This window comes from Brasilonema angustatum, assembly GCF_059505445.1.
The window spans coordinates 187051-240671 of record NZ_JCACKO010000118.1; the positions used below are offsets into that span (position 1 = coordinate 187051).

The 53621-nt window shown below is 42.4% G+C and carries 55 protein-coding genes, 1 tRNA gene, 2 pseudogenes and 1 riboswitch (1 of these 59 running past the window's edge); of the genes and pseudogenes, 31 read left to right on the forward strand and 27 right to left on the reverse strand.

Going from position 1 to position 53621, the window contains the following annotated elements:
• Positions 1-639, forward strand: the 3' end of a protein-coding gene (locus AC5JM2_RS20500) for a glycosyl hydrolase family 57 (RefSeq protein WP_495836684.1). It extends 864 nt beyond the left edge of the window; only the last 639 of its 1503 coding nucleotides appear in the window; its start codon lies off the left edge, out of view; its stop codon occupies positions 637-639.
• A 368-nt stretch (positions 640-1007) separates the two neighbouring features.
• Here AC5JM2_RS20500 and AC5JM2_RS20505 read toward each other — a convergent pair whose 3' ends face one another.
• Positions 1008-1229 carry a hypothetical protein gene (locus tag AC5JM2_RS20505; protein WP_495836685.1) on the reverse strand — a complete coding sequence of 74 codons (222 nt, stop codon included), beginning with the start codon at positions 1227-1229 and terminating at the stop codon, positions 1008-1010.
• A 210-nt stretch (positions 1230-1439) separates the two neighbouring features.
• A complete protein-coding gene (locus AC5JM2_RS20510; RefSeq protein WP_495836686.1) occupies positions 1440-2717 on the reverse strand; it encodes a glycosyltransferase in 1278 nt (425 codons plus the stop codon).
• A gap of 161 nt (positions 2718-2878) precedes the next feature.
• A riboswitch (cyclic di-AMP (ydaO/yuaA leader) is annotated at positions 2879-3109 on the reverse strand.
• A 1058-nt stretch (positions 3110-4167) separates the two neighbouring features.
• On the opposite strand from AC5JM2_RS20510, the gene AC5JM2_RS20515 reads away from it, so the two are divergent.
• Together AC5JM2_RS20515 and AC5JM2_RS20520 are read left to right on the forward strand one after the other, a co-directional pair.
• Complete coding sequence (locus AC5JM2_RS20515) at positions 4168-4359, forward strand: helix-turn-helix domain-containing transcriptional regulator (RefSeq protein ID WP_495836687.1); 192 nt, start codon at positions 4168-4170, stop codon at positions 4357-4359.
• A gap of 39 nt (positions 4360-4398) precedes the next feature.
• Positions 4399-4971 (forward strand): Uma2 family endonuclease, encoded by a 573-nt coding sequence (locus AC5JM2_RS20520; protein WP_495836688.1) that lies wholly within the window; start codon positions 4399-4401, stop codon positions 4969-4971.
• A gap of 689 nt (positions 4972-5660) precedes the next feature.
• Here AC5JM2_RS20520 and AC5JM2_RS20525 read toward each other — a convergent pair.
• The gene (locus AC5JM2_RS20525; RefSeq protein ID WP_495836689.1) at positions 5661-6425 is read right to left on the reverse strand and encodes a M48 family metallopeptidase; all 765 of its coding nucleotides are present in this window, start codon (positions 6423-6425) and stop codon (positions 5661-5663) included.
• 313 nt (positions 6426-6738) lie between these two features.
• Here AC5JM2_RS20525 and AC5JM2_RS20530 point away from each other — a divergent pair, with 313 nt between their 5' ends.
• From AC5JM2_RS20530 to AC5JM2_RS20550, 5 genes are all read left to right on the forward strand, one after another.
• On the forward strand, positions 6739-7380 hold the full coding sequence (locus AC5JM2_RS20530) for a TetR/AcrR family transcriptional regulator (RefSeq protein WP_495836690.1): 642 nt from the start codon (positions 6739-6741) through the stop codon (positions 7378-7380).
• Positions 7381-7463: 83 nt separating this feature from the next.
• Entirely contained in the window at positions 7464-8777 is a 1314-nt protein-coding gene (locus AC5JM2_RS20535; protein ID WP_495836691.1) for an HlyD family secretion protein, read from the forward strand.
• A gap of 64 nt (positions 8778-8841) precedes the next feature.
• Entirely contained in the window at positions 8842-10818 is a 1977-nt protein-coding gene (locus tag AC5JM2_RS20540) for an ATP-binding cassette domain-containing protein (RefSeq protein ID WP_495836692.1), read from the forward strand.
• A gap of 109 nt (positions 10819-10927) precedes the next feature.
• Complete coding sequence (locus tag AC5JM2_RS20545) at positions 10928-12034, forward strand: ABC transporter permease (RefSeq protein ID WP_495836693.1); 1107 nt, start codon at positions 10928-10930, stop codon at positions 12032-12034.
• 159 nt (positions 12035-12193) lie between these two features.
• Positions 12194-13342, forward strand: a complete 1149-nt coding sequence (locus AC5JM2_RS20550; RefSeq protein WP_495836694.1) for an ABC transporter permease — start codon at positions 12194-12196, stop codon at positions 13340-13342.
• A gap of 83 nt (positions 13343-13425) precedes the next feature.
• Here the strand turns inward: AC5JM2_RS20550 and AC5JM2_RS20555 are convergent, their stop codons facing one another.
• Complete coding sequence (locus AC5JM2_RS20555; protein WP_495836695.1) at positions 13426-14133, reverse strand: ROK family protein; 708 nt, start codon at positions 14131-14133, stop codon at positions 13426-13428.
• 253 nt (positions 14134-14386) lie between these two features.
• Here AC5JM2_RS20555 and AC5JM2_RS20560 point away from each other — a divergent pair.
• The 3 genes and pseudogenes from AC5JM2_RS20560 (at position 14387) to AC5JM2_RS20570 (ending at position 16515) form a co-directional block, all read left to right on the forward strand.
• Positions 14387-15215, forward strand: a pseudogene (locus AC5JM2_RS20560) (creatininase family protein).
• Positions 15216-15294: 79 nt separating this feature from the next.
• Positions 15295-15477 carry a hypothetical protein gene (locus tag AC5JM2_RS20565; RefSeq protein WP_495836696.1) on the forward strand — a complete coding sequence of 61 codons (183 nt, stop codon included), beginning with the start codon at positions 15295-15297 and terminating at the stop codon, positions 15475-15477.
• Positions 15478-15525: 48 nt separating this feature from the next.
• Positions 15526-16515 (forward strand): alpha/beta hydrolase family protein, encoded by a 990-nt coding sequence (locus AC5JM2_RS20570; protein ID WP_495836697.1) that lies wholly within the window; start codon positions 15526-15528, stop codon positions 16513-16515.
• 157 nt (positions 16516-16672) lie between these two features.
• Here the strand turns inward: AC5JM2_RS20570 and AC5JM2_RS20575 are convergent, their stop codons facing one another.
• Positions 16673-17284, reverse strand: coding sequence for a PAP/fibrillin family protein (locus AC5JM2_RS20575; protein WP_495836698.1), 612 nt, complete (start codon positions 17282-17284; stop codon positions 16673-16675).
• Positions 17285-17415: 131 nt separating this feature from the next.
• Here AC5JM2_RS20575 and AC5JM2_RS20580 point away from each other — a divergent pair, with 131 nt between their 5' ends.
• The 3 genes and pseudogenes from AC5JM2_RS20580 to AC5JM2_RS20590 all read left to right on the forward strand — a co-directional run bounded on the left by AC5JM2_RS20580 (position 17416) and on the right by AC5JM2_RS20590 (position 19843).
• Positions 17416-18180, forward strand: a complete 765-nt coding sequence (locus AC5JM2_RS20580; protein WP_495836699.1) for a phosphatase PAP2 family protein — start codon at positions 17416-17418, stop codon at positions 18178-18180.
• 271 nt (positions 18181-18451) lie between these two features.
• A pseudogene (locus AC5JM2_RS20585) lies at positions 18452-19287 on the forward strand (sulfite exporter TauE/SafE family protein).
• Between the two features lies 1 nt (position 19288).
• A complete protein-coding gene (locus tag AC5JM2_RS20590) occupies positions 19289-19843 on the forward strand; it encodes a DUF1634 domain-containing protein (RefSeq protein WP_495836700.1) in 555 nt (184 codons plus the stop codon).
• Between the two features lie 84 nt (positions 19844-19927).
• On the opposite strand, the gene AC5JM2_RS20595 is transcribed toward AC5JM2_RS20590, so the two are convergent.
• The gene (locus tag AC5JM2_RS20595; RefSeq protein WP_495836701.1) at positions 19928-20230 is read right to left on the reverse strand and encodes a hypothetical protein; all 303 of its coding nucleotides are present in this window, start codon (positions 20228-20230) and stop codon (positions 19928-19930) included.
• Between the two features lie 700 nt (positions 20231-20930).
• On the opposite strand from AC5JM2_RS20595, the gene AC5JM2_RS20600 reads away from it, so the two are divergent.
• Positions 20931-21392 (forward strand): DUF7980 family protein, encoded by a 462-nt coding sequence (locus AC5JM2_RS20600; RefSeq protein ID WP_495836702.1) that lies wholly within the window; start codon positions 20931-20933, stop codon positions 21390-21392.
• Positions 21393-21447: 55 nt separating this feature from the next.
• Here AC5JM2_RS20600 and AC5JM2_RS20605 read toward each other — a convergent pair whose 3' ends face one another.
• Both AC5JM2_RS20605 and AC5JM2_RS20610 read right to left on the reverse strand, forming a co-directional pair.
• Positions 21448-21651 (reverse strand): hypothetical protein, encoded by a 204-nt coding sequence (locus AC5JM2_RS20605; protein ID WP_318560328.1) that lies wholly within the window; start codon positions 21649-21651, stop codon positions 21448-21450.
• 81 nt (positions 21652-21732) lie between these two features.
• Positions 21733-22410 (reverse strand): GntR family transcriptional regulator, encoded by a 678-nt coding sequence (locus AC5JM2_RS20610; RefSeq protein ID WP_495836703.1) that lies wholly within the window; start codon positions 22408-22410, stop codon positions 21733-21735.
• Between the two features lie 302 nt (positions 22411-22712).
• Between AC5JM2_RS20610 and AC5JM2_RS20615 the strand changes: the two genes are divergently transcribed.
• Both AC5JM2_RS20615 and AC5JM2_RS20620 read left to right on the forward strand, forming a co-directional pair.
• A complete protein-coding gene (locus AC5JM2_RS20615; protein WP_495836704.1) occupies positions 22713-23762 on the forward strand; it encodes an RRXRR domain-containing protein in 1050 nt (349 codons plus the stop codon).
• Between the two features lie 65 nt (positions 23763-23827).
• Positions 23828-25450, forward strand: a complete 1623-nt coding sequence (locus AC5JM2_RS20620; protein ID WP_495836705.1) for a 2-isopropylmalate synthase — start codon at positions 23828-23830, stop codon at positions 25448-25450.
• 167 nt (positions 25451-25617) lie between these two features.
• Here the strand turns inward: AC5JM2_RS20620 and AC5JM2_RS20625 are convergent, their stop codons facing one another.
• Positions 25618-25791: a hypothetical protein gene (locus AC5JM2_RS20625; protein ID WP_495836706.1), complete on the reverse strand. Its 174-nt coding sequence runs from the start codon at positions 25789-25791 to the stop codon at positions 25618-25620.
• 63 nt (positions 25792-25854) lie between these two features.
• On the opposite strand from AC5JM2_RS20625, the gene AC5JM2_RS20630 reads away from it, so the two are divergent.
• The gene (locus AC5JM2_RS20630) at positions 25855-26697 is read left to right on the forward strand and encodes a restriction endonuclease (protein ID WP_495836707.1); all 843 of its coding nucleotides are present in this window, start codon (positions 25855-25857) and stop codon (positions 26695-26697) included.
• A gap of 205 nt (positions 26698-26902) precedes the next feature.
• Here AC5JM2_RS20630 and AC5JM2_RS20635 read toward each other — a convergent pair whose 3' ends face one another.
• A complete protein-coding gene (locus AC5JM2_RS20635; protein WP_495836708.1) occupies positions 26903-27094 on the reverse strand; it encodes a hypothetical protein in 192 nt (63 codons plus the stop codon).
• Positions 27095-27433: 339 nt separating this feature from the next.
• Here AC5JM2_RS20635 and AC5JM2_RS20640 point away from each other — a divergent pair, with 339 nt between their 5' ends.
• A complete protein-coding gene (locus AC5JM2_RS20640) occupies positions 27434-27961 on the forward strand; it encodes an SgcJ/EcaC family oxidoreductase (RefSeq protein ID WP_495836709.1) in 528 nt (175 codons plus the stop codon).
• A 120-nt stretch (positions 27962-28081) separates the two neighbouring features.
• Here AC5JM2_RS20640 and AC5JM2_RS20645 read toward each other — a convergent pair whose 3' ends face one another.
• The 9 genes from AC5JM2_RS20645 to AC5JM2_RS20685 form a co-directional block, all read right to left on the reverse strand.
• Complete coding sequence (locus tag AC5JM2_RS20645; RefSeq protein WP_495836740.1) at positions 28082-28288, reverse strand: serine hydrolase; 207 nt, start codon at positions 28286-28288, stop codon at positions 28082-28084.
• Between the two features lie 80 nt (positions 28289-28368).
• Positions 28369-29517, reverse strand: coding sequence for a class A beta-lactamase (gene bla / locus AC5JM2_RS20650; RefSeq protein WP_495836710.1), 1149 nt, complete (start codon positions 29515-29517; stop codon positions 28369-28371).
• 316 nt (positions 29518-29833) lie between these two features.
• The gene (locus AC5JM2_RS20655) at positions 29834-30274 is read right to left on the reverse strand and encodes a DUF4174 domain-containing protein (protein WP_495836711.1); all 441 of its coding nucleotides are present in this window, start codon (positions 30272-30274) and stop codon (positions 29834-29836) included.
• 192 nt (positions 30275-30466) lie between these two features.
• Positions 30467-31093, reverse strand: coding sequence for a hypothetical protein (locus AC5JM2_RS20660; protein WP_495836712.1), 627 nt, complete (start codon positions 31091-31093; stop codon positions 30467-30469).
• Between the two features lie 86 nt (positions 31094-31179).
• The gene (locus AC5JM2_RS20665; RefSeq protein WP_495836713.1) at positions 31180-31590 is read right to left on the reverse strand and encodes an RNA-guided endonuclease InsQ/TnpB family protein; all 411 of its coding nucleotides are present in this window, start codon (positions 31588-31590) and stop codon (positions 31180-31182) included.
• Positions 31591-32308: 718 nt separating this feature from the next.
• The gene (locus AC5JM2_RS20670) at positions 32309-32530 is read right to left on the reverse strand and encodes an acyl-CoA dehydrogenase family protein (RefSeq protein ID WP_495836741.1); all 222 of its coding nucleotides are present in this window, start codon (positions 32528-32530) and stop codon (positions 32309-32311) included.
• Complete coding sequence (locus tag AC5JM2_RS20675; protein ID WP_495836714.1) at positions 32469-33545, reverse strand: acyl-CoA dehydrogenase family protein; 1077 nt, start codon at positions 33543-33545, stop codon at positions 32469-32471. The genes AC5JM2_RS20670 and AC5JM2_RS20675 overlap by 62 nt, the downstream gene beginning before the upstream one ends.
• Positions 33546-33558: 13 nt before the next feature.
• On the reverse strand, positions 33559-34422 hold the full coding sequence (locus tag AC5JM2_RS20680) for a DUF2182 domain-containing protein (RefSeq protein ID WP_495836715.1): 864 nt from the start codon (positions 34420-34422) through the stop codon (positions 33559-33561).
• A gap of 6 nt (positions 34423-34428) precedes the next feature.
• Complete coding sequence (locus tag AC5JM2_RS20685; RefSeq protein WP_495836716.1) at positions 34429-35046, reverse strand: DUF1326 domain-containing protein; 618 nt, start codon at positions 35044-35046, stop codon at positions 34429-34431.
• A gap of 609 nt (positions 35047-35655) precedes the next feature.
• Between AC5JM2_RS20685 and AC5JM2_RS20690 the strand changes: the two genes are divergently transcribed.
• Entirely contained in the window at positions 35656-37365 is a 1710-nt protein-coding gene (locus AC5JM2_RS20690; protein WP_495836717.1) for an iron uptake porin, read from the forward strand.
• Between the two features lie 94 nt (positions 37366-37459).
• Here the strand turns inward: AC5JM2_RS20690 and AC5JM2_RS20695 are convergent, their stop codons facing one another.
• The 3 genes from AC5JM2_RS20695 to ssuD all read right to left on the reverse strand — a co-directional run bounded on the left by AC5JM2_RS20695 (position 37460) and on the right by ssuD (position 41170).
• A complete protein-coding gene (locus AC5JM2_RS20695; protein WP_495836718.1) occupies positions 37460-38665 on the reverse strand; it encodes an SfnB family sulfur acquisition oxidoreductase in 1206 nt (401 codons plus the stop codon).
• 61 nt (positions 38666-38726) lie between these two features.
• Positions 38727-39827, reverse strand: coding sequence for a dimethylsulfone monooxygenase SfnG (gene sfnG / locus AC5JM2_RS20700; protein WP_495836719.1), 1101 nt, complete (start codon positions 39825-39827; stop codon positions 38727-38729).
• Between the two features lie 179 nt (positions 39828-40006).
• Positions 40007-41170, reverse strand: coding sequence for an FMNH2-dependent alkanesulfonate monooxygenase (ssuD, locus tag AC5JM2_RS20705; RefSeq protein ID WP_495836720.1), 1164 nt, complete (start codon positions 41168-41170; stop codon positions 40007-40009).
• A gap of 323 nt (positions 41171-41493) precedes the next feature.
• Between ssuD and AC5JM2_RS20710 the strand changes: the two genes are divergently transcribed.
• Entirely contained in the window at positions 41494-42351 is an 858-nt protein-coding gene (locus tag AC5JM2_RS20710) for a class II aldolase/adducin family protein (protein ID WP_495836721.1), read from the forward strand.
• A 139-nt stretch (positions 42352-42490) separates the two neighbouring features.
• Here the strand turns inward: AC5JM2_RS20710 and AC5JM2_RS20715 are convergent, their stop codons facing one another.
• The 3 genes from AC5JM2_RS20715 to AC5JM2_RS20725 form a co-directional block, all read right to left on the reverse strand.
• Positions 42491-42667, reverse strand: a complete 177-nt coding sequence (locus AC5JM2_RS20715; RefSeq protein WP_495836742.1) for a transposase — start codon at positions 42665-42667, stop codon at positions 42491-42493.
• Between the two features lie 29 nt (positions 42668-42696).
• Positions 42697-42891 carry a transposase gene (locus AC5JM2_RS20720; protein ID WP_495836722.1) on the reverse strand — a complete coding sequence of 65 codons (195 nt, stop codon included), beginning with the start codon at positions 42889-42891 and terminating at the stop codon, positions 42697-42699.
• Between the two features lie 169 nt (positions 42892-43060).
• Positions 43061-43372, reverse strand: coding sequence for a helix-turn-helix domain-containing protein (locus AC5JM2_RS20725; protein ID WP_495836723.1), 312 nt, complete (start codon positions 43370-43372; stop codon positions 43061-43063).
• Positions 43373-43526: 154 nt separating this feature from the next.
• Here AC5JM2_RS20725 and AC5JM2_RS20730 point away from each other — a divergent pair, with 154 nt between their 5' ends.
• Positions 43527-44414 (forward strand): SDR family oxidoreductase, encoded by an 888-nt coding sequence (locus AC5JM2_RS20730; RefSeq protein WP_495836724.1) that lies wholly within the window; start codon positions 43527-43529, stop codon positions 44412-44414.
• On the opposite strand, the gene AC5JM2_RS20735 is transcribed toward AC5JM2_RS20730, so the two are convergent.
• Positions 44385-44567 carry an AAA-like domain-containing protein gene (locus AC5JM2_RS20735; RefSeq protein ID WP_495836725.1) on the reverse strand — a complete coding sequence of 61 codons (183 nt, stop codon included), beginning with the start codon at positions 44565-44567 and terminating at the stop codon, positions 44385-44387. The two genes, AC5JM2_RS20730 and AC5JM2_RS20735, sit on opposite strands and share 30 nt — an antisense overlap.
• 417 nt (positions 44568-44984) lie before the next feature.
• Between AC5JM2_RS20735 and AC5JM2_RS20740 the strand changes: the two genes are divergently transcribed.
• A complete protein-coding gene (locus tag AC5JM2_RS20740) occupies positions 44985-45530 on the forward strand; it encodes a COP23 domain-containing protein (RefSeq protein WP_495836726.1) in 546 nt (181 codons plus the stop codon).
• A gap of 64 nt (positions 45531-45594) precedes the next feature.
• Here AC5JM2_RS20740 and AC5JM2_RS20745 read toward each other — a convergent pair whose 3' ends face one another.
• Complete coding sequence (locus tag AC5JM2_RS20745; RefSeq protein ID WP_495836727.1) at positions 45595-46125, reverse strand: GNAT family N-acetyltransferase; 531 nt, start codon at positions 46123-46125, stop codon at positions 45595-45597.
• 462 nt (positions 46126-46587) lie between these two features.
• Between AC5JM2_RS20745 and AC5JM2_RS20750 the strand changes: the two genes are divergently transcribed.
• From AC5JM2_RS20750 to AC5JM2_RS20785, 8 genes are all read left to right on the forward strand, one after another.
• The gene (locus AC5JM2_RS20750; protein ID WP_495836728.1) at positions 46588-48018 is read left to right on the forward strand and encodes a form I ribulose bisphosphate carboxylase large subunit; all 1431 of its coding nucleotides are present in this window, start codon (positions 46588-46590) and stop codon (positions 48016-48018) included.
• Positions 48019-48115: 97 nt separating this feature from the next.
• Positions 48116-48514, forward strand: coding sequence for a chaperonin family protein RbcX (rcbX, locus tag AC5JM2_RS20755; RefSeq protein WP_495836729.1), 399 nt, complete (start codon positions 48116-48118; stop codon positions 48512-48514).
• A 78-nt stretch (positions 48515-48592) separates the two neighbouring features.
• Positions 48593-48928 carry a ribulose bisphosphate carboxylase small subunit gene (locus tag AC5JM2_RS20760; RefSeq protein ID WP_495836730.1) on the forward strand — a complete coding sequence of 112 codons (336 nt, stop codon included), beginning with the start codon at positions 48593-48595 and terminating at the stop codon, positions 48926-48928.
• Between the two features lie 518 nt (positions 48929-49446).
• Positions 49447-50793, forward strand: coding sequence for a RuBisCO small subunit-like domain-containing protein (locus tag AC5JM2_RS20765; RefSeq protein ID WP_495836731.1), 1347 nt, complete (start codon positions 49447-49449; stop codon positions 50791-50793).
• A gap of 202 nt (positions 50794-50995) precedes the next feature.
• Positions 50996-51067: transfer RNA gene (locus tag AC5JM2_RS20770), tRNA-Gln, on the forward strand.
• Positions 51068-51255: 188 nt separating this feature from the next.
• Complete coding sequence (locus AC5JM2_RS20775) at positions 51256-51621, forward strand: hypothetical protein (RefSeq protein WP_495836732.1); 366 nt, start codon at positions 51256-51258, stop codon at positions 51619-51621.
• A 195-nt stretch (positions 51622-51816) separates the two neighbouring features.
• Positions 51817-52452, forward strand: coding sequence for an IS607 family transposase (locus tag AC5JM2_RS20780; protein ID WP_495836733.1), 636 nt, complete (start codon positions 51817-51819; stop codon positions 52450-52452).
• Positions 52343-53503, forward strand: a complete 1161-nt coding sequence (locus AC5JM2_RS20785) for an RNA-guided endonuclease InsQ/TnpB family protein (RefSeq protein ID WP_495836734.1) — start codon at positions 52343-52345, stop codon at positions 53501-53503. Before AC5JM2_RS20780 ends, AC5JM2_RS20785 begins: the two co-directional genes overlap by 110 nt.
• The last annotated feature ends 118 nt before the right edge of the window (positions 53504-53621 follow it).

Genomic DNA, 53621 nt, shown 5'->3' on the forward strand with positions numbered 1-53621 from the left:
CCTTATTTTGAGGCGAAAGGAAGAAGTCAACAGCAAATTGGTAATGTTAAAGTTCCCTCGCTTGTCACTCAAATTGCTGATGGGGAAAATGGCGGCGTTATGATGAACGAATATCCCCGCGATTTGTTGAGAGTCTATTATGAAATTCGCGATTCCGGAAACAATCATTCAGGAATTGTCGCACTCAACGGTACTGAATATTTGGAATTAATTGAAGCTGCTGGTGTGAATCCAGATGAATATCCAACCTGTCAAGCCGTACAGCAACACAAAATTTGGCAGCGAGTAGAACCAGGAAATTCTACACCAGAAGCTGTGGAAAAAGCAATAACAGAATTAAAGGAAACAGACCATCAATTTCACATGGATGGTGCTTCTTGGACGAACAATTTAAGTTGGGTTCAAGGTTACGAAAATGTTTTAGATCCAATGAATAAACTCAGTGCTTTATTTCATGAAAAATATGATTCATTAGTTCAGCAAGATCCTTGCGTGACACAGAGTTGCGATTATCAAAGAGCATTACTGTACAACTTGTTATTGCAAACAAGTTGTTTCCGATATTGGGGACAAGGAGTTTGGACTGACTATGCTCGCGAACTCTATCAACGAGGTGAAGCGCTTTTGGGAGTGGATTGAGCAACAAAGGGGTGTAGGGGTGTAGGGGTGTAGGGGTTGTATGGTGGTAGGGGAGAAGAGAGATTTTTCTAGCCCCTAAGAGGGGCGCACTCTCGGATGTGGTGCATCCCTGTCCCGGAACCAAAAGGGTTCAAGCCCTCACCAATAACTCTTACCCCTTACACCCTTACACCCTTACACCCTTACACCCTTACACCCTTACACCCTTAGTTGTTGACAGCGCTTTTCATTTGCACAAACCACATGGTGTGGGAGCACATCATTGCAATGCTCCCATACCATTTCACAAAAAGTCTACAAACAAAGCTGGGGAAATCTGATTAGGCTTTCCCCTAGCTTTATTCATAATCCTGATGTCTCCAAACTTATTAAGCTTGCAGTGCCATGTCGCCTTCTGTTGGCTCTGCTATTATCCAGGCGGAGTAGACATCCTCAATAAATTTTTTGTGATTCTCAACTCCTTGAAGGCTGTTTGCTTGTACTTTTAAGGTGGTTAAATAGACTCCATGCAGTATTTGATGTCCATAACCAATAACTTGACCTATCTGCCCTGTGATTTGATGTTGTGCGTAATCTCCAATGTTCAGCATATTAATAACTCCCTGACGTGAAAGGTTTAGTGACTTGTTTTTTACTGTTTCTGCACGTTAGGTGCGATTTGGTGCAGCATGATGCAAAATCGCTCTCTTTATTAGTGCTGCGTTTTTAGTGCTAAGTCCGGATTATTTTCGATCTTACACTTGGAAAAACCACAAAGCACCCTTACGAAAAACTTCGCAACACTATCAAAGCGGTAGAAATTAAGCTGCAATTTGAGGTTTGCTCTCTATTGAGGGCATGGTTTGAGCTAGTAGATGTGTGTAGATTTGAGTCAGGCGGGATGCAACACTATACCAACTAAACGCAATCTCTACTCGTTGTCTACCAGCTTCACCTAATTGATCTCGCCAATTTGGGTTGAGCAAAATCCGGTCAATAGCAGTAGCAAAAGCGACTTCATCTTTAGGGGGAACGAGTAACCCAGTCACTTCAGGTACGACTGTAAATTGCAGCCCCCCAACATCACTAGCCACGACTGGAGTCTGACTAGCCATTGCTTCTATTGCAACTAAACCAAAAGGTTCGTAGTGACTAGGTACAACACAAACATCTGCTGCTGCATAGTAGGAGGGAAGAACAGCCTCATCTAGGCGACCTGGAAAGGTTATACAGTCTTCCAATCCGAGTTCAGCGACAATGCTTGCGATGCGATCGCGCTCGATCCCATCACAATGACCTGGACGATAACCACCTCCAATAACAAGTTGTAGGTTAGTATGACCCCGCAAACTAGATTTTGCAACGGCTCGTACTAATGTTTCAATTCCCTTGCGTCGATCAAAACGACCTACGTAGAGAATCATCCTAACATCAGGTGCAATTCCCAACTCCTGCCGTGCGGCAGACCTTTGAATCAACCCAAACTTATCGATATCAGTCCCACAGGGGATGACTTCGATTTTTCCTTTAGTGGAAACGAGTCTTCGCATATGTTGCTGTTCTTGAGGACTTGTTGCAACAACCCGATCTACACTTTCTAGACAGGCTTTCTCAACGGCTATTCGCTTGCTAGCAATTGCTGGAATCTCAGAGATAGCATTGTACTTGACTGTTCCTAAAGAGTGGTAAGTATGTAACTGAATTAATGGTTGCTGTTTTTTGAGTTCCATACCCACCCACGAGGACAACCAATAGTTAGTATGAATCAAAGGGTACTGAAATCCTTGCTCCTGCTGGAATGCCTGAAACTCTGCAATAAATTCTGGTAGATGCTCGAATAAGTGATCTCGCCCTATAAACTCAGTAGATCCAGTCTTCAATCGGATCGTGCGACATAATGGTCCATGCTGCACTATCGTAGCCTGCTGTGGACTACTTTGGCGGGTGAACATATCCACCTGCCAACCTTGCTGAGCAAGTGCATAACCAACTTGACGCACATAGACATTTTGTCCTCCAGCCTCTTCCTGTCCAATTTCTGCAGCAGGATCTCCATCAACAGAAATTAGAGCTATGCGATGTTTTCTCGTCGGTAACATAGTTGAACTTCACCATATAGCGATTTTTCCTGCCTCAACAGACCGGAAGAAAAGGTAATATGGTCTTTTCCTCGTAGTCAAGGGCAGGTACAACGAAGCGCACAGATACCAGCCAAGGACACTGACGAGAATAATGCATTACTGATAAGAATGCGGCTCGTTCAGTCTCCTCTCAATGCCGACGAAGTTAGCTGACGGGCTAGGACTGAGAGATGTCCCTCTCACAGAACAGAAGAAAGAAAAAAAAAGACAGGAAAAAAAACCGGAGTAATTTTGTCTTTTTTCATTCTTCATTTTTCATTCTTCGCTCTCCTATGAGATTAGCCCCAAACTTGGTTCCTCCGCTCCAGGCTTACCCCGATGTAACAAAATGTTTTGGGCAATCCGTGGATTAGGCAGACTCATGTAAATTTGTTAATTATTGTATCTGTAAATGTAACTTAAGTCAACCTCTTTGTGAAATTCATTTCTGCAAACTACAAGCAATCATGTGCTCTCATGATGTTCCATTGCAAGTGTATGCAAACACTTAACAGCATTATCTGGCGGTATCGCCAAGTGAAATGATTAGGTACATATTGCGTTTTAGGGTAATATTGCGTTCTTTGTATAAACGTTATCTCCGATTATATATTCGTTGTAGAAAAAAAGTAAGCATGAAACATAAGTTAATAAAACGATATATTTTTTTATCAATCAAAACTTCATGTATCATTTGTGGGCAAAGATCTCTGAGTATTGGTTAAGTAACTCGGCACGATAAAATCAATGTATGTTGAGTTTTGTAACAACTGTGGAATGACATATTTTTTGGCTATTTATAGCAATCCGTGCAGGAGTTGTGAAATTACTCATTGAGGTAGGGAACGCTTAACGCTTAACGCTTAACAGGGAAGAAGAATCTACAAATTTACTTTGTTTTTTCACAAATGAAATAGGACTGCTATATTTATTTGACATTTTGTTACAGAAGTTGATTTTTTAATGCCGACTTACTTACTTCACCACAATAATTTTGAAAGATTGCGTTCTTCAGAGTCCCGATTTCTTGAATAAACCGGGATTCTTGATACATATAAGGGGTCTTCTATTTAATTACATTTACACCTTTCTACTTATGGTGCTTTGAACGTAAATAGTCCACCGTTTTGAACAGGTAAGGAATAGGCAATCTGATCGCGCCCCGCAGATCCATCGCCTGTAAGATTGCTGAAAAATGTTCCACGATGTTCTGGGGTTACTTGAATAGTTACATCATTTACGCCAGACGGAAAGGTAGGGAGAAAGACTTCAATTTTTGCATACAACTAGTGATTCCTTCTGCCGTACCACTACTATTTGGATTTGAATAAGGATAGGGAGGTGGATAAAAGACAGGGGGTAAAGTCTAGCAAACGAACGAAAAATAGGTTAAAGCTCAAAAATGTTACTATGTAAGGATAGTTCAAATATGCGGTTGAAAGATTTGAGCGAGACTTTTCGTGATGAACTTAGAGACCCTGAGTTTGCTGCAGGGTATCTTCACGTAGCAATGGAACAGAATGATTTGAATACCTTTCTTATAGCACTTAGAGATGTTATACAAGCGAATATAGATAGAATCAATTTGCGAGTTGCAGAAGTAGAGAAGCGAAAACCTTAAATTATTTGTTCGCTAGGATTGTTTCGGGAGTAATTGCTTATGGCACTTTCAACTCAGGTATCTTTCAACAAGACATTAGAGGAGTTTCTGAAACTACCAGAAACCAAACCAGCTAGTGAGTATCTCGACGGTCACATTTACCAAAAACCAATACCCCAAGGAAAACATAGCATTCTCCAAACAGAGTCAGCATCGGCAATCAATCAGCTTGGTAAACCAAAAAAGTTAGCTTTAGCATTAACTGAGTTACGCTGCACCTTTGGCGGACGATCGTTAGTTCCAGATATTGCGGTATTTGAGTGGTCGCGCATCCCGACTGATGAAGATGGGGAAATCGCCAACAGATTTGAAAGCTACCCTGATTGGACTATTGAAATCCTATCACCTGACCAATCTCCTAACCGTGTCATTAATAAAATTATTTTTTGTGTCAATCAGGGGACAAAACTGGGTTGGTTCATTGACCCTGATGATAAGTCGGTAATGGTATTTCAACCGAATCAATTACCTGAAGTCAAATATGATACTAGCATATTACCCGTCCTTGATGTCTTGAGGGATTGGCAGGTTTCGCCTGCCGATATATTTGCTTGGCTAAAGGTAGTAAAATAACTTTCCTTACCTCTGTTGAAGCATTTTGTTGATTGAACTTTTACTGTATGCATGGTAATAAGACTCACAACTATGGAAATAGTAGATTTCAGCTTTAAAACCGAATCATGTAAAGAATTTAACAAATGACATAAAGTTTTACAGTCGGAAAAGGTCGGAAAAAAGTCGGTTTTTGTTAGTAAATTTACGTAAACAAAAAAATATAGAGTCGATGGTGCGAAGATACTATATAGGACTTACGCACAAGTTACGAAAGAACAAGATTGTGAGATTACTTCCTTACGTCGCAATGACGCAACAGTGAAATTAATCTGTGGCGAGTTGCAGATGTCTCTCAGCCCGGATGGGTGAATCATCTTAGTTTGATGCCATGCCAAACCACCCCTAAAACCATCCTTAAACATACACTCAATCCAAGAACGCATTGAATAAGCTGTTGGACATTTATCTTGCATGTTAGCTAAAAGTAAAACTCTTGTGCTGTGGGCATCTTGCCCGCCCTAATTATGCAAATTAAAAGTACATTAGCTTACCAACAAGCATCCGCCACTTCTGGAGCTAAATCCGTGACAATCAGCCAAGGATCTATATAATCGGGCTCCCAACGTCCTAGAAGTGTGCATTCAATTGCAGTAAAATTAATAGGTTGGAAACCCGAGTTTTTTATGAAACCGGGTTTTTTACTACCTTTACTGACCTGCAGCAATTTTTCTTTGTAAAATAGAAATCCGCTCTTTCGCTCCTGGGTGGTCACTCAAAAATGTTGGTGTGGAACGCTGACTCACCAATTTACTCAAAAACGCAGGCATAGCATTGGGGTTATAACCTGCCCTTTCTATATACCGCAGTCCTTTATCATCAGCTTTGTATTCAGCGTCACGACTGTTGGGTAAGTCTACAGCCAGCTTATAAGCCGCACTCGCTACAGTACTGCGGTCTAACCCAGCCAACGAGGCTGCACCTTGAGCGAGTTGCGCTTGTCTCAACTTGTTGATCAGGTCATTGTTGCAAATGTGACCAATTTCATGACCCAAAACTGCTGCTAACTGATCTTCATTATCCACTGCATTGAGCAGTCCAGTATGGACGTAAACATAGCCACCTGTGGTTGAAAAAGCGTTAATGCTTTTGTCTTGAACCACAGAAAAATGAAACGGATATTCAGCACAGTCACTAGCTGCAGCCACTCGTTGACCTATGCGGGTAACCTTCTCGTTGGTAGAGATTCTGTAATTGCTGCGTACTTGTTGGTCAATCTCACGACCCAATTCAACTTTTTGCTTTGCTGACACATTAGACAGTTGCAGAAGCTGAACTCCATTGAAAAGTAACTGAGTCCAAGGAACTGCACCAACTGGCGTAGGAGTGATTAACCCGATACCTATAGTAGTTGCCAAGCCTGCAAGAAAGAAGGCAAAGTTTTTACGCAATGTAGAAAAGCGAGAAAATATCATAGTTGAAAGTTATGAGTTATACAGTGAAAAAAGTTTGTATAGTGTTTTAGTTAAATGTTTCTCTAGCTAAAATATAGACTACAAAGCAGTTTAGGAAGACATCACTAGGGAGGAATTTTATTTGTCAACTAACACGTTTTTGAACTAGTAATGCAATATTGATACTGTTGTCTTCTATCTACAGACGTATTCACTTCATGAATGTTCCATAGTTGCAAGTTGAATTTCTAGCTATAAAACTATCATTTAAGTATACTTTCCTGATTAAATGTTGTGTTATATTGTTGATTGATTAGTCAATCAATCCATGATTATGCCTCCACGCGACGAGCAAGACTTTGAAAATCGGCGACAGCAGATTATTGATGGTGCTTTGCAGGTCTTTTCTACAAAGGGTTTTGAGAAGGCGACTAACAAGGATATTGCCGCAGCAGCAGGAATTGGCTCACCTGGGTTGATATATCACTACTTTAAAGATAAAAACGACTTGTTTGGGCAGGTTATTGAGCAACACCTACCAGTACTGCAACTGCTGAACCGCCATGAGGATGAGATTATGACCAAACCGCCAAAGGATGCACTCATCATCTTTGGTAAAGCGTTTTTGGCAGCTTTGGAATACTCAAAATCTATCGCACTTATGAAGCTGCTGCTGAGTGAAGCGTTCCAGCGACCAGAGGTGGCAGATATGTTCAACAATGTTGGACCGAGTCGTTCAATAGCTTTCTTAACTCAGTACCTGAGAAAGCAAATGTCAGTCGGAGTCATGAAACCTATGAACCCAGGCGCAGCGGCTCGCTGTTTCATCGGTTCCCTTATTGTTTATATTCTCACGCGTGAATTATTCCGACAACCTGATGCCCTGGAGATTAGCTCTGATACGATGGTAACAACTGCTGTTCAGGTGTTCTTACAGGGTATAGAAATTTCTCCAATAGATAATAACCAAGCTTGAAAGTAATTTTTCTTGTGTATAGTTGATTAACCAGTCAATCAAGTTTTAAATTTCCAAAATTTCTCACCACCCACGGAGTTGTTATGACACAAACGCCGACCGAACCTTCCCAAGACTCTAAACAAACTAGCAGCACTCTTGTCAAAGAAAAAGAGCAATCATCCCAACCTCAGCCATCTCCACAGAAGCCGCGACGACGTATCCCCAAACCAGTGGTGATTTTGGGGGCGATCGCACTCCTCGCAGGGCTAGGATACGGAATTTATCGCGTATTTTTTTATCAACCAGAGCCTAGTGGTCTATTTTTAAGTGGGCGTATTGAAGGTTACGAAACCGATGTCTCTGCCAAAACAGGTGGTCGAATTGCCAAAGTTGCTGTTAGGGAAGGAGATATCGTTAAACCTGGTCAGTTATTAGTGCAAATAGACGACTCCGAATTGCGTGCTCAACTGCAGGGAGCACAAGCCAAAGTGCGTTCCGCCCAGGAAAGTTTGAGGCGTAGTCGCCAACAGTTACCCATCTTAGAAGCCGAACTCGAACAAGCCAATTTAACCACGCAGCAAGTTAAGCAAGAAAGTCAGGGGAAAGTCTGGGAAGCTGAAAAGTCTGTAGCCGCAACTCGCGCCCAGCTTGTTCAAGCTCAGGCAAATCTGAAGCTAGCACAAGTTAAACAACAACGGTATAAAAACTTATTTACCCAAGGCGCTGTGTCAGCCCAAACCCAGGATGAGTATGATACCACTGCACAAACGGCTCAAGCGAACGTTGATGCTGCAAGACAACAAGTTCAGTCGGCTCAAGGAATCCTCACCCAAGCTCAAGCCACTCTGAACAATCCACCAATCAAAGCAGCTGCAGCACTACAAATCCAGAAACAAATTGCTCAAGCCGGCACTGATATCGCAGTAGCACAAGAAGAAGTCAGCAACGCCCAAGCAACACAAGCCCAGACTCAAGCTAACTTGAACTACTTAGTCGTAAATAGCCCCTTATCCGGTAATGTCATCACCCGTTCCGTTGAACCAGGCGAAGTCGTAGCAGCAGGCGCACCACTGCTAACAATCGTCAATCTCGACAATCTTTACCTGCGTGGCTTCATCCCCGAAGGAGAAATCGGCAAAGTTAGAATTGGTCAGTCAGGACTAGTTTACTTAGATGCACTTCCCAAACAACCCCTACAAGCAACAGTCACTCGCATAGATCCCAAAGCCAGCTTCACCCCAGAAAACACTTATTTCAAAAAAGACAGAATCACTCAAGTCTTTGGCGTAGAACTCACCTTAAAAAATCCCCAAGGCTTAGCAAAACCAGGAATGCCCGCTGACGGACGAATTGTTGTACCAGAAACACAGCAAAAACGTGCTTCTACTCAATTTTCCCTACCGTGGAAATTCTGAAATCTCTGTTTTTTCTTTCCTCTTTCTTTCCTCTGCGTCCTCTGCGTCTCTGCGGTTCGTTAATATGACAGCAACTCTCCAAACAAACCCTCCACAAAAACGTACCAACTCCCCCGTCATCTCCATCCGAGACTTACGACACAGCTACAACAAACAAACTGAAGCCGTCGCCGGTATAAACATAGACATTTATCAAGGCGAGATTTTTGGACTGATTGGACCTGATGGAGCAGGCAAAACCACCACATTTCAAATTCTCTCAGGAGTCATGCCACAAACAAGCGGTATCGTCGAAGTATTTGATTCCAAACCTTGGGACGTGCGCCTGCAAATGGGCTACCTGACCCAACGCTTCAGTTTATACCAAGACATGAGCATTGAGGAAAATCTGCGTTATGCAGCAGGTTTACGCGAAGTCAGTGACACGGCTTTTAAAAAGCGTAGCGAACACTATTTAAACTTACTGGACTTAGCACAGTTTAAACAACGTTTAGCTGGACGCCTCTCTGGTGGAATGAAGCAGAAACTCGCTTTGTGCTGTGCGCTTATTCACCAGCCGAAAATTTTATTATTAGATGAGCCAACAACAGGTGTCGATCCAGTATCGCGCCGCGAGTTTTGGGATATTTTAGCGGAACTTGCTGTGACTGAAGGAATGACAACAGTTGTTGCTACGCCTTACTTGGATGAAGCAGAACGCTGTTCCCGAATTGCTTTAATGTATGATGGCAAAATTCAGCAGTGCGATACACCAGCTAAGGTGAAAGCCAGCTTGGGCGTGCAACGGTTAGAAGTTTATCTACCCGTGGCGCAGCTAGATAAAGCAGCCGACATCCTGAACACCAACGTTGATTTACGAGATTTGGTGTCGGACGTGCAACGCTTTGGCGATCGCCTAGATGTCCTCACAAACACTCCCAAAGAAACGAGTCACAGAATTCGCAACATCCTAGAGCAGCAAAATATTCCACTTGAACATTTTACCACGGATACGCCAACACTAGAAAACACTTTTGTCGCTCGATTGCGGGAACTCAAAGGAGAGACTTCTGCAAGCAATTATCCCCGCATTTTCCGTCAAGAAAAATCTGAAGGAACAGCGATTGGGGCGGACAATCTCAATAGAGTTTTTGGTAATTTCCACGCAGTTAAGAATATTAATTTAAATATTAAATATGGTGAAGTATTTGGTCTTTTAGGGGCAAATGGTGCTGGCAAGACAACAACTATTAAAATGCTCTGTGGTTTACTACCAGCTAGTTCTGGTAAAGTGATGCTAGTAGGAGAAACGGGTGAATTACGTAGTGCAGAAGTGCGGCAACAACTCGGTTATATGTCGCAAAAATTCACCCTCTATGATGACCTGACGATAGGACAAAATTTAGAGTTTTATTGCGGTGTTTATGGTGTTCCTCGCCGCCATCGACAACAGAAGAAAAACTGGGTACTCCAAATGAGTGATTTAGTCGGGCAAGAAGATAGGTTAACGGCGGACTTACCAGGCGGTTGGAAGCAGCGGGTGGCTTTTGGCGCAGCTGTGATGCATGAACCAAAAGTTGTGTTTCTTGATGAGCCGACTTCTGGTGTTGATCCCTTAGCCAGAAGAGAATTTTGGCGCTGGATTAACCAGTTTGCAAATGAAGGTATGGCGATACTCGTGACGACTCATTATCTTGAAGAAGCCGAACAGTGTCACCGCTTGGGATTCATGGTTGCGGGAGAACTTGTTGCTCAAGGAACACCACGTCAAGTTAAAGAGGAACAGCCAGGACAGTTGGTGGAATGGGAATGTGAACCATTGCAAGCCGCTTCGGATTTGCTCAAGCAGCGGTTAGAGCGTTGGCGGGTATCTATTTTTGGATCGCGCCTGCATACAGTTTTGGATGAGCCACAAACACAGATTCCCCAAGTTGAGAACTGGTTGAAAGAGTCTGGAATAAAAGTGCAAAACCATAGAGAAATTGGGTTTTCTTTGGAAGACGTGTTTATCAGTGTGGTGGAACAGGCGCGACAGCGTGGTTTAGATGTACCTGTGGATTAGGAGAAAGCAGGGGAAGCAGGGAGCAGGGAGCAGGGAGCAGGGAGAAAGAATTTGTATCACTAATTTAGTGAAATGGTATTAGAAAACTAATGACTAATGACTAATAATTATGAAACGTGTATTTGCTCAGACTATTAAAGAATTAACGCAACTGGGGCGCGATCGCCTAACCCTCACACTAGCACTCTTATTGCCATTAATACTGCTACTGTTATTTGGTTTTGCGGTATCCCTAGAGGTAAACAAAATTAACTTTGCCATTCAAGATTTAGATTTGACACCCAATAGCCGCGAGTATATTGCCACCTTTGAGCGTACTAATAAGTTCAATATTATTGCTTCTGGACCACAGGTCAATTTACCCCGACTACTAGATAAAGGTTCAGTTGCAGCAGGTTTAATTATTCCTCCAAAGTTCTCGCGGGATTTAAAACGGAGTGGACGTACAGCCGAAGTCCAAATTTTGGTTGATGGTACTGATGCCAACACTGCTAATATTGTCAGGGGTTATGCCAAGGCGACTACCAATGCTTTTGTAGAAAATCTGCGTGGGAGCAAAAATCCCCTTGTGAGTCTCCAATCTCGGTTGTGGTATAACCCCGGCTTAGAAACATTGAGATATATTGGTCCTGGCGCTATTGCGATTACTGTTACTTTGTTTCCTCCACTTTTGGCTGGTTTAGCAACAGCAAAAGAGTATGAACAAGGGACAATACTCCAAGTTTATGCTTCTAGTTTAACAGGTATCGAATACTTGCTAGGTAAAGCAGCAGCATTTTGGCTGGTGGGTATGGCAGAAGTATTATTTGTCAATATTGAGGCTTGGCTATTCTTTGGTTTGCGGTTTGTTGGCGATCCCACACCGATGATTTTTAGTTCAATGCTTTACATTGCTTGCGGTGTTTTTTGGGGAATTTTTATAGGCTGCAATACCAAAGTACAAAGTGCTGCGATCCAAGCGGTAGCATTCACAGCTTTTTTGTTATCACTTCAGTTATCTGGTTTTATTTACCCAGTAAATAATATCCCAGTTGGTATTCGTTGGGTTTCTAGTATTATTCCTGCTCGGTACTATATTGAAGTAACTCGCGATGCTTATGCTCGCGGCGTGGGTTGGTTGGGAGTTTGGTTTCCAGTATTTGCTTTGACACTACTTGCAAGCTTATTTTTCTTTTTGGCTTGGCGCAAATTACAAAAGATGCAATTGGGAGCTTGAATAATTCAATATTATCTATAGCAATCCTATATGAGTTGTGAAAATTATCGAACCGCCAAGTCGCCTTAGACGCGCAGCGGCGTGCCGTAGGCTAGAACGCCAAGAAAGAGACAAGAAAGAGAGGAAAAAATCTTATGAGTGATTTAGGAATGCTATAGTATGTTTTCAAATTTCATCGACACAATTTTGGGCAGTCGTTTTTGGGCGATCTTTCAGAAAGAGTTCGCTCAGATATTTCGTAATCGTCAACTTGTGATTCAGTTGCTCGTACCACCGACTGTATTTTTAATGGTGTTTGGTTTTGCTCTCAATCCAGAGATTCAAGACCTTAAAGTTGGCATTACTGACTATAGTCACAGCAGTGCTTCTCGTGAGTTTGTAGAAATTCTTAAGCAAACTGATGCGTTTGTCATTAGTCGATATTATCCTGACCAAAAAGATATGATTGCTGATTTAGCAACTGGGAAGCTAACAGTAGGTTTCACAATTCCTCCAGAATTTGCTGATGATATTGCGAGGAGACGTACAGTTCAATTACAAGCATTGTACGATGCTGTTGATGCAAATACAGCAAGGATTGCTTCTAGTTATATTAGTCAATTAGTCAGTGATTATAATTCGCGTCATACAAATAACAGTAACGACACTGTTGCTTCTCGGCGCAATAAAGTGGAAGTTCAAACTTCAGTATTCTATAATCCGGGACTGGAAACTTCTTGGTTTATTGTGTCGGGGATGTTTGGAATTGTCCTAACAGTTATCGGTTCTCAAGCTGCTGCATCATTAGTCGTGCGAGAAAAAGAAGCGGGGACTATTGAGCAGTTGGTTATGACTCCAGCTTCTAACACAGAAGTTATCTTGGCTAAGGTGAGTCCATTACTTATTCTGCTGAGTTTAGATGTTTTAATTGCTGTTGGTATAGCAAGGCTGGTGTTTGGTGTCCCATTGCGAGGTAATTTGCTCGTGTTTCTCATGATTGCTGTGCTTTACTTCACGGTAGGTATCAGCATTGGTATTTTGATTGCTTCCTATTCAAAAAGCGAACAGCAGACACAACTAACAGCCTTTTTTATTAACCCGCCATTAGTTCTTTTATGTGGAGCGACGACACCAATTTCTAGTATGCCTACTTTTGTGCAATGGCTGACTTATCTAGATCCCTTGCGCTACTTTATCGAAGTTTGTCGGGGAATTTTGCTCAAAGGAGTTGGTATTGAGACGCTTTGGCGTCAGGTGTTAATTTTACTGGTTTTTGCTACGGTGTTGATAACTTTGAGTATCCGTCAATTCCGACGACAGTTGGGATGAGTTATCTACTGCTGTGTTATTTGCGAAATTTCAACCATCGGGACTAAAGCGAAAGCTTTAGTCCTGTTGTTTTCTTGTCCTCTTCAATCTTTCCACAAAGCGATACCACCCAATAAACCAGTGATATTGGGGATAATCTTCACATTTGGTGGTAATTTAAGATCCACCTTTTTCGCTTCACCGCCGCCGATATACAGATAATCATAATTGAACAGATGTTCCAGAGATGCGATCGCCCTCTCCAACCGCCTGTTCCATTTCTTTTCACCCACCTTTTCCAGCGTTGCACGTCCTAGCTGTTCTTCGTAAGTCTCTCCTTTACGAAACTCATGATGTCCCATTTCCAAATTCGGCACGAGTTTACCATCTACAAATAAAGCGGAACCAAAGCCCGTACCCAGTGTAATTACCAATTCCACACCTTTTCCAGAAATTGCCCCCAAACCTTGCATATCGGCATCATTTATCGCCCGTACAGGTTTGTCCAAACGCTTTGACAATGCTGTAGCCAAATCAAACCCGATCCAATCTGGATCTAAGTTCACAGCTGTTTGGATTACTCCACTGCGCACCACACCAGGAAAACCAACCGAAACGCGATGAAATTCACCTTGAGTCGCTGCTAGTTTTACAATTGCATCAATCACAGGTTCTGATTTCGCAGGTTGTGGTGTTTCTGTTCGCGCTCTTTCTGTTAAGCCTTTTCCCGTAATATCCAAAACTATAACTTTGACACCACTACCACCAATGTCAACCGATAGGGTGCGGATAGCTCCATTATTTTCAACCATTGGGTTTTCTCTCGTGAGTGTTTACTAACTGGTTGATATTGTCTACAGTATCTAAGCAATAACCAATTGAGGTTAGGCTTTTCTGCCGATTATACAATCTATACTTAGCTAGATTTTGTATTTGAAATAGCTTACAAAAGTGGCAATTTATCATACTTTTTTCTGTTTCTGACTTCAACATCTGAAAAATCTAGCTTTGTTCCTCATAACTTTTGTAAAATCAGCAAATAGTGCTCCAAACTTTGTTGAATATATGCACAGCTTTATTCCCCCAAAACGCTTTTTTCCCTACCTCAGTTGGACTGACATCCAAGCAATGCCAAACAAGGAAGATGTAGTCATTATCCAACCAGTAGGGGCAATTGAACAACATGGTCCTCATCTGCCGTTAATTGTCGATGCTGCCATTGGTATGGCGGTTCTGGGAAAAGCGTTGGAAAAGCTAGATACAAGCATCCCAGCATATGCTCTGCCAATCTTATATTACGGCAAATCGAATGAACACTGGCACTTTCCCGGTACAATGACTCTGGGCGCTGAAACTCTCATAGCAACTCTGATGGAAGTTGGAGAAAGTGTTTACCGTGCTGGGTTTCGGAAATTGGTGTTGATGAACTCCCACGGGGGACAACCCCAAGTTATGGAAATTGTCGCGCGGGATTTGCATATTAAGTATGATGAGTTTTTAGTATTTCCGCTGTTTACGTGGCGAGTCCCGCATATCACTTCGGAATTAGTGACGCTAAAGGAAAAACAAGTAGGTATTCATGCAGGGGATGCAGAAACTAGCCTGATGTTGGCTATTTTACCAGAACAAGTGAAAATGGACGCTGCTGTTGCAGAGTATCCGCCAGAACAGCCAGAGGGAAGTTTGTTGAGTATTGAGGGTAAGTTACCCTTTGCATGGGCGACACGAGATATAAGCAAAAGTGGAGTGGTGGGAGATCCGACAGTTGCAACAAAGGAGAAAGGCGATAGCTTCGCTGCTGCCTTCGGCAGATCGCATTCTCGAATCTGTTTCTGATGGTTGGGTGCGAGTTATAAAAGATGTGTATGCTTTTCAAATGCCACAACCTGAATGAACTGGTAAATATTTCCTATAGGATGCCTTAGGGGCAAGGGATAACGCATCTTATAACTATTACCAGAGGAACTCACAAAATGAAAATTAGAGGAATTAAACGCGGTCAAACCATCGAGCTATTAGAGACAGTGGACAGTATACCAGATGGAGCAGAAATTATAGTTGATTTAGAACCTTCCTCCACTAAATATGCTGAAGTAAAAAAGCCTATAACGGATGAGGAGAGACTAGAAAAACTCAATGAATTGTTCGGAGTTTGAAAAAACCAACCTTAAGGTTGTTGTCCTGTGATAAAGAGGTTTTAATTCATGAAACGGTTGTTTGCTTTTATAACGATCGCTTTCCTCTACTTTTATTTTGCTCATCTGGTCAACGCATCTGAGTTAGTCTCAACACATTCAGATAATAGTTGTACCTTAAGGGTGTTGAAAAAAGGAGAGGGCTGTTTCCTTTACAAGGTTGAAGCTGGCAATTTCTCTATCCCTGTTTACTACTACCTACCTAATCAATTGGAGGCAAATACTAAAGTGGTATTCGCCATGCATGGCGAAAAACGGAATGCTGAAGATTATAGAAATGACTGGAGAAATATCTACAACGGCAACGGCAGCGGCAATCCAAATTTTATCCTGCTCGCTCCCCAGTTTCAACAAAAGCGGTTTCCTTTAGCCCCAGGGTATAACCTTGGCAATATGTTTACACAAGACCTTAATACGCTAAATCCCCAAAACCAGTGGGCGTTTACTGAAATTGAAAATATTTTTTCGTTCGTCAAAACAAGCATCAAAATCAATACAACCAATTACTATCTCTATGGTCACTCTGCAGGCGCACAGTTCGTGCATCGGATGGTCATCTTTATGCCCCATGCACATATCAAAAAGGCTGTCGCCGCAGAGGGTGGTTCGTACACAATACCCGATGAGTATACAGACTATCCCTGCGGTTTCAAGAAAGAAACTGGAGATAAACTGCCATCTGTGGACTTGAAAACGACCTTTAGCACACCAATGACAATTATTTTAGGCACAAAAGATAACAAACCTTTATCACCTGAGCATGATACCTATAAGTGTGATGCACAACAAGGTTCTAATCGTTTGGCTCGCGGCGAATATTTCTACACTAAAGTAAAAAGCATTGCTGATAATAGGAAAGAAGATTTTCAATGGACTCTCAAAAAAGTTAGTGCTGCTCACATTGTTCCAAAGACGAATCCCCCTATTGAAGATCCTATGTTAGTGTCTTGTGCCGCAAAAGAGTTTTTTCCTGAATTAACGGGAGTTAACTGCAAATAGTAAGAGCAGTTTTACCGCTCACATAGGTAAGATGATTACGTTGTTCGTGCGTAAGTCCTGTTATAGAGGTTTCGGCGGGAGGAACAAAACTCCTGAGGATGTAGCACGTAGCACGGCTACGTGCTACATCCGTACTTGAAGCAGGAGATGCAGTAACTCACTCTCGCTGTAGCACATACAAATTCTGCTGATTACCACGCATAAGGCGCAAATCTGCATCCAAATAGGTAATATCCACCCAACCACTGCCAGAAAGTGTTGATTTCAAAGGTAACGCCGGATCTACTCCTAAAGCCTCTCGAAAAGCGGCGTCATTCAAATCATCGGTTGCACTATGAGCAGAAGTTTCCAAAAAATCAATGGCAAGACGTTTAGAGTCCACCACTGTATAGCGCCCCATAACCACAGTAACACCCTTGACACCAGAGCCTGCGATAAACTCAATGAGGTTGTTGTACTGCCCAGTAGCCTTGTAAATCTCTTGGAACAAACCAGTAACGCTGATTGTTACATTAGGCAACTTACCGAAAGAAAGACGAGAAAGAGTTGTTTGTTGTTCTAATCCAAACGTACTGTACAAAAGCCGCCAGCGCCCTTGAACCAATTCCATATGACTCGTCGGTTCACTGTTTTGATTGAGAACCTCAATTTGTTGGGTTAATTTCTCAATTTGCTGACGATACGTTGTGTTGCTGTTAAATCCAATATCAGTAGCTGTTGAAATAGAAATCAACTCTTGTTTCAGGTTAAACAGTGTGCTATCTCCCATATCTCTTTTCCCAAAAAATCTCTTCTAGTGCAAATGCTTTCAATCTACCTTAATAAGCAGAGGTGCTGTATGCGGTAAAGTGCGTATATTACAAGCATTAGTCGTACACACTTTCTTAAATTCGATTAAAAATGTTTAGCACTGATTTGAGCAAGCTTATCCCGTCCTTTCTCAACTTCTCTAAAAAGCTGCTTTTTGCTCGTTGGCGTTCTCTTGTGGTGCTCTTGATTGGGGTTTATTTACCTTTGCAAATCTTTGGGCTGCTGGCGGTTGAGATATGGAAGAATCAAGGTGGTTTCCCGTGGGATGTACCGATTCTCGTAGCTGTTCATTCTACAGCACAGGCGCAACTGGATGTTTTTGCCGTAACGCTGACTCAATTTGGGAGAATTCGGATTATCCTTCCCACTGTCTGTGTGATTGCATTGGTGTTGTTGATTCAAAAACGGTGGCGATCGCTCACCTATCTACTCACCACTGAAATAGGAAGCGGCATCATCAATCGCACGGCAAAGGAATTCATGCATCGAGTGCGTCCCGACCTTTGGGATTCACTTGCTCCTGAGTCTAGTTTTTCATTTCCTAGTGGTCATTCTATGACAAGTATGACGCTGGTGGCAGCTCTTGTCATTTTAACATGGGGTAGTGTTTGGTGCTGGCTGGTTCTGATTGCTGGGAGCTTATTTGTATTAGGTATTGGCTGGACACGACTTTATTTAGGAGTTCACTTTCCCAGTGATATTCTAGCAGGATGGATGGTTTCTATCGCTTGGGCAATTGGCGTCAGTTTGGTTATTAAACCTTATGCGACTCAAAAAACCATAGTTAGTGATACTCCTCCTGTAGAAGAAACAACATTACTTCCAGAAGAAACGCAGCTAATACGTGAGGAATAAGAATTTATCTCACGTGATGACGCAAAATTGTAGAGACGTGGAATTTCGCGTCTCTGCATGAGATTTATGGCAACGGTCTAGTATTAGAATATCAGGAACCGCCTTGGAGGTAGAAACGGAAAGTCATGAAAAGTTGAAACTTCGTTTTCAGCGATTCACTGCAATAAAAATTAATCAATTCCTATAAATATTAAAATAAAAACTGAAATCATGAGGTCAAAAATACTATTTTTTTAGTTTAATATCATTGATAATCACAGAGGAATAAAATTTGAATATCTTAGAGTTTTCTTTACTAATTTGGATTGGATCATTTACGGCTGGCTTTTTAGGTTCACTAACTGGTTTAGGGGGTGGAGTTGTGATTGTCCCCTTGTTAACTTCAATTTTTGGAGTTGATATCCGCTACGCAGTTGGTGCTTCCTTGGTGTCTGTGATTGCAACTTCCTTAGGTGCCGCATCTACATATATAAAAAAGGTTATACCAATTTGCGCTTGGGAATGTTTTTAGAAGTAGCAACGACAATCGGAGCTTTAATAGGAGCTTTGATCGCCACTTTGATTTCCGTCAAAGCATTAACCATCGTCCTTGCTGTTGTTTTACTTTATTGCGCTTATCTATCACAACAACCGAAACTCAACAATCCTGAAAATGAGTCAACTGATCCCTTAGGAACTTATTTACAACTTAATAGTAATTACCCAACTCCAGAAGGACTGATGTCATATCAAGTTCATTCTGTCCCGAGTGGGTTTAGCGTGATGTTAGTCGCTGGAGTCCTTTCTGGACTACTTGGTATTGGTTCGGGAGGGTTTAAAGTCTTGGCGATGGATCAAATTATGGGTGTCCCGTTCAAAGTTTCTACCACTACTAGTAATTTTATGATTAGCGTAACCGCAGCCGCTTCAGCAGGAGTTTACTTAGCACGTGGCTACATCGATCCAGGACTATCAATGCCAGTAATGTTAGGGGTATTGCCTGGTGCTTTTTTGGGGGCGCGAGTCTTGATAGAAGCTAACACTCAGATTTTAAGAATTATTTTCTCTGTTGTACTGGTAGTGATGGCATTCAAGATGATCTATAGCAGTTTAATCGGGGGAGTGTAGAATGAATAAAATGAGTTTTCGTTTCTGGTGGAGTTCATCGACACCATCACAAAGCGAAGTTATCAAATTCCAAGTGCAGGAGAAAAAATCAGACAGTGATATTCAAGAGTTAGCCCAGCACACCAGTGTGATAGCAGAGTTTCCTAGCGACTATGAGGTTGATGCAAACAAGGAAAATACGAAAACACTAAGCGAATTGCAATTTGAGCAGCTGCTTAGTAATGTGCTAAAGTACGGCGTTATATTTGCTAGCACTGTCGTTTTAATAGGCGGCATATTATATTTGATTAGCCACGGTGCTGAAAAAGCTAACTATCAATTTTTTCAGGGAGAACCATCCCACTTCCGTTCTCCCAGAGGGGTTGTGGTTGCAGTTTTGTCAGGTAGTCGTCGTGGTATCATTCAGCTTGGACTGTTGCTACTTGTTGCGACTCCAATTATTCGTGTGGTCATTTCTCTATTTATTTTTCTAAGACAGCGAGAATTTACATACGTTGTTGTTACTTTGATAGTTCTGACAGCGCTAATGTATAGCCTGATAGGAGCATATTATTAATTTCTCATAATTATTTAGGAGTGCGTTGCTTTTGAGGTAACGCACTCTTTCGTTACAGATTTTTCGTGAAATTAAAGCTTGAGCTTAGAGAATCAAGCCCAAATTTTGTTGAATTTGCTGTGCCAAATAATTTCTGATCAAATCAACGACTTCTACTGGGAACAAGACTAAGAGAACAGCACCGGTTAAGCTAAATAGACCAATAATCAAAGCTAAAAATCTTCCAAAAAAACCAGGATTAATTTCAGCAAAACCTAATCTGGTTTGCCCAAGAACTGCAATTGCAAGGAAAATAGTTCCTGCTATCAACAAGCAATTTATGAAAGGTGAATTAGTCATCTTTTTGATAGAAAGCATTATTTTAATTATAGCTAATACCATTTTCATATGAAGATGCATAGAAATAACTGCATCGCCGTTAACTGCCCTCCCCGCAGGTTTGCGGAGGTTTGGAGGGGTCAAAATAATGTGCAGCCTCACATACAATTGGTATAAGTAGATATAGCAGTCCTAAATGAGTTGTTAACTTCTTGGTTAAGAGAGGGAACAGGGAACAGATTTTTCACAAATGATTTAGGACTGTTATAGTAGCAATTAAATATATAGCAATCCTAAATCATTTATAAACAATTCCTGTTCCGTGTTCCCTGTTCCCTGTTAAGAGCCCTCATGAGACAATTTACAATCTCATTTAGGACTGCTATAAGATAAGACCTCACCTTCAATCCCTCTAGTGAATTCGCGGAGAGGGAAGTCGGAGTCTGGGTGAGGTTTTATATTTAGTTTGAGCCACTGACGGATCACAATTCTAAGTTAATTGTGAGATTCTATGTTTCTGCTTCCTTCTTCTTTTCTGCGTTGAGTGCAGTTATTTCACTGAAATATGTCACTAGTTAGATAAAACTGTTACACAATATTTGATTTTCTACTCGTATATAAATTAAAAATAGATACGCTATCATCCCCCAAGCCAAGCATGGAAACGAGGAAAAATAGATCAATCTATGCTGAATGTTTGATCCCCCACTAGACTTTTTGTTAGTTTTTCATTTAAAATACGGAAAGCACATATTAATTATGCAGTATTATGATAAATCTTCCAGTCGTCAATCGAAAGTCAAACGCAGCAGGACAAACAACCCCAAAGCAGTTACAGTGGGCTGTTCTTGGGGACTGGAAACAAAATACATTTAAGAAACTTAGAGGCGGTTTTTTTCTAGTTCTTGGATATTTGCTGTCACCCCTGTGTTGGTGGAATGACTTGTTGTTCAATTTGCCAATTGCTTATGGTTTCGGATATATCTGTAGTTTATTTAATCCAAAGTTACTATTGCCTTGCTCAATTGTAGGATACTGGCTTTCTAACATTGTCGGTATCCTTTTGATGCAGTTCGGCGCTATGGATGTTTTGCCAAATCAATCCAAGGAGCGTAATTTGAAAAAAGAATTACTTACAGGTCTAGTTTCTTCAACGCTCTATACTCTTGTGATTTTGGCATTAGTTCAGTTGAAAATTCTCGACGCTCCTATTCAGTTATTTGGCAGTTGATTTTTTTTGGTGCGTTATGCTCATACTAACGCACCTATATCATTAAAAATATTTTTTATACATCTATAGATTTTTCAATGATTTTTAGGTAAGGAAGCAATTCTTCTAAAGTATCAGCAAACGCAAAAGGCACAGCAACTCCATCTTGAACAATCAGTTGCATACAGTACTTAGAATAAATAGGAACATTATTATTTGTTTCAACACATGGATCGGGTAGCATTGTAATGAGCACTTCATCAGAATATTTAAGTACCACAAAAAGCCTCTTCAAGCAGAATCAACGGTCATAAATGTATTATTTCTCATAAGTATGAATAAGTTGTGGCAATTATATGTTTTAGCTGTGAATATTTTGTCGCAAGTATGCAACTAGCTGCTCTCCTGCTGTGTCAATGTGTTTTTTGAGTAGCTTAACAGCAGCTTTGGTATCGTGCTGTTGACAAGCTTCTAATAATTGGTAGTGTTCCTTTTGAGAACGCTCTAAGTAATCCATTTGACTCATCTGAAGCCGCACATAACGGTCTACATTCAGGTGTAGAGTTTTAATCATCGTTAGTAGCCGAGGACGTTCAGCACTTTTATAAAGTGTTTCATGGAATTCCCAGTTCAGTTTCGCAAGCATTCCTGCGTCAGTTGTCTGGTCTGTCTGTTTTAAAATGACAGTGGCTTTTTCTAAATCTGCTGCAGTTAGCTTGGGAATTGCCAGTTGAATTGCTTTCACCTCCAATGCACTCCTAATCTCGAAGATTTCTTGCGCTTCTGTTGGAGAAAGTGCTGATACCGTTGCTCCCCGATTGAGATGCAGCTTCACCAATCCTTCGGCTTCAAGCTGACGTAAAGCTTCCCGCACAGGAATGCGGCTGACTCCAAACTGAGTCGCAATTTCATCTTGTCTGAGGGATTGTCCTTCCTGAAAAATTCCGCGTACGATCGCCTCTCGCAAAGCGTCTGCAATCAAATCTGGGGTACTGCGTTGTTGTTGCAGCACATTGGCTGCTAAATCATTTAAGTTCATAATTTATTAAGTTCATAATTTATATTGTATACAATTTTTTGTATACAATATTCAAAAGATGTCTAACAATCCCTTTATTGATACCACGGGAGACAGTGGTCACTGACCCCTGCCTAAAGGCTCGGGGCTTGAAAGCGGAGGCAACGCCTACTTCTTAATTCAAGACTAAACCAGTGTCTAGACAAGCAAACTGAACCAACTAGCATGGCAGCTCAAACGGACGAAAGAATGCCTCCCTAGTTCTTCTCCTCTCCGTTGGTCAGTGTCGAAGGGATATATATACTCGCAAGAGGCTTATCACAATGTTTGTACCAGTAGTAGACCAAAGCAATTGTCCCTTAATGCCAACAACGCCAAGTAGAGCAAGGCGTTGGATTAAGTCAGGTAAAGCAACGCCATTTTTTAAAAAAGGAGTATTTTGTGTTCGATTAAATATTGAGTCATCCAATAAAAACACTCAGCCAATAGCAATTGGAATTGATCCAGGCTCAAAACGCGAAGGATTTACAGTTAAATCCCGAAAGTATACTTATTTGAATATTCAAACTCATGCTGTGGACTGGGTTAAAAATCATGTAGAAATTCGTCGGAATATGCGGCGAGCCAGACGTTTTCGCAAAACCCCATGCCGTCAAAATCGACGTAATCGGTTAGCCAACAAAGTTAAATTACCACCTTCCACTAAAGCCAGATGGCAATGGAAGTTGCGTATTTGTAAATGGCTCGCCTCGTTGTTTCCTCTCTCTGTATTTGTAGTAGAAGATATCAAAGCTAAAACCTGGAAAGGTGCGTGTAAATACAACGTGATGTTTTCACCGCTAGAGGTAGGGAAACAATGGTTTTATTCTGAATTACGACAACTCGCTAATCTTGAAACTCGCTCAGGTTTTGATACTTACCAGACAAGGCAAGAGCTAGGACTGAAAAAATCCAAAAACAAACTTTCTAATAAGTTCGATGCTCATTGTGTTGACTCGTGGGCGCTTGCTAATTGGTATGTTGAAGGACATGCCAAACCTGACAATACATCATTAATTGAAATTATTCCCTTAGAGTTTCATAGGCGTCAGTTACACAGATTGCAACACGCTGCTGGGCATATCCGTTCTCGATACGGTGGAACTATGAGCGCAGGTTTAAAGCGTGGTTCTGTTGTTAGACACCCCAAATATGGATTTTCTTACGTCGGAGGTTGGCAAGAATCTCCAACGAAGAAAGACCCAGATAGAAAAATAATTAGCTTGCACAGTCTTGATACTGGTAAGCGATTGTGTCAAAACGCATTACCCGCAGATTGTAAGTTTTTGTCTTACAATTCATGGCGGATTGCGAAGACCAGTGACGGGCGCTAAAGCACCCGTTGATTTTTCCTCCCAGGGCTAAAGCCGCTGGGTTTCCAAATCTATCGCGAGGTTTTATGAGCATTCAATCTCAACCAGACCGAGTCATTATCTTTGACACAACATTACGAGATGGTGAACAGTCACCAGGCGCAACGCTGCTGGTGGAAGAGAAACTGGCGATCGCTCATCAACTGGCTCTTTTAGGGGTTGATGTGATTGAAGCCGGATTTGCCGTAGCGAGTCCCGGAGATTTTGAAGCTGTCAAAACAATAGCTCAACAAGTTGGTGTGTTGGGTGGACCGATCATTTGCTCTTTAGCAAGAGCAATTCGGCAAGATATTCAAGCTGCGGCTGAAGCATTGCAAGAAGCGGCTCATCCGAGAATTCATACTTTCATTTCAACTTCAGATATTCACTTGAAGTACCAGTTGAAAAAATCTCGGAGTGAAGTTATGGCGATCGCCCAAGAAATGGTAGCCTATGCCAAGTCTTTTGTAGAGGATGTGGAATTCTCACCGATGGATGCAAGCCGCACTGATCCAGAATTCCTCTACCAAATTTTAGAACGAGTGATTGCTGCAGGTGCAACCACGATCAACATTCCTGACACTGTCGGCTACTGCACACCCAAAGACATGGCGGCGCTGATTCAGGGTGTGCAAGAAAATGTGCCTAATATTGATCAAGTTATTCTTTCGGTTCACACTCAAAACGATTTGGGTTTGGCGAGTGCGAACGCCCTGACAGCAATTGAAAATGGCGTGCGTCAAGTCGAGTGTACAGTGAATGGAATTGGTGAACGAGCCGGAAATGCAGCGCTGGAAGAGATTGTCATGGCATTGCAAGTTCGTAAACCTCATTTTAATCCCTACTTTGGTCGTGCGGTTGATTGCGATGCACCTTTGACGAACATCAACACGCAAGAGATTTACAAAACTTCTTGTTTGGTTTCACAACTCACAGGAATTGTGGTTCAACCGAATAAAGCGATCGTTGGAGCAAATGCTTTTGCTCATGAATCTGGAATTCACCAAGATGGAATTCTCAAACATCGCCAGACTTATGAGATTATGGAAGCTGCTGACATCGGTCTTGCTGAAAACAGCATTATTTTGGGTAAGCACTCTGGAAGGAATGCTTTGCGAACCAGACTCCAGGAATTGGGGTTTGAGTTGAGCGAGGCAGATTTCAACAAAGCCTTTATGCGGTTCAAAGAAATTGCTGATAAGAAAAAGGAGATGTCCGATTGGGATTTAGAGGCGATTGTTCGGGATGAAACGCAAATTCAAGTAGACAAAGGCTTTCAACTCGAACACGTCCAAGTCACCTGTGGTGATTGCACCTGTCCGACTGCAACGATCACAGTTGTAACTCCCAACGGAGAAATTTCAACGGATGCAGCAGTAGGAACTGGTCCAGTAGATGCTGTGTACAAAGCAATCAATAGAGTTGTGCAGATTCCCAACCAACTGATAGAGTTTTCCGTTCAGTCTGTGACTGGTGGAATAGATGCTCTGGGAACAGTTACAATTCGCTTACGATATCAGGAGCGCATTTTCTCTGGACAAGCTTCTGATACTGATATTGTAGTCGCAGCAGCCTACGCTCACATGAATGCACTGAATCGGCTTTATCGATTTTTGCAAAGGGATACAGAGAAGTCTCATGCTTCAGATTCTGCACCAGTTCATAAATGAGACTTACTTGGTGTTCTTGACAAGGTAGTTCAGAACATTAACAAGTCGGACTAACGAAGGGCTGGGTTAAAATGGAGAGACTCCCAGCCTACTTCGTATGAGTGAATTAGTAATCTCATCAATCAAGGTATAAATTATGTCTAAGATAGTGACATTCCTAGAAATAATTAGCTAAAATCGTAAAGCGCTGCTGTTTTCAGCAGATCGCTTTCAATAACGTCACAATTGAGTTCACTCGCTCGTGAATCCTGTTCAATAGAAAACCTTGGTAAATCAAGGGGACTACGAACAGCTTTGCCACCACGGTTAAGAACATGAGTATAAATTATTGTCGTTTTCACATCCTTATCGTCGTTCTAAGCTAAATTTCAGATCTAGACTTTGAGAAATTTCAATAAGCTGCAATGCCATATAAGCCCAAGCTTGACTTATCTAAATATGATCTGCTCTCTGCAAAGGATAAGCTCTTCTCTTATGTTTGCGAAAAAGCAAAGTCTTGGGGCTATGATTCCAACGTAGAATGTGCCCTTCTGTCCCCTAAGCAATCCTATGATATTGGTCTTAACCGAGTATGGCGTGTTATGTGGGAGTCGGGTTCCTATAACTGGGGTATTGATCTCTCTTTTGGTGGTGTTACATTTGTCAAATATGATGGGCCTTGGGATACTTCTGAACCTGAGATCATTCTTGGTGATCCTGACGGTTGGTATCTAGAACCCTATTACAGTTTTGATGTTGGCTTCGTTCCAGATACTCCTTATGCGGACTTTGAGGACGACCAGTCAAATTCAATTATCACGATCACTAATTTCATTTCTGAACAATTGATGCGCGAGATTGCTCGCTATCCCAAACTTTTGCAAACAATAGAGAGGCGACGCTTTGAAGAATTCATTGCTGAATTGTTTCATGGTTTTGGATACGATGTTGAGTTAACTGGGCAAACACGAGATGGTGGAAAGGACATAATTGCAGTTAAAAATGTTGATTCTATTAACTTGCGGTATCTAATTGAATGTAAGCGTCCAGATCCAGGGAACCCCGTGCCTGTTTCCACTGTTCGCGAACTTTTAGGTGTAAAGGCTGACGATCCAGCAACTAAAGCTCTTCTTGTTACTACCACTGACTTTACGACAGGCGCAAAATCACTTATTGAACGTCATCGCTGGCATCTAGAAGGTAAAATCTATCATGATATTATTGCGTGGATTAATAACTACAATCGCATAAAGGGTATTGAACTGTAGCAATCACGACATAACAACCGCGCTGCACCGGAACGTTCTAATATAGTCGGTTAAGTTGCGAAGGTTATTTGCGTCCGGTGAGCGCGGCCGTTACTGCGATCACCCCAAAGGGGCGGCTCCTCCGGAGCATCACCGAAGGCGGGGCTTTGCCTATCGCGTAAGCGCAAAGCGTAGGCTCCGCCAATGCGTAGCGTGTCCGGAGGACTCAGCGGGCACTCCGTGCCATCGCCCCTTTGGAGCGATCGCAGCAGAAAAATACAGTTGCACAATCCCATGCGATCGCTATTGTATAGTTGTGTAGTTCGTAATACACAACTTTTTTTGCTGCTAAAGTGTGGTTAATCTCGACACCAATAGTGTGATCGCATTTATAGCTGAAGGCTCTACCGTTCGTCATCAGCTACGCATATTCGTTCAAGACCAACAACTGGTGATGGCACAAACTGCTTTTGATGAATTGTGGAATTCTCGCCGATAGATGCAAGTCGGACTGATCCAGAAGTCCTCTACAAAATTTTAGAACGAGTGATTGCTGCTGTAATGCTGTGAAGATGACATTTCTCAGATGTAGAGCAGTGCTGTTTGGGAATAAATTGAGAACTAACAAGACATAAAAGGTGCTCGGAATAGATTTAAGAGATAATTCATTTCCCTGTCTTAGCATAATTTTGATTTCCGACTCCTATTAATGACAAGTTGTACTAAGCAAATAAACTAAAACTTTAAGGAGTAAATTATGTTTAAATTCAACAAACAGCTGAGTGCCTTAGCGCTTTTAACGATGACTTCTGTTGGTGAAACTATGCTAACCGTTGCAAAGGCATCTGCTCAAACTCAATCACATAGAACACCAGCAAGCACAACCCTACAGCAAGTTGCTGTGGGACCTAAAGAGCGGGATATCGCCGCGCTCTTTGACAAATGGAATGCTGCTTTGCAAACAGAAAATCCTGATGAAGTAGTGAAGCTCTACGCAAAAGATGGTGTGCTCCTGCCAACGGTATCTAATAAGGTGCGGAGCACTCACTCACAAATGAGAGACTACTTCGAGCATTTCCTCAAATACAAGCCTAAAGGTACAATCCTTGAACAAAACGTCCGCGTCATTGACAAGCTGTTCGCCATCAACTCGGGTGTCTACAGCTTCAACATAATCAAGAATGGTAAACCTGAAAAAATTGTGGCCCGTTACTCGTTCGTCTATCGCCATGATGGCAACGACTGGCTAATCGTTGATCACCATTCCTCTGCTATGCCTGAGTAGTGTCTGCCTTGTCCTATCGAATATATTGAATCATCCAGTGCTTACGATTATGTAAATATGACTTATGTAAATATGACCATTAACATGACGAATGCTTGCCCTGCTATTTTCAACTGAGATTTATTGCATCGCCTTTACCACTGCTGAGGCGATGTCGGACATGACTTTCTCGCGCACTTCCTCAGGCGCTTTTGATCCGGCGATGAATACGGCGATCGCCACACGCTTTCCATCCGCTGAACTAGCAATCCCAACGTCATTTGTTGCAGTAATGGAAACGTACTCTGTTGTCTTATAGTCCCATGTAATCTCACTTCCAGAAGGAATATCAACCGATGCAACGAAATCGTATACTCATGACGATTTGGCATATGCTCCTGATAACAAATTGGTCAACTATAAGCACTCTATTGCATCGCCTTTACCACTGCTGAGGCGATATCGGACATGACTTTCTCGCGCACTTCCTCAGGCGCTTTTGAACCTGCGATGAATACGGCGATCGCCACACGCTTTCCATCCGGTGAACTAGCAATCCCAACGTCATTTGTTGCAGTATTTATCCCAAGAACATCTGCACCCGTACCAGTCTTGTGTGCGATCGACCAATTATTGGGTAGCCCTGCTTTTAGCCGCTTCTGTCCTGTTGGAGAATCGGTCATTATCTTTAGTAACAAAGCGGTAGAGTTCTCGGACAATAACTGATTCGAGCGTAACCTTGCCAAAAGATTAACCATCGCTTCAGGAGTTGCAGTATCTCGTGAGTCGCGAAGATAGTTTTCCAAAGCAGCTTTCTTCTGGCGATCTGGAATCTTTTCCACAGCTTCCTTGTATTTTTGTTCGTCAGCTAATTCAGGTTGAAAGTTTTTGAGTCCCACACTCTGGGGCTGTAGCTGCTGTTCTAATCGATCAACGCGGATGTTGCGAATTTGCAGTTCGCGTAAGATAGCAGTAACTTTTTCCGGTCCACCAACTAATCGCACCAAAGCGTCAGCGGCAGTATTATCACTCATTCCCACAGAGCGTTCTAGAACGTTTCGGAGTGGGATCTGTACTCTATCACCTCTGAATTCTTTGATGATAGGACTCCATCCAGGAGCAAGATCCCGACGCATAATCGTGACTAATTGCCTGAGCGACATCTTGCCCTCGTCTACTCGTTTCAAGACAGCTATGGCAGAAGGAAGCTTAAATACGCTTTGCATGGGAAAGCGCTGCTTACCATTGAGAAACCAGCTTTGACCGTTATTAAGGTCTAAAACCCCAATACCAACTTTACCTTGGGCGGCTGAAATATCGAGATTTTGTAACTGCTGTTGAAATAATGAAGTATTGGGCTGCCCCGTAGTGACAACAGCGCTTACTTTCATCATGCCATCTGCAAGCGGTGAGGTTTGATGAATTTGTTGCTCAAGTTGCTGTGAGGAGACCTGTGTGATGCTTGGAGATAAAGGGGTTAGAGATGGTTGTTGTGCTTTGACTGGAAGCAACATAAACGAAAGCAGAATAACCACTCCAAACGAAAGCCAAAAACGACGTACAAACACTGGAAACATCTGACGTTAAATTTCTAGGTGTGAATATTTGTTCTACCGTATCATCGACTTTGTTAATGTCTGTTCTGTTTCTGGTAAAAACTTTAGTATCTAAAATATTTGCGTCAAATTTAAATATGACCGAACAAAGAACTCCCCGGCTAGAGCCCAAAACCGTACTGCCTCCCGAATTGATTCGTGGAAGCAAAAATGTTTCCTTGTAAAATCCCCACGAATGGAATCCGTGGGGATTTTCTGTGTTCTGCGTTCTTCTTAACCAAGTAATGTTACAAACAGCTCAAAGGAGCAGGACATTAGTTTATTTTTGAATTGTTAACTAGCCTCGTTCTCGCATTTCCTGTCTTCGCATGGGCATGGCATCAATTTCGTTAAAAATAGCTTTTGCTTGGATAGGAGTTGTATCACGACGCTTGACACCACCGTCTTTACCCACCAAGACAACACAAAAATCTTGGTTACTGACTTTTAGGCGATAGCGCAACCTAGCCGCCCCCGCCGGATCTATTTGCTCTGTGTTAGCAAAACTCTTGCCGTTTGCAACAACTTGAACAAGAACTAAATCCCGCTCACGAAAACTTGATTTATACTTGTCAAACAGTTGCATCTGCTTTTGGTAAGCAGGATTGCTACTAGAGGGAGCAAACACTACTAGTACGCGATTTTTCCATTTTTGAGAACTCAGGTTGAAAGAGGACGTATTTGCAGAATTATTGGTTGAAGCATGAGCACGACCGAATGTACTTACCGGCAGTAGCATAACAAATGCTAGTAAGGGGATTATGAGTGCTGATTTATTCAAAGTGAAAGATCTCCTTGCGCACTATGAATATTTGGTTTGTAGTCGTAATATTTTTCTAGACTATCATCTACTTTCTTGATGTCTCCTCTATTTGGTGGTAGAGACGTTGGTATGATTTACTTAAATTGAGAATATTGCATTTAACGAAGTTCAATTTTCTCGAATCCACAGTGCTAGCCCACCTCCACGACCGCTAGCTGCAATCAAGTCTTGTGTGACTAAGAAAAACGCAAAGAAGGGTAGTTTCGCTACAGGTTGAGTATAAAAATTTTCCGCCCCAGTTTTACCGCCTCGAATCTGACCGCTGTAAATCACACGACCAAACAAACTGATTTGCATCTGGAGAAAGTCAAACGCCAATAAGTTTTTCTTCGCTGAATATTGTGCTGGACCTTTGAGCTTCAACGAAACAAAACCACATTGAACTGAATTGCCAATTCCCTCTCTGCTTGGAGTTTCATCTACAGCTGGCGTGGTGTCAAAGGAAATATAAGTTGCAGCCAATTTCGGGATATAAAAACCTTTGCCCAAGACAATTCCGGCTTTATTTATGACTTTTTTGGTTCCAGTGACAAAGCATAGTCGCCATTCACCAACCAAGGACTCAAAAGGATATGTCAGGTGTTGCTGTTTAGCTGCTTTTTCCGCTTGCAGCAAAGCATTGACCACGACTTCAGCACCGGGGCGCTCATTTCTCTGTCCTTGATACGCAGTTGCAGCGAGTGAGAGTACAGTGACAAAATCACCTGAGGCAAGGGAAGTTAAATCGGCTGTCATAAAGGCACTCCAGATTTTGCAACTTAATACTCTGGGTGACATCCTCCCACATTAACCGCAAGCGGTATAGTGTGGGCTTCCTCAAATCACTTCGAGGATTTCCTGGTTTTTCCCTTACGGGATTTCGCCACTTGCCTAGACTGACTTGCATCAGTCCCCGGTAGATCGACTGCACAGGCTGTTTCCATTCCCGTCTGCCCGACGGTACTAATGAGCTTGATTCCTCGGTTTCTAATATTTTGACCTGCTGCCACATCTCTATCTGTTGTATATCCGCAGTTTGGGCAGCTATGAACTCTAACACTCAGGTCTTTTTTGACTAAACCACCACATTCAGGGCATTCCTGAGAAGTCCCCCTGGCGTCAACCTCAGCAAAGAATTTTCCGCGTTTCCAGCAGACATACTTGACAATAGTTCTGAACTGTCCAAATCCAGCATCAAGCATATGTTTACCAAACATGCCTTTTGCACTAGTGCAGTAGTCTAGATCTTCCATGAAAATCATGTCACCAGCATCGCAAAGTGCATGAGCTTGCTTATCAGTATTGTAGAGGATTTACTAGACTGGTGACAACTACTAAATGTTAATATTATAAACATCGAGTTCCTAATATTAACCTGGAGAGCGAGTGTGGTCTTGGGGGTTTCCCCCATGAACATTTTGCGTGGAGTCCATGTATCCCAACGCTATGGCGTGGGTCTTATAGCTCCCCCAGACCCCTACAGAAGATAAATCATAAAGCTAATATCTTTTAATTTTTTTGCCTAACTTTAGGAATTCTTCCGGGTGTTGCTTAAGGGACTATGGAAGTTAGTATTATCTACATAGCGTGAAAATAACATGGAAGCTTTTAGCATCAATATTGACCATTAAATCTTATTTTTGGTACAATAGTACTAATGAAATAAAAAATAATATTCAGTCACTTTTTATACTTTAAGCTTTTACTTTGTTAATTTTATTGACAAAATATCTAATAAAAATATTCAAGGTAAGTGTTAATGCTATATCGCTCAAGGGGCTGCTTCAAAGGAACATCGCACCTTTGGGGTCAGTACTTTGTCTGCCTAGATAATTGCAGATGATACAAAAGATTATTGCAATACAGTTATGCTCCTTGCCATCGCTAATTGCTAAATATAAGCAGCAATTAGCGATTTTTTTTTATTTTCTATGTCCAGAGTCCACGCTGCTTGGTATCCAACCGATAAAACTATGAGTAAAAGTTGGGTTTTGGTAACTCATTATTCAATGCCCAGTTCCCCAAATCTCGCACTTTGTAATCCACTGGATCATGCAGGGTGAAAGTGCGGAGATTGCGCCAGTAGCGGTCAAAGCCATATTGAGCACTGGTAGCGCGTGCGCCCATAACTTCAAAGATGCGGTTGGTAATGTCTAAACCGACTCTGGTGGCGGCGACTTTGGCAGTGGCGATAGCTTCGCTGCTGCCTTCGGCAGATCGCCAACGCTGATTCTCCCCGTTGTTCTGCTGTCAGTGCCCATTCCTGTTCCCAGGCTGCTTGTAGTAATTCTCCCGCTTGGTCAGTCAGACTTTTAGCTGCTTGGAGGTCAACCCATATATTACCATAGTGCTGGAGAATGTAGGGATCTTGTGTTGCACTTTCTACGCCGGATGTCAACCAGGGCCTTGTCGTCGTGCGAGTATATAATAAAGCCGCCTCAAATGCACCCTGTGCAATTCCCAAATAGATATTGGCAAGGTTCAATTGAGTCAAGCAAGAGCGGATAGTGCCGAAAGGTTGATTTGGTTTATCTCTACTACCTAGAATTTCATCACGATAGACTAGCACATTGTCAAACGTAACACTACCGCTGTCTGTTTGGCGTTGCCCCATATTATCCCAGTCATTATGGATAGTAACGCCTTCCCGTTGGCTGGGAATTGCCAGAATGCTTAATTCACCAGTTTCAACATGAGTAGCTGTAATAGGTAATACATCTGAGTCTTGGGAACCAGAGCAGAAGCTTTTGATGCCGTTGAGGCGGAAATGATTGTCCTGTGATATCAGTGTTGTTCTGCGATCCAGGGGGTTAACGGCATTGCACCAAAACCAATTGTTGCGGATAGTTTCTGAGTAATACCGCTGTTTTTGCTCTGTGGAACCAAAGATATGAGGAATAACCACACCTAAATGGTGGTAGGAGAAGATATGAGCAATAGAGCTATCAACTTTGCCAAACTCGCGGGTTATTTTGAGAGCGACGAGCCAAGTTTGCCCTAGACCGCCGTACTCTTTGGGTACGATCAGTTTTAGTAAATTGCTTTGGCGCAAGCGATAAGCCGGAGGCTTGACGCTACGCGTATCGCGCTCAATTTTTGGTGTTCCCCCTTTAGCATCCCGTGCGACTGCTGTCTGAGCAAATTCCTCTGCCAAGGACTTAGCTAAAACAATGTAATCTTCAGACTCTCTAGTTTCGATTAATTGCATTTATTGCAGCTTCTCAAAATTCAAAAAAAGTTCTCAGGTTTAGTGCATGATGTGTAGGCGAGAATTCCCATAACCAATTAGGATGTACTAAAGTGAGGGTTCCCAAAACAAGCAGACTAGTACCTACTACTGGAACTAGCACACGGCTCCAGCGTGATGTTTTCTCTACTACCATTACGCCAGTTAGTAATAACATTAAGGTAAGATGCCCCACTCCCACGGTAAACATCACCAGCATTAACGCCCAGCAACAGCCCAGGCAGTAAAGACCGTGGCGAATTCCCAAATTCCAGGCAGCTTTCAGCCCTCTTTGATAGTGATGAGTGAGAAAACTCAGAGGATGCCGACACGACTTTAAACAATGTTCTTTCAGTCCACTAAACTGGAACGCACCAGCCATTAGCACAGTTGTGCCAGAAATTAGCCAAGTACGTTGATGAAGCCAGGGTAAAGAATTAACCAGATGGTGTAATCCCCAGTCACCCAAAAAATTGAGGAGAGCAAAGCCAGTCCAGACTGTAGCATAGGCACAGATGAATACGACCAAAAGCAGATAACCTTTTTCCTGACTTTGTTGCCGACTAACTTTCGAGAACAGCCGAATCAATGGTAGGCTGGAGGGCAACATCATCGCTACTGTCATAACCTGCCAAGTCAGTAGAAAAATAAATAGTTTTAGGAAAAGAGGTTGAGATTTTTCCCCAATCAAAGCATCATGATACGACCAGTGGTCAAGACCCGTAACCACCATCAGCAGCATTAACACCCAAGCTAAAAATACCAGCCCCCAAACCGGCATCGTCTCATTCGTTAGAAAGTCATACAGCCTGCTTAAAAGCGGATGTGCAGATGTCGTTTGGCGCGGTGAATCATTCATCGCTGTCTAAGCCTCAAAGCGAAACTCACCCTGAATAGCATTGCGTCCGTTGTATTCCCAGGTGAGATTGAACTCTGGTAAATTCACCTTGTGATAGGAAGCTTTGCCAACGTAAGCAGGAGAACCTGGAATAGTGCTGAATATGCTATCAACTAGCTTGGTAGGTTTGCCGTCAGCACTACGGTAGGGTGCCATTTCTGCACCTAGCACATCTCCAATACGAATCGTCCCTTGAGCTTCTTTGATTTGATACTCAATTGGTGCCACTCGCACATCCAGATTTTCACTGACCAGTTTTGCCAAATCAGCGATCGCCCCTCCAAGTTCACCTGTAAAAACTTTGACTAGTGCCTGCTGTTGTTCAACCGTTCCCTTACCATCAACATAAGTAACTGCTCGCCAGTTTCCCGCTAGGACATTTCCAGGAATATAAACAATTTTTACAAGGGTTAATCCAGATACATCTAAACCTTGGATCTCTCCCCGCTCAACGTAATAGGCGACAAAACTATCGCAACTTCCTCCATCAGGATCTTCCCCAATCCAGCAGGGGCAAGGCGTATTGCAGGAACATGCTTCTAGGATTTGTCCTTCTAGCTCATAGGTTTTGGTAGCGGTTGTCATTGTTACTTCTCCTGCTAACCTTTGCGGGACAACTCTAAATTTTGGTTATCAATTTTAAAGTACAGTCATTTTATAGATTAACCGTATCAAAAATTATTACACAATCTACTTAATAAGACAAGGGGCTTGTTTTCAAAGGCTATATATGCAAAAATCATTATTTACATATAAAATACGGTAATTCTATTAAAATACTGTAATTTATAATTTTTTTTGCGAAAAACTCAGATTAACCTGTGAAATCTTAGGTTTTTTTGTGCAGGTACGTCTTGAAAAAAATGATTTTAATTTTAGTGCTGTTTGCGAGAGAAGTAACTCTATTCCTCTGTGTCCTCTGTGAAAAAATTAGCTTGTGTGGAAATTCTATTCTTGTAATAAAAAGAAGTATTTTATAGTTTGATTACGTAGATGAAAATGCCAGAGATTTTTTTAGCTGCCTGGAAACATCGCATTATTAACACTGATAGAAGAAGAAAAAATGTTTACAAAGGTCTTCAATATATTTCAAATATAGCTATAACGAAATTTTTTAAATTAGTAATCATCTAATTTTTTGAATTTATTCTATCTTATTTTTGACAGATGAAATATGAGGGAGGAGTGAAAAAAATGTTAAATATTTCATTTCAGAATTCACTAGTTGGAGCGGCAATTTTGGGAACTACTTTGCTAGCGAGCACATCAGCTTATGCTGAAAATAGCTATTTAGCTGCACTGATTACGCCTCAAGCAATGACAACAACGGTGATTCCAGCATCACTACCTACTATTGTGACTAAAGTTCGAGTGATTGCACAAGCAGTTGTGGTGCCAGATAAAGAGTCTGCTATTCCTGCAATCAAGAGTGATGCAACTTTCTCACAGACAAGCAGCAGCGACAGAAATAGTACCTTGTCTCAGGTAAATTCTGTGTCTGGACTCTCGGATGTACAGCCAAGCGATTGGGCTTTTCAAGCACTCCAGTCTTTAGTTGAGCGTTATGGATGCATTGCAGGCTATCCAAATAGCACTTATCGGGGAAACCGCGCCATCACTCGCTATGAATTTGCAGCAGGCTTAAATGCTTGTTTATCTCGTATCAACGAGCTAATTGCAACAGCTACATCTGACTTAGTGACCAGAGAAGACTTAACTACTCTACAAAGACTACAAAAAGAATTTGCCGCTGAACTAGTAACTTTACGGGGTCGTGTTGATAATTTAGAAGCTCGGACTGCAGAACTTGAAGCCAATCAGTTTTCTACAACAACAAAGCTAGTAGGAGAAGCCATTTTTGCCATTACAGATGCCTTGAGTGGCTCGGTTAATGATAGCAACACAGTTTTTCAGGATAGAGTTCGCCTCGTTTTCAAAAGTAGTTTTACAGGTCAAGATACTCTATACGTCCGCTTAACTGCTGGAAATGCCACTCCCTTGACGCTGCCAAATGGTACAGCAGAAGGACTTCAAACCTTCAATCTCTCTCCAGCCAACAACGATGATATTCTTGATTGGCTCTCTTATTACTTCCCGATTGGAGACAAAATACAGGCTTACATAGGAGCAGTAAACGGAGTATTTTTTGATTTCATTCCCACTCTAAGTCCCTATTTGGATAGTGCTACAGGTGGTGGTCGCGCTCTTACAGAATTTGCTTCCTCCAGTCCTATTTACCGTATTGGTGGTGGTGCAGGTGGGGGAATCAATTACAAATTCAGTGACAAATTGGTATTGAGCTTGGCTTATTTAGCAGGAGATCATGCCAGACCTCAATCAGGTAGTGGCTTATTTAATGGTCAATATAGCGCACTTGCACAACTAGCATGGAACCCCAACAAGAACTCTGGCATTGGTTTGACCTATGTAAATGCCTACCAAAATCGGGGAGCAATATTTGATCTGGGTAGTGGTTTTACACTTGTCGGGACAGCTCAAGCCAATACTCCATTTGAGCGGATGATTACGAACTCTTACGGAGTACAAGCTTTTTATAAATTTAGTCCTCGATTTGCAGTCAATGGGTTCTTTGGCTACACAAACGCCAAAAATTTGGCAGGTAGTGGTAGTGCAGATATTTGGTACTATGCCGTGGGATTGGCATTCCCAGATTTAGGTAAACAAGGTAACCTTGGTGGTATTCTTGTGGGTGCAGAACCTTATCGGGGTGGTAACCCTGCACCTGCAAACGATTTATCCTTACATATTGAAGGCTTTTACAAGTATCAGTTTACAGATAACATTGCCATCACTCCAGGTGTTATTTGGATTACGGCTCCTGGTCAAAACGATGACAATAAAGATGCGGTTATTGGCACTATAAGAACAACCTTCACCTTTTAGATCATCTGCAAAGGTACAAAGAATAATTCATAGATCAATTCAGCAATGTTAAAAATTTTGGCGTTGCTGAATTGATCTATAGAGAATGCGGCAATTACAACCAAGGATGACGTGGTGGGTTAACACCGTTTAAGTAGAAGTTACCAACAGCGTAGTATTTCCAGCGGGCAGGATCGTGTAAAGTATGAGTCCGAGCATTCCGCCAGTGGCGATCTAAGTTATATTGCTGCAAGGTAGACTTAGTACCTGCTAGCTCAAACAGCTTGTTGGTTGTTAGAATTGCAGCTTCAGCAGCGATCGCTTTCGCTTCAGCAACTGCAATGGAAGCCTCTGCCACAGTTGTATCCGTTGAGTCTGCGTTCGCCCGATCAATATACTCACCCGAACGACGCAGCAGTTCTTCGGCTGCATGAACTTGGATAACGAGGTTACCAATATTATAGATAGTCAGTGGATCTTCGTAGCCATGCTCCAGTTCAACATCAATCCAGGGACGAGCATAGTTGCGAACGTAGTGGAGCGTGTCTCTTAAAGCTGCCTTAGCAATACCAACATCCACCGCAGCTTGAATGATCTGAGCTATAGGACCTTGAGTTGTCGGACGTTCAAAAGCTAAGTAATGCGGTATGACTTGCTCTTCGGACACCTTGACATTTTCAATAATAGTAGTACCGCTGGCGGTGGTACGCTGTCCAAAACTGCTCCAGTCGTCAATGACATTCAAGCCTGGTGTGCCAGCTTCTACCACGACAATCACTGTTTTGTCGTCGTCATTGCGAGCAATCACCGGAATCCAATCCGCTACCAATGCGCCGCTAGAGTAGAATTTCCGTCCGTTGAGAACGTATCCATCTCCAGACTTTTGCAAACGTGTCTGTACATCGAGCACTGATTTGGTGCCAATCTCAGAAAAGGCGTTGCCAAACCGCTTACCTTGCAATACTAGATCAAAGAAAAAACGTTTCTGTTCTTCCGTACCATCCAGCCGGATGGATTCCACGATATACAAGTGATTTTGAGGAATTTGTCCCAGGCTGGAATCAGCTTCAGAGATAATTTTGGTCACTTCTGCCAGGGTGACATTCGAGACAAAGGAACCACCGTACTCCTTGGGAACAGTGATTCCCCACAGCCCACTTTGGGAGTATTTGTTTACCTCATCAACAGGTATCTTCCCTTGTCTATCTCGTTCGGAATCTCCTTTGACAAATTCAGCTGCTAATTCATGGGCGATCGCGATCGCTTCAGTATCGTCACGAATCACATAAGCTTTTTGCTCGGTACTGGTTACAGATGTCATGTTTTACCTTCCTTGTGTTGCTCTTGTGAGAAATCCCAGTGAAAATTCAAAACTCACCCGTTTACGCAGTCACTAACTCATCAGGTGTGCGACGACGCGCCTCAATTTCTCGTACCAAGGGAATCACAGTACGACCAAAAGCTGGCAAGTCATCGGTGTAATGCAAGAATCCACCGAGAATTAAATCTACTCCTACTTCGTAGAATTGGCGAATCCGCTCAGCAACTTGTTCTGCTGTACCAATTAAACCTGACCTAAAGCCATCGTTGTATTGCACCAAATCTTCAAAATTTGAGTTTGCCCACATTCCCTGACGCTCACGAGTGGAAGCTCCTGCTTGTTTGACAGCCTCTCCAAAACCTTCAACAGCTTCTTTATCCGCTTGAGCAATAATCTCTCGCAGCAAGTCATGAGCTTCTTTTTCAGTGTCTCGCACTAGGATAAAGGCATTGAGTCCAAACTTGACTCTCCGTCCTTGTTCACGCGCTAGGGCAGAAACTTCCTGAATCTGTTCTCGCACACCTTCAATAGTGTTGCCATTCATGAAATACCAGTCAGACACACGAGCTGCCATGCGTCGTGCTGCTTTGGAGTTACCACCTTGGAAAATTTCTGGATGTGGATTGTGATTAATTGGTTTGGGTTTCACCCAACCACCGTTGATGCGGTAAAAGTCTCCTTTGAAGTGGAATTCTTCTTCTGTCCACATACCTTTGAGTACGCGAATGAATTCCTCAGATCTTCGATAGCGTTCGTCATGATCTAACCACGGTTCACCATAAATCGTGAATTCATTTTTAAACCAACCACTAACAACATTTAGGGCGAAACGACCTTTGGAAATAAAATCGATTGTCGCACCCATTTTGGCAACGACACCTGGATGCCATAGTCCTGGATGAACTGCAGCAATTAATTTTAGCCGCTCAGTCACAGGTGCTAAAGCTGCTACTGTAGTCAGCGCCTCTAGTTGGTACTCAGCACCGTAGCTGGCAATAAATCGAGCTTGTGCCAAAGCATAGTCAAATCCTACCTGTTCTGCTGCTTGAGCCAGCTGAGCATTGTAATCGAAAGTCCAATCTGTACGTTGGGGAATTTTGCTGACAACCAACCCACCACTTACGTTAGGAACCCAATACGCAAATTTAATATCTACCATCATCGCACCTCTTTTTGTGCTGTGTGAACCCTGCTTATGAGTTGTGACTGCTGCTGTGAACTGCCAGAATCCAGTCTAGACAAAGTGTTAGAGTTTGCAGATATAACTCAATTTGATGGACTGCCAGCAATCGCAACAATATAAGCCATGTCAAAATCTCCTGATTCTAGTTAGTATTGCTGCTAATCTACGGTGGCTATATTTTTTTTCTGAAACTGCTGTCTAGGAAAATCTTGATTGGCAACAATTTCACCAAACGGACTCAACACATGCTGTTCAGCAACTACAGGAAGATTCTCCAGAGGGAGACGGGGGAATAGGAGTTCTGCGACTCGATAAGCTTCCTCTAAGTGGGGATAACCAGATAGAATGAAGGTATCGATTCCCAAATCTGCATATTCCAACATTCTTTCGGCAACGGTATCGGGATCGCCTACCAAGGCAGTTCCTGCACCACCTCTGACTAAACCAACTCCTGCCCACAAGTTTGGACTAATTTGTAGTGCTTCTCGACTGCCTTGGTGTAGTTGGGTCATGCGGCGTTGTCCAACAGAATCCATACGAGCATAAGCTTTTTGTGCAGTTGCGATCGCATCTTCATCCACATACCGAATCAATTGATTTGCCGCATCCCAAGCTTCACTTTCGGTTTCCCGCACAATTACATGCAGGCGAATACCGAAGCGCAAAGTTCTTCCCTCGATCTGTGCGAGTCTACGAACTGCGGCAATCTTTTCGGCAACTTGTTGGGGTGGTTCACCCCAGGTAAGGTACACATCCACATGCTTGGCAGCAACTTGCTGAGCAATAGGAGAGGAACCGCCAAACCATAATGGTGGATATGGTTTCTGGATAGGGGGAAACAGCAGTTTACCGCCCTCAAAGTTGAAATAGTCACCAACGAAGTTGATTTCTTCTCCACTGGCGATCGCCCGCCATAATGTTAAAAACTCATCCGTCAACTCATAGCGCTGATCGTGACTCAGGTGCAAACCATCTCCAGCCAATTCTACCGGATCTCCGCCCGTCACCACGTTGATTAGCAAACGTCCACCAGAGAGGCGATCAAAGGTTGCTGCCATCCGTGCTGCTACCCCAGGCAAAACCAATCCAGGACGTATCGCCACCAGAAAATACATTTGCCGAGTTAGCGATGCTAAAGTTGATGCCACAATCCAGGCATCTTCGCAAGAGCGACCCGTAGGCAGCAATGCCCCTGTGTAACCTAGATCATCCACCGCCTGAGCAATTTGTCGTAAGTAAGGAAAGCTAACTGCCCGTCCGCCAGTAGCAGTTCCTAGATAACGTCCGTCACCATGAGTTGGGATGAACCATAGTAGCTGCATAATCTTTATTTTCTTAAAGTGCGGTATGTCAATGTGCTTGCAGTATTTTATCGAGTTAACTTAGAAGTATCGCACGACCAATTCAGTAAATCAAGCTATTTTTACCCTCTATTTGATTTTTGAATATGTAGGGTGTGTTATGCGGTAGGCTAACGGACTATCTCAATATCCTGGTGCGCTAGACGTTCCGTCTAACACTACAATTACTCAGATTCTTTCAACATCCAAACTGGATTACTATATAATTTTACGAAAGTTTAAATATTTTCTTTAGGAAAAGTTTAGTTGCTAAATTTCCCTTAAGTTGATAAGGAGATAAAATCATGCTCACAGTAGACCCCTCAAAATTATCCAAAGGGGAACTTCCCCATCCACCTGAGTTTGAGCGTGTGGAAGATGAGCGTCTCCATCGCAAACAGTGTTTGGCTGGGGAACTTCCCCATCCACCTGAGTTTGAGCGTGTGGAAGATGAGCGTCTCCATCGCAAACAGCGTTTGGCTGCTGCCTTTCGTTTGTTTGCTCGTTACGGTTTTGATGAAGGTGTTGCTGGACACATCACTGCTCGTGACCCTGAATTCCATGACCACTTTTGGGTAAATCCTTTTGGGATGTACTTTGGTCATATCCGAGTTTGCGACCTGCTACTGGTCAACCACAAGGGTGAGGTCGTTGAGGGTGATAAGCCAGTAAACGCTGCTGCTTTCGCCATACACTCTCAAATCCACCAAGCGCGACCAGATGTAGTAGGAGCTGCTCACACACATTCCCTGTACGGCAAAACCTGGTCAACCTTGGGACGTTTTCTTGATCCGTTGACTCAAGATGCTTGTGCTTTCTATGAAGACCACGCTTTGTTTGAGGACTATACTGGGGTGGTACTGGATTTGGAAGAAAGTCAGCGTATTGCCAATACTCTGGGACAAAAGAAAGCGGCGATTCTTCGCAACCACGGCTTAGTGAGTGTTGGTCGTTCAGTGGATGAAGCAGCATGGTGGTATATCACAATGGATCGCTGCTGTCAATCGCAGTTGATGGCCCAAGCAGCAGGAAAGCCAGTGCTGATTAACCCTGACACTGCTAGTCTGACTTATCGTCAAGTTGGCTCACATTTCATGGGTTGGTTCAATTTCCAGTCACTGTATGACATGATTGTCCGTCAGCAACCTGACTTGCTGGATTGATTGACATCCTCCCACCGCTGACCTCAACACAGAGTGCGATTCGTTGAAGCGTGAATCACGGTGAAAGCCCGTACATAACGCTTCCAGCCACAAGGCTGAACTCTCGGTCTGATAAGGGTTTGAACTGTTTGGCAAATAGTTAAACAAACTTGGCATAACTTGTACAAACCTTACCATGATCTGCTGGCGAAAAATCAGGAGAATAAGGAGACAAATAAATTAATCTAGCCCCAACAGCTTCAATAGCTTCGCGGATACCAGTAACCTTATGAGAGCTAAAGTTGTCCATGACAACAGTTGCGCTGCTGCCAAAGATTTGGAACCAAAACTTGAGTGACGTAAGTTTTAAACGCGCTCTGCATTAGTACCACCACTAAAAGTCATGGCGGCAATGATTCCTTCTAAGGACATAGCCCCAATCATCGTTACATTTTTCCCCCGCCCGTCAGGACGATCACCATAAGCGCGAGTACCTTGGGGCGAACGGGCGAAGCGTCTAGTCATGGCGATGTTAACTCCAGCCTCATCAATAAATATCAAGTCCTCTAGATTTACTGAACCAATGGTTGTCCAATACTCTGCTCTTAGTTTTTGAACTCGTTCTGTGTATTTTTCACGCTTAGTGCAATGTTTTTTTTGCGTGTTAGATTCAGTTTTTGGGTTATTCTCCCCATTGTGGCTCGACTGATTTTAACTCCAGCCTTTTGTTCTAAGCGATACGCCAAGGGCGTCTGCGCTCCGCGCAATCGCACAACTCAACCAGAGTGGCATCGTTATCTTCCTCCAGCAAGAGCGCAACCAAAGCCATTTGTTCGCTGTTTAATTTGGCAGATTGACCTCCTGAGTGCGGCTTTGCTTCAACTGTGCCGTAAAAGCGGAATCGCTTCAGCAGGCTTTGAACAAAACTTAAACTTACACTAAATCGTTTCGCCAGTTGTCGTTGAGAGCCTTGTTCATTGTTATGGGCATCAATGATTTTTTGGCGTAGATCGGTGGAGTAAGCTTTCATATTGATGGACATGGTTATTTATATACTCCATACTCCCACACTGTATTTCACTCAACTGAGAACCGCTATATATGTCTTTTTTTAGACATCTACTCTGCTCTCAAATTTACACAATTCTGTGATATTTTTAACATAGCTGAACTGCGTTAGAGTATACATTTTAAATATGAAAAAACTATTAATTACTGGTGCGAGTGGTTTTTTAGGATATCATCTTTGCCAGATTGCAAAACAAGAATACTCAGTCTATGGAACTTACTTTTCTCATTCTTTAGAAATTCCAGGCATCAAAATGCTGAAAGTTGATTTGAGAGATTTTCAAGAACTGAAACAAATCTTTAGTGACTTTCAACCAACAGCCGTCATCCACACCGCTGCACTATCCCAACCGAATTTTTGTCAAACTCATGTAGAGGAATCATATGCAATCAATGTCACAGCATCCTGTAATATTGCTGGACTTTGTGCCGATGATTCTATTCCTTGCGCTTTTACATCAACAGATTTGGTTTTTGATGGTTTCAACGCTCCTTATTGTGAAACTGATCCTGTATGTCCTGTGAATATTTATGGTGAGCAAAAAGTCATGGCTGAGAAAGGTATGCTAGAACGTTATCCTATGACTGCTGTTTGCCGTATGCCATTAATGTTTGGGATGGCAACACCAACAGCAACAAGCTTTATTCAATCTTTTATCAAAACTCTTCAAGAAGGCAAAGAATTAAATTTATTCACAGATGAATTTAGAACACCCGTCAGTGGCAAAACTGCAGCAAAAGGGTTGTTATTGGCATTAGAAAAAGTTAACGGACACATTCACTTAGGAGGAAAAGAAAGAATTTCACGCTATGATTTTGGCCGTTTCTTAGTAGATATTTTTAAAACTCCTGCCAATCAACTAAAAGCGTGCCGACAACAAGATGTAAAAATGTCAGCACCAAGACCATCTGATGTTTCTTTGGACAGTACCAAAGCTTTTGATTTAGGTTACCAACCTCTTTCCTTGCAAGAAGAATTACAGGATTTATACAAAGATTTTTATAAGAACATTTAATAAATAGCTCAACCTAATTAAACGTGAAATGTCATTATCCACTTCATCCATTGCCAAAACCAACGGATGTCCCAACTTTTTTAGAATATAGCGTTGTAAGTAGCGATCGCAATGCTGAATCGTCGTTAAGTTGAGACGAAAAGACTCCTCCACTATAAAAGAAACACCATCTCCCTTCTTCCCTGTTCCCTATTTCCTGTGTTTCTTAAGAGCAGTTCAACTGGCGGCGCACCACCCGCTACGAATGAAAAAAACACTCTTTTCACGCCAGATACCTAGGTCGGGAAACACTCATCAAGTACTGGCTCCCCAACGCACTGGCTCCCCTTACACCCTTACACCCTTGTGTTTCTTCAGAGTGAACCAAGAAATGATTTTAACAGTCTAACTACTTATAAATCAAAGGAAATGCCAAATGAAAACTACCGAGTGTGTTGGTGAATGCTAACTATAAGGAACTGTAGCGATTGATGCCGTGACAATGGTCGGGGGTGAAAGTGGCAAAGACTGTTTTGTGTTGCGACTATCATAGCGGTCATAGATGACACGTTATGCTTACAAGGGTAAAAAATGAGCCAAATTATACAATCAACCTCAAAAGATTTAGTGATGAATATCAAACAAATACTAGTTAGTTTGGTCGCAGGTGTTGTTGCCTTTGGTGCAACTGCAAGTATGAGTCAACCCACTCAAGCTCAAAGTGGGCGAGGATTTTATTGTGACACCGAAACCAGAAAACCGATGACAGTGTACCAAAATGGTAGAGGTGCTACTGAACCTTGGATTCGCTGGACTTCCAATTACTTCAGAAACGCAGGCTACGATCCACTGACACGTTGTCAAGAGGTGAGCGAACGTTTGGAAACTTACCGCCGTAACAAACAGTTGAGGTTTGTTACAACAGGTGAAATGAACGGACAAAATGTGATTTGCACCGCTAACCGATTTAATGGACAGTGTGAAGAGTTGATATTGACCCTTAAACCCAATGAAAATCCTGATCGAGCGTTAACCAATCTCTTTGATTGGCGCTCAGGATCTGCGGCGTCTGCAAATGGTAGAAATAAAAGACCTTACATTGATGTGAGAGAACATTTAGGAATTCGTAGAGAATAAGGGATTTCCAAATAAAAAAATATTCTATTTTGATTGTTGACTGTTGACTCTTAACAGTTAACTGTCAACACTTCCTTGCTAACCAATCTTCTCGATAAATACCGTAAATAACCGCCTCACTTCCCAAAATTTCTGTCTTTCCTTCCAGTTTTTCTCCTAATCTCTGGGCAACTCTGATTGAAGCAGCATTCTCCGGACGAATTAAACTAATCACATGGGATTGTTGTAACTCACTAAAAGCATAATCCATCGCTGCCCTTGCTGCTTCCGTTGCAAAACCACGTCCCCAATACTTTCGCCGCAAAGTCCAACCAATTTCAAAACCGATCCACCCTTCAGGTTTCCAGCAACCCATCCGCCCAATCATTTCACTGGTGGAACGTTCCTCAACAGCCCACATACCATATCCCCGTAGTTGCCAATGACCAAGTATCATTGCCATACTCCGCCAAGACTCCCTACGGGATAAGGGTTTGCCTTCGCCAATGTAGCGCATAACTTCGGGGTCACTGCACATCTCGGTATAAGCATCAAGATCTTTCTCACGAAATCCACGTAGGATAAGACGTTGGGTTTCAAGTTGAGGAATTTGCATACGATTTGAGCACCATGCTTGTTTGTTCAGGTTGGATATGGGGTATGGGGTGTAGTGAAATGTTCCGTACTTTTTATACTCTACATTCTTACGCTTCTAACGAAAGAAAAAATTATTACATGACATCCATTTTGTAAAGCATTCTTAACAAAATGTTTAAAATATTATTTAATAACAAATTTAAATATAAAACTTAAAAATATTCAAAGAATAACTTATGACATTCTTGATATATTGTGAGACGAGCTACAAATTACGCAACGTGTAACCTTTGTCTTTTAAAGAACACATTTTGGATGTTTTGTCAACAATTGCAGGCAAACCACAATTGACTGCAAGAAGCAACCCATAACACAAAATGTTTTCTACCTATCCCTCAATGACAGGGGATATGTTTGAGGCGAGGAAAGTAGCACGTGACGCAATTTGTAAGTAAAAAGAGTGACTTCTTGGAAGGGAATTATGTCTTACGCGCAAACCAAGACTCAGACGAAATCAGGCTACCAAGCTGGGGTAAAAGATTACAGACTAACGTATTACACCCCCGACTACACTCCAAAAGATACAGATATTTTGGCAGCATTCCGCGTAACACCCCAGCCTGGAGTTCCACCGGAAGAAGCAGGCGCTGCTGTGGCTGCTGAGTCTTCCACCGGTACCTGGACAACCGTATGGACAGACTTGCTCACCGACTTAGATCGCTACAAAGGTCGTTGTTACGACATCGAACCAGTTCCTGGCGAAGGTAACCAATTCATTGCTTACGTTGCCTATCCGTTGGATCTGTTTGAAGAAGGCTCTGTAACCAACATGTTGACCTCGATTGTAGGAAACGTGTTCGGTTTCAAAGCCCTGAAAGCGCTGCGTCTGGAAGATTTGCGGATTCCTGTTGCTTACCTCAAGACGTTCCAAGGACCTCCACATGGTATTCAAGTTGAGCGCGACAAACTGAACAAGTACGGTCGTCCTCTGTTGGGTTGTACGATTAAGCCCAAGTTGGGTTTGTCTGCTAAGAACTACGGACGCGCAGTTTATGAGTGCTTGCGCGGTGGTTTGGACTTCACCAAAGACGACGAAAACATCAACTCCGCACCATTCCAACGGTGGCGCGATCGCTTCTTATTTGTTGCTGACGCTATCCACAAAGCACAAGCGGAAACAGGTGAAATCAAAGGTCACTACCTGAACGTGACTGCTCCCACTTGCGAAGAAATGCTGAAGCGGGCAGAGTACGCCAAAGAACTCAAAATGCCCATCATCATGCACGACTACCTAACCGCAGGCTTCACCGCTAACACCACATTAGCTCGCTGGTGTCGTGACAACGGTTTGTTGTTGCACATCCACCGCGCGATGCACGCGGTTATCGACCGTCAAAAGAACCACGGTATCCACTTCCGCGTTTTGGCTAAGACTCTGCGGATGTCTGGTGGTGACCACATCCACACCGGAACCGTTGTTGGTAAATTGGAAGGCGATCGCGCAATCACAATGGGCTTCGTCGATCTACTGCGTGAAAACTATGTTGAGCAAGACAGAGAGCGCGGTATCTACTTCACTCAAGACTGGGCTTCTATGCCTGGTGTAATGGCTGTAGCTTCCGGTGGTATCCACATTTGGCATATGCCTGCACTGGTAGAAATCTTCGGTGATGACTCCGTACTGCAATTTGGTGGTGGTACCCTTGGTCACCCTTGGGGTAATGCTCCTGGCGCAGCCGCTAACCGCGTTGCCCTGGAAGCTTGTATCCAAGCTCGTAACGAAGGTCGTAGCTTGGCTCGTGAAGGTAACGACGTTATCCGCGAAGCTGCTAAGTGGTCTCCTGAACTGGCTGCTGCTTGCGAACTGTGGAAGGAAATTAAGTTCGAGTTTGAATCAGTCGATACCGTCTGATCGTCAAGTAAGAAGTTAAAAAGTAAAAGAAAATAATCCTTCTTTCTCATTACTTTTGACTATTGACTTTTTACCTATTCTAGGGCTGGGGTCAAGCATGGATATTAAACAAATTGCGAAGGACACAGCCAAGACGCTGCAAAGCTACCTGACTTATCAGGCACTGAAAACGGTGTTGGCTCAAGTTAGCGAAACAAATCCTCCCTTGGCACTTTGGCTACAACGCTTTTCTGCCGATAAAATTCAGGATGGAGAAGCATACGTTAAGCAACTCTTTCAAGAGAAGCCCGAATTGGCTTTGCGGATCATGACTGTTAGAGAACACATAGCGGAACAAGTTACAGAATACTTACCCGAAATGGTTCGCACGGGCATTCAGCAAGCCAATATCGAACACCGTCGCCAGCATCTTGAGCGAATGACGCAAATAAATACATCAGATCCCAGTCCGGAACCAGAAACACAAGCAACTTCAGATCCAAACATTGAACAGTGAACAGTGAACAGTTAATAGTTAATAACTGATAACTGATAACTGATAACTGATGTTAACCGCAACCCATTATCATCACTTATGCAAACCTTTTCAAAAGAGCGTCGCTACGAAACCCTTTCTTATCTGCCTCCTCTCTCCGATGCTCAAATTGCTAAGCAAATCCAGTACATTCTCAACCAAGGTTACATTCCAGCAATTGAATTTAACGAGAATTCTGAGCCAACAGTATATTACTGGACTCTGTGGAAACTACCTCTGTTTGGTGCAAGATCAACTCAAGAAGTACTAAACGAAGTCCAAGCTTGCCGTTCTCAGTACGGTAATAACTTTATCCGCGTTGTTGGTTTCGATAACATTAAGCAGTGCCAAGTTCTCAGCTTTATCGTTCACAAACCCAATAGCAGCAGATACTAAAGCTGATAAGTTGGAATTAGTTCGTAAGAGAACTATAAATAATTGATTCATCTCCCAAAAAACAGAGGTAGATAACTCTATCTCTGTTTTTTTACTATTTAGGTAGTGTCGGGTGCACTTTTTGTAAAGTATAGCAGGGAACGCTTAACGCTTAACGCTTAACAGACTTGAAAGTATCTTGGTGACCGTATTTTCTCATTAGTTCGTGTGCTAATCTACCTGGCGACTGCTATATTAAGTAGATGCAAGAAAATTTAATCATGGAACTATCTTTGTGATTCCAAGTTGTGCTTCCGCTCACAGTTAAAATATACGTATGTTTTCAAATATAAGAAAAAGTATTTACTTAAATAAAAAGAGAAAATATTTTGGATTTCAAAATGAATGAAAATTAGTAGTCAAAAAAAATTAATATTATTTGAAGGAAGCCAACCAACTATTACCTGAAATCATTGTAGACTTTTGGTTGGCAAGGGTCACTCATCCCGATCAGGGATTGAAATTATTGGTAAAGATTTATGAGTTACTACATTTCTCCCCGCTTTCTGGATAAACTTGCAGTTCACATCACCAAAAACTATCTCGATCTTCCTGGTGTTCGAGTTCCCTTAATTTTAGGGATTCACGGACGCAAAGGCGAGGGCAAGTCGTTTCAATGTGAGTTAGTCTTTGAGAAAATGGGTATTGAAGTGACTCACATATCCGGTGGCGAACTCGAAAGTCCAGATGCAGGAGATCCAGCACGTCTGATTCGTCTGCGCTATCGAGAAACAGCGGAACTCATTCGCGTGCGGGGCAGAATGTGCGTGATCATGATTAATGATTTGGATGCAGGTGCGGGACGCTTTGATGAAGGCACTCAGTACACAGTCAACACTCAGTTGGTGAATGCCACACTGATGAATATTGCTGACAATCCCACAGATGTGCAACTTCCCGGTAGTTACGACGCAACGCCTTTACATCGTGTACCGATTCTTGTAACAGGTAATGACTTATCCACCCTGTATGCGCCACTGATTCGGGATGGTCGGATGGAGAAATTTTACTGGGACCCAGACCGAGATGATAAAGTTGGCATTGTCGGCGGGATTTTTAGTGAAGATGGACTTTCACGCCAAGAAGTTGAAAAATTAGTCGATACATTCCCAAATCAATCGATAGACTTTTTCAGCGCTTCGCGTGCCCGAATTTATGATGAACAAATTCGCAACTTCATACATGAAACCGGAATTGAGCGCGTATCTCAACGTGTGGTTAACAGCCTTGAAGGTCCACCACAATTCAAAAAGCCTAATTTCAACTTGTCTGGCTTAATTGAGATGGGCAAGTTGATGGTTGGTGAACAGCAGCGAGTCGAGAGTTCTCAACTGGTGAGTCAGTATAATCGCAGCTTGTACTCTCGTAATCAATCCGCACCTTCTGGTGGCGTGACACCAACGACTCAACCGTCAAGCGATTTATACTCTCGTAATCAATTCGCACCTTCTGGTGGCGCGACACCAAATAGTCAACCGTCAAGCGATCGCGCAAGCCAACCTGTAATATCTAATGGATTCCAGAAACAACAGGTATCGAATAGCCATTTGAGCTTAGAAACCCAAGAACAGATACGTCAGATATTGTCTCAAGGTTACAGAATAGGTATTGAGCATGTAGATGAGCGTCGCTTCCGCATAGGTTCCTGGCAAAGTTGCATCACAAGCCCAATAACCGGCGAACAAGATGCAATATCAACTGTGGAATCCTGTCTCGGGGAATATAGCAATGAGTATGTGCGCTTGGTAAGTATTGATCCAAACGCGAAGCGGCGGGTTCTAGAAACAATTATTCAGCGCCCGAATGGGAGAGTTGTTAGTCGGTGAACTACCCAAGCCAAGGCTTGTTTGTCTGTTCGGCAAACCCGTGTCTATGGCTTGCGCCACTGGGCTAGCCATAGACACAGGCTGGGCTTGTAGTTTCACGGGTGAATGCCTCTTCGATTTGATAAAATTCTCCTCAAGTCAAATCGCGAAGTACTTGACACTACCCCCTCAATTGTTGCTATATTATTGAAAGACAAATTGATGGGGCGTAGCCAAGTGGTAAGGCAGCGGGTTTTGGTCCCGCCATCCCTAGGTTCGAATCCTAGCGCCCCAGTTATAAAGAGAAAAATATAAGTTTGGCATCTTTTAAGCATTAATACTCAAAAATAGTAAAAACGATTCCTATACTTGAATCGGGGTTTTGATGATAGCTAAGACATGAAGAAAAAATATTTTCCAGAAAAATAAATAATTTCCGTGTAGCCATTGTTGTTATTATAAATTTAGACGAGAAAAAATTAGATGTTGAATCAACGTTTTTTGGCTGCTCTTTTGGCTGTAACAACCGTGACGACTACTGTTGCTGTTAATGTTTCTCCATCATATGGAAATCAGCGGAAAACACCACAGCAATATCAACAACAGCAGTATCAACTACCGCAGCAATATCAACTACCACAGCAATATCAACTACAGCAATATCAACTACCACAGCAACTACAGCAACAGCAATTACAGCAACAGCAACTACAGCAATATCAACAGCAACTACAGCAATATCAACAACAACGACAACAACGACAGCAACAGCAACTACAGCAACAGCAATTACAGCAACTACAGCAATATCAATTACGACAGCAATATCAACAACCGAGTCCGAAGTAAATGTCACAATGCAGATAAACTGATGCGCTTACGTTCTAACCTGTATTTATGGGGAGAACCGCCAAAATATTCAGGAAAGGGAAAACCACGAGTGCATTGAGGTTTTGGAACAGTTAATTAAAATATCACTATTTCTTACAAAAGCTTACCAAAGGTTGCTACACTGATTTGAGTGAGCAACAGTGAAGTTTAGTGATGTCTAAGTACGTGCCTTTACGTGTTGCTTGTGACAGACTTGGCGTTCATGCAAACACGATAAGGAGGTGGGCAGATAGTGGACAATTGCCAAGTATCCGAACAGACGGGAATCAACGATTGTTCGATGTTGACTCCTACCTCAAGCAAAAAGAGGGGGAAAAACGGCGAAAAATCTGCTATTGTCGAGTCTCTAGTCACAAGCAACGAGATGACCTTGAGCGACAAGTTGAGTTTATGCGCCGACGCTACCCAAATCACGAAATTATCACAGACATCGGGTCAGGACTCAACTTTAAAAGAAAAGGTCTTATATCCATATTGGACTGGATTAGCGAAAGAACTGTCTGTGAAATTGTTGTCGCACATCGAGATAGACTCGTTAGATTTGGGTTTGACCTTATCGAATGGTTTGGGAAAAAATTCTCCTGTGAAATCGTGGTTCTCGACGAGAATAAACTTTCACCCACAGAAGAACTTACAAGAGATTTGCTGTCGATCATCCATGTTTTCTCATCCAGAATGCATGGACTCAGAAAGTACCAACGTGAAATCAAAGAAGATAAGGATATTCCCAAACCAACAACAAACGGTGACTCTGAAGAAATGGATGGGAACAGCTCGATATGTGTTTAATGAAACTATCGCATACCTGAACAAACCAGATACTAAAGCTGATTGGAAAGCAATCAAAACAGGAATTATTCAATCTTTACCTGAATGGTCGAAAGAAACACCTTATCAGATCAAGTCAATTGCGATTAAAGACGCTTGCGATGCTGTGAAAACTGCTAAGAAAAAATACCAGCAGACAAAACAGATTCAACTCGTCAAATTTCGCTCGAAAAAACAGAGACGGGATAGCATCTATATTCCGAAAGGTTCTGTGAAATCGTCTGGGGTGTACATCACTTATTTAGGTCAGTCTTTACAACCGGCTGAAGTCTTTCCAGACATAGACTTTGATTGTAAGTTAGTGCATCAGAACGGGAAGTTTTACATTATAATTCCTGTAGTCTTTGAGTCAAAGAAATCTGAAAACCAAAGATTAGGCTTAGTTGCTCTAGACCCTGGTGTAAGAACATTTCAAACATTCTTCAGTCTTCATACTAAGGGTGATTTTGGAAACTTAGACATTGGTAGAATCTACAGACTATGCGCTTATCTAGATAATTTGTACAGTCGTATCTCTAAAGCTCAAGGCAAACAAAAGTATAGAATGCTTAAAGCTTCTAGAAGAATGAGAGAACGCATATTTTATCTTGTAGATGAAGCACATAAGCAAGTTGCTCATTATATCTGTTCTCAATTTGATGTGATTCTCTTACCTAGCTTTGAAACATCACAAATGGTAGTGAAAAAGTCTAGAAAAATCAGATCAAAGACAGCAAGAGCAATGCTCAGTTGGTCACATTATAGATTCAAGGAATATCTAAAGTTCAAAGCACAAGAATGGAAGACACAGGTGATTGAGGTGTCAGAAGCTTACACATCGAAAACCTGTACAAAGTGTGGACATATTCACACCAAATTGGGTGGAAACAAAAAATTCAAATGTCCGAGCTGTGGTCACACACTGCCAAGAGATTTGAATGGGAGCCTTGGGATATATCTTAAGGCATTGGTAGAACGTCCTGAACTCCTGCAATGGAGGGAGCATTTGTTAGCAATGGGTAACCAAAGTTAACTTAAAACGTTCGGTAAGTTTAAACTCAATGATTCCAGTACCTGGTCACAAGCAACCCAAACAATTAGACCTCTTGCAAAAGTCAGAGATAATAAAGTGGGAGAGTTTTTACAGGCGA

Bases quoted from the DNA above. Each gene is read 5' to 3' on its own strand.
- AC5JM2_RS20690 (WP_495836717.1), top strand. From the start codon at position 35,656: ATGTTAAATATTTCATTTCAGAATTCACTAGTTGGAGCGGCAATTTTG.
- AC5JM2_RS20630 (WP_495836707.1), top strand. From the start codon at position 25,855: ATGCCATATAAGCCCAAGCTTGACTTATCTAAATATGATCTGCTCTCT.
- ssuD (WP_495836720.1), bottom strand. From the start codon at position 41,170: ATGCAGCTACTATGGTTCATCCCAACTCATGGTGACGGACGTTATCTA.
- AC5JM2_RS20785 (WP_495836734.1), top strand. From the start codon at position 52,343: ATGGACTCAGAAAGTACCAACGTGAAATCAAAGAAGATAAGGATATTC.
- AC5JM2_RS20520 (WP_495836688.1), top strand. From the start codon at position 4,399: ATGGCACTTTCAACTCAGGTATCTTTCAACAAGACATTAGAGGAGTTT.
- AC5JM2_RS20575 (WP_495836698.1), bottom strand. From the start codon at position 17,284: ATGGGAGATAGCACACTGTTTAACCTGAAACAAGAGTTGATTTCTATT.
- AC5JM2_RS20555 (WP_495836695.1), bottom strand. From the start codon at position 14,133: ATGGTTGAAAATAATGGAGCTATCCGCACCCTATCGGTTGACATTGGT.
- AC5JM2_RS20635 (WP_495836708.1), bottom strand. From the start codon at position 27,094: ATGACGAACGGTAGAGCCTTCAGCTATAAATGCGATCACACTATTGGT.
- AC5JM2_RS20765 (WP_495836731.1), top strand. From the start codon at position 49,447: ATGAGTTACTACATTTCTCCCCGCTTTCTGGATAAACTTGCAGTTCAC.
- AC5JM2_RS20695 (WP_495836718.1), bottom strand. From the start codon at position 38,665: ATGACATCTGTAACCAGTACCGAGCAAAAAGCTTATGTGATTCGTGAC.
- AC5JM2_RS20725 (WP_495836723.1), bottom strand. From the start codon at position 43,372: ATGTCCATCAATATGAAAGCTTACTCCACCGATCTACGCCAAAAAATC.
- AC5JM2_RS20780 (WP_495836733.1), top strand. From the start codon at position 51,817: ATGTCTAAGTACGTGCCTTTACGTGTTGCTTGTGACAGACTTGGCGTT.
- AC5JM2_RS20730 (WP_495836724.1), top strand. From the start codon at position 43,527: ATGAAAAAACTATTAATTACTGGTGCGAGTGGTTTTTTAGGATATCAT.
- AC5JM2_RS20610 (WP_495836703.1), bottom strand. From the start codon at position 22,410: ATGAACTTAAATGATTTAGCAGCCAATGTGCTGCAACAACAACGCAGT.
- bla (WP_495836710.1), bottom strand. From the start codon at position 29,517: ATGTTTCCAGTGTTTGTACGTCGTTTTTGGCTTTCGTTTGGAGTGGTT.
- AC5JM2_RS20665 (WP_495836713.1), bottom strand. From the start codon at position 31,590: ATGGAAGATCTAGACTACTGCACTAGTGCAAAAGGCATGTTTGGTAAA.
- AC5JM2_RS20565 (WP_495836696.1), top strand. From the start codon at position 15,295: ATGAAAATTAGAGGAATTAAACGCGGTCAAACCATCGAGCTATTAGAG.
- sfnG (WP_495836719.1), bottom strand. From the start codon at position 39,827: ATGATGGTAGATATTAAATTTGCGTATTGGGTTCCTAACGTAAGTGGT.
- AC5JM2_RS20540 (WP_495836692.1), top strand. From the start codon at position 8,842: ATGACAGCAACTCTCCAAACAAACCCTCCACAAAAACGTACCAACTCC.
- AC5JM2_RS20655 (WP_495836711.1), bottom strand. From the start codon at position 30,274: ATGCTACTGCCGGTAAGTACATTCGGTCGTGCTCATGCTTCAACCAAT.
- AC5JM2_RS20580 (WP_495836699.1), top strand. From the start codon at position 17,416: ATGTTTAGCACTGATTTGAGCAAGCTTATCCCGTCCTTTCTCAACTTC.
- AC5JM2_RS20615 (WP_495836704.1), top strand. From the start codon at position 22,713: ATGTTTGTACCAGTAGTAGACCAAAGCAATTGTCCCTTAATGCCAACA.
- AC5JM2_RS20570 (WP_495836697.1), top strand. From the start codon at position 15,526: ATGAAACGGTTGTTTGCTTTTATAACGATCGCTTTCCTCTACTTTTAT.
- AC5JM2_RS20740 (WP_495836726.1), top strand. From the start codon at position 44,985: ATGAGCCAAATTATACAATCAACCTCAAAAGATTTAGTGATGAATATC.
- AC5JM2_RS20745 (WP_495836727.1), bottom strand. From the start codon at position 46,125: ATGCAAATTCCTCAACTTGAAACCCAACGTCTTATCCTACGTGGATTT.
- AC5JM2_RS20530 (WP_495836690.1), top strand. From the start codon at position 6,739: ATGCCTCCACGCGACGAGCAAGACTTTGAAAATCGGCGACAGCAGATT.
- AC5JM2_RS20525 (WP_495836689.1), bottom strand. From the start codon at position 6,425: ATGATATTTTCTCGCTTTTCTACATTGCGTAAAAACTTTGCCTTCTTT.
- AC5JM2_RS20510 (WP_495836686.1), bottom strand. From the start codon at position 2,717: ATGTTACCGACGAGAAAACATCGCATAGCTCTAATTTCTGTTGATGGA.
- AC5JM2_RS20515 (WP_495836687.1), top strand. From the start codon at position 4,168: ATGCGGTTGAAAGATTTGAGCGAGACTTTTCGTGATGAACTTAGAGAC.
- AC5JM2_RS20710 (WP_495836721.1), top strand. From the start codon at position 41,494: ATGCTCACAGTAGACCCCTCAAAATTATCCAAAGGGGAACTTCCCCAT.
- AC5JM2_RS20750 (WP_495836728.1), top strand. From the start codon at position 46,588: ATGTCTTACGCGCAAACCAAGACTCAGACGAAATCAGGCTACCAAGCT.
- AC5JM2_RS20545 (WP_495836693.1), top strand. From the start codon at position 10,928: ATGAAACGTGTATTTGCTCAGACTATTAAAGAATTAACGCAACTGGGG.
- AC5JM2_RS20620 (WP_495836705.1), top strand. From the start codon at position 23,828: ATGAGCATTCAATCTCAACCAGACCGAGTCATTATCTTTGACACAACA.
- AC5JM2_RS20640 (WP_495836709.1), top strand. From the start codon at position 27,434: ATGTTTAAATTCAACAAACAGCTGAGTGCCTTAGCGCTTTTAACGATG.
- AC5JM2_RS20590 (WP_495836700.1), top strand. From the start codon at position 19,289: ATGAATAAAATGAGTTTTCGTTTCTGGTGGAGTTCATCGACACCATCA.
- AC5JM2_RS20595 (WP_495836701.1), bottom strand. From the start codon at position 20,230: ATGAAAATGGTATTAGCTATAATTAAAATAATGCTTTCTATCAAAAAG.
- AC5JM2_RS20660 (WP_495836712.1), bottom strand. From the start codon at position 31,093: ATGACAGCCGATTTAACTTCCCTTGCCTCAGGTGATTTTGTCACTGTA.
- AC5JM2_RS20775 (WP_495836732.1), top strand. From the start codon at position 51,256: ATGTTGAATCAACGTTTTTTGGCTGCTCTTTTGGCTGTAACAACCGTG.
- AC5JM2_RS20600 (WP_495836702.1), top strand. From the start codon at position 20,931: ATGATAAATCTTCCAGTCGTCAATCGAAAGTCAAACGCAGCAGGACAA.
- AC5JM2_RS20550 (WP_495836694.1), top strand. From the start codon at position 12,194: ATGTTTTCAAATTTCATCGACACAATTTTGGGCAGTCGTTTTTGGGCG.
- AC5JM2_RS20680 (WP_495836715.1), bottom strand. From the start codon at position 34,422: ATGAATGATTCACCGCGCCAAACGACATCTGCACATCCGCTTTTAAGC.
- AC5JM2_RS20505 (WP_495836685.1), bottom strand. From the start codon at position 1,229: ATGCTGAACATTGGAGATTACGCACAACATCAAATCACAGGGCAGATA.
- AC5JM2_RS20675 (WP_495836714.1), bottom strand. From the start codon at position 33,545: ATGCAATTAATCGAAACTAGAGAGTCTGAAGATTACATTGTTTTAGCT.
- AC5JM2_RS20760 (WP_495836730.1), top strand. From the start codon at position 48,593: ATGCAAACCTTTTCAAAAGAGCGTCGCTACGAAACCCTTTCTTATCTG.
- AC5JM2_RS20535 (WP_495836691.1), top strand. From the start codon at position 7,464: ATGACACAAACGCCGACCGAACCTTCCCAAGACTCTAAACAAACTAGC.
- rcbX (WP_495836729.1), top strand. From the start codon at position 48,116: ATGGATATTAAACAAATTGCGAAGGACACAGCCAAGACGCTGCAAAGC.
- AC5JM2_RS20685 (WP_495836716.1), bottom strand. From the start codon at position 35,046: ATGACAACCGCTACCAAAACCTATGAGCTAGAAGGACAAATCCTAGAA.